Annotated in this window: 58 protein-coding genes and 4 pseudogenes (1 of these 62 cut by a window edge); 27 read left to right on the forward strand and 35 right to left on the reverse strand. The window is 70.1% G+C overall.

Annotated elements, in window-relative coordinates; genetic code table 11:
• Positions 1–130: 130 nt before the first annotated feature.
• A complete protein-coding gene (locus ABFX54_RS22705; protein ID WP_346107961.1) occupies positions 131–298 on the forward strand; it encodes an aldo/keto reductase in 168 nt (55 codons plus the stop codon).
• A 47-nt stretch (positions 299–345) separates the two neighbouring features.
• On the opposite strand, the gene ABFX54_RS22710 is transcribed toward ABFX54_RS22705, so the two are convergent.
• Positions 346–1248, reverse strand: coding sequence for a LysR family transcriptional regulator (locus ABFX54_RS22710; RefSeq protein ID WP_346107781.1), 903 nt, complete (start codon positions 1246–1248; stop codon positions 346–348).
• 188 nt (positions 1249–1436) lie between these two features.
• On the opposite strand from ABFX54_RS22710, the gene ABFX54_RS22715 reads away from it, so the two are divergent.
• Positions 1437–1742, forward strand: coding sequence for a DUF1330 domain-containing protein (locus ABFX54_RS22715; protein ID WP_346107782.1), 306 nt, complete (start codon positions 1437–1439; stop codon positions 1740–1742).
• 89 nt (positions 1743–1831) lie between these two features.
• On the opposite strand, the gene ABFX54_RS22720 is transcribed toward ABFX54_RS22715, so the two are convergent.
• Positions 1832–2497, reverse strand: coding sequence for a response regulator (locus tag ABFX54_RS22720; RefSeq protein ID WP_346107784.1), 666 nt, complete (start codon positions 2495–2497; stop codon positions 1832–1834).
• Positions 2494–3645 carry a sensor histidine kinase gene (locus tag ABFX54_RS22725; protein WP_346107786.1) on the reverse strand — a complete coding sequence of 384 codons (1152 nt, stop codon included), beginning with the start codon at positions 3643–3645 and terminating at the stop codon, positions 2494–2496. Before ABFX54_RS22725 ends, ABFX54_RS22720 begins: the two co-directional genes overlap by 4 nt.
• 125 nt (positions 3646–3770) lie before the next feature.
• Between ABFX54_RS22725 and ABFX54_RS22730 the strand changes: the two genes are divergently transcribed.
• From ABFX54_RS22730 to ABFX54_RS22740, 3 genes are all read left to right on the forward strand, one after another.
• A complete protein-coding gene (locus tag ABFX54_RS22730; RefSeq protein ID WP_346107788.1) occupies positions 3771–4574 on the forward strand; it encodes a CPBP family intramembrane glutamic endopeptidase in 804 nt (267 codons plus the stop codon).
• Positions 4575–4685: 111 nt separating this feature from the next.
• Complete coding sequence (locus ABFX54_RS22735; protein ID WP_346107789.1) at positions 4686–4955, forward strand: hypothetical protein; 270 nt, start codon at positions 4686–4688, stop codon at positions 4953–4955.
• Positions 4952–5695: a DUF6193 family natural product biosynthesis protein gene (locus ABFX54_RS22740; protein WP_346107791.1), complete on the forward strand. Its 744-nt coding sequence runs from the start codon at positions 4952–4954 to the stop codon at positions 5693–5695. Before ABFX54_RS22735 ends, ABFX54_RS22740 begins: the two co-directional genes overlap by 4 nt.
• A gap of 204 nt (positions 5696–5899) precedes the next feature.
• On the opposite strand, the gene ABFX54_RS56990 is transcribed toward ABFX54_RS22740, so the two are convergent.
• The 4 genes from ABFX54_RS56990 to ABFX54_RS22755 all read right to left on the reverse strand — a co-directional run bounded on the left by ABFX54_RS56990 (position 5900) and on the right by ABFX54_RS22755 (position 8888).
• Entirely contained in the window at positions 5900–6487 is a 588-nt protein-coding gene (locus ABFX54_RS56990) for an alpha/beta fold hydrolase (RefSeq protein WP_428834553.1), read from the reverse strand.
• Positions 6439–7473, reverse strand: a complete 1035-nt coding sequence (locus ABFX54_RS22745) for an alpha/beta hydrolase (protein WP_346107793.1) — start codon at positions 7471–7473, stop codon at positions 6439–6441. The genes ABFX54_RS56990 and ABFX54_RS22745 overlap by 49 nt, the downstream gene beginning before the upstream one ends.
• Positions 7474–7699: 226 nt before the next feature.
• The gene (locus tag ABFX54_RS22750) at positions 7700–8488 is read right to left on the reverse strand and encodes an SDR family oxidoreductase (protein WP_346107795.1); all 789 of its coding nucleotides are present in this window, start codon (positions 8486–8488) and stop codon (positions 7700–7702) included.
• A 37-nt stretch (positions 8489–8525) separates the two neighbouring features.
• Positions 8526–8888: a nuclear transport factor 2 family protein gene (locus tag ABFX54_RS22755; protein WP_346107797.1), complete on the reverse strand. Its 363-nt coding sequence runs from the start codon at positions 8886–8888 to the stop codon at positions 8526–8528.
• A 78-nt stretch (positions 8889–8966) separates the two neighbouring features.
• On the opposite strand from ABFX54_RS22755, the gene ABFX54_RS22760 reads away from it, so the two are divergent.
• A complete protein-coding gene (locus ABFX54_RS22760; protein ID WP_346107799.1) occupies positions 8967–9761 on the forward strand; it encodes a MerR family transcriptional regulator in 795 nt (264 codons plus the stop codon).
• Positions 9762–9840: 79 nt separating this feature from the next.
• Positions 9841–10681, forward strand: a pseudogene (locus ABFX54_RS22765) (IS5 family transposase).
• A gap of 373 nt (positions 10682–11054) precedes the next feature.
• Here the strand turns inward: ABFX54_RS22765 and ABFX54_RS22770 are convergent.
• Together ABFX54_RS22770 and ABFX54_RS22775 are read right to left on the reverse strand one after the other, a co-directional pair.
• Positions 11055–11840 (reverse strand): PIG-L family deacetylase, encoded by a 786-nt coding sequence (locus tag ABFX54_RS22770; protein ID WP_346107800.1) that lies wholly within the window; start codon positions 11838–11840, stop codon positions 11055–11057.
• 82 nt (positions 11841–11922) lie between these two features.
• Positions 11923–12621, reverse strand: a complete 699-nt coding sequence (locus tag ABFX54_RS22775) for a class I SAM-dependent methyltransferase (protein ID WP_346107802.1) — start codon at positions 12619–12621, stop codon at positions 11923–11925.
• A gap of 245 nt (positions 12622–12866) precedes the next feature.
• Between ABFX54_RS22775 and ABFX54_RS22780 the strand changes: the two genes are divergently transcribed.
• Positions 12867–13631: a response regulator transcription factor gene (locus tag ABFX54_RS22780; protein ID WP_346107804.1), complete on the forward strand. Its 765-nt coding sequence runs from the start codon at positions 12867–12869 to the stop codon at positions 13629–13631.
• On the forward strand, positions 13628–15019 hold the full coding sequence (locus tag ABFX54_RS22785) for a sensor histidine kinase (RefSeq protein ID WP_346107806.1): 1392 nt from the start codon (positions 13628–13630) through the stop codon (positions 15017–15019). The genes ABFX54_RS22780 and ABFX54_RS22785 overlap by 4 nt, the downstream gene beginning before the upstream one ends.
• A gap of 72 nt (positions 15020–15091) precedes the next feature.
• Here the strand turns inward: ABFX54_RS22785 and ABFX54_RS56995 are convergent.
• Positions 15092–16368, reverse strand: a pseudogene (locus ABFX54_RS56995) (Tn3 family transposase); the annotation flags it as partial.
• 127 nt (positions 16369–16495) lie between these two features.
• On the reverse strand, positions 16496–17278 hold the full coding sequence (locus ABFX54_RS22805) for an IclR family transcriptional regulator (protein ID WP_346107811.1): 783 nt from the start codon (positions 17276–17278) through the stop codon (positions 16496–16498).
• 67 nt (positions 17279–17345) lie between these two features.
• On the opposite strand from ABFX54_RS22805, the gene ABFX54_RS22810 reads away from it, so the two are divergent.
• The 9 genes from ABFX54_RS22810 (at position 17346) to ABFX54_RS22850 (ending at position 27816) form a co-directional block, all read left to right on the forward strand.
• Positions 17346–18482 carry a cupin domain-containing protein gene (locus ABFX54_RS22810; protein ID WP_346107813.1) on the forward strand — a complete coding sequence of 379 codons (1137 nt, stop codon included), beginning with the start codon at positions 17346–17348 and terminating at the stop codon, positions 18480–18482.
• Positions 18482–19315, forward strand: coding sequence for a fumarylacetoacetate hydrolase family protein (locus ABFX54_RS22815; protein WP_346107815.1), 834 nt, complete (start codon positions 18482–18484; stop codon positions 19313–19315). The genes ABFX54_RS22810 and ABFX54_RS22815 overlap by 1 nt, the downstream gene beginning before the upstream one ends.
• The gene (locus ABFX54_RS22820; RefSeq protein ID WP_346107816.1) at positions 19312–19935 is read left to right on the forward strand and encodes a maleylpyruvate isomerase N-terminal domain-containing protein; all 624 of its coding nucleotides are present in this window, start codon (positions 19312–19314) and stop codon (positions 19933–19935) included. Before ABFX54_RS22815 ends, ABFX54_RS22820 begins: the two co-directional genes overlap by 4 nt.
• Positions 19932–21224 (forward strand): FAD-dependent oxidoreductase, encoded by a 1293-nt coding sequence (locus ABFX54_RS22825; protein WP_346107818.1) that lies wholly within the window; start codon positions 19932–19934, stop codon positions 21222–21224. Before ABFX54_RS22820 ends, ABFX54_RS22825 begins: the two co-directional genes overlap by 4 nt.
• 113 nt (positions 21225–21337) lie before the next feature.
• The gene (locus tag ABFX54_RS22830) at positions 21338–22108 is read left to right on the forward strand and encodes an IclR family transcriptional regulator (RefSeq protein ID WP_346107819.1); all 771 of its coding nucleotides are present in this window, start codon (positions 21338–21340) and stop codon (positions 22106–22108) included.
• Between the two features lie 253 nt (positions 22109–22361).
• A complete protein-coding gene (locus ABFX54_RS22835) occupies positions 22362–23759 on the forward strand; it encodes an SLC13 family permease (RefSeq protein ID WP_346107821.1) in 1398 nt (465 codons plus the stop codon).
• Positions 23760–23801: 42 nt separating this feature from the next.
• Positions 23802–25592 carry a thiamine pyrophosphate-binding protein gene (locus tag ABFX54_RS22840; RefSeq protein ID WP_346107822.1) on the forward strand — a complete coding sequence of 597 codons (1791 nt, stop codon included), beginning with the start codon at positions 23802–23804 and terminating at the stop codon, positions 25590–25592.
• Positions 25589–26317 (forward strand): class II aldolase/adducin family protein, encoded by a 729-nt coding sequence (locus ABFX54_RS22845; RefSeq protein ID WP_346107824.1) that lies wholly within the window; start codon positions 25589–25591, stop codon positions 26315–26317. Before ABFX54_RS22840 ends, ABFX54_RS22845 begins: the two co-directional genes overlap by 4 nt.
• Positions 26317–27816 (forward strand): aldehyde dehydrogenase family protein, encoded by a 1500-nt coding sequence (locus ABFX54_RS22850; protein ID WP_346107826.1) that lies wholly within the window; start codon positions 26317–26319, stop codon positions 27814–27816. Before ABFX54_RS22845 ends, ABFX54_RS22850 begins: the two co-directional genes overlap by 1 nt.
• Here ABFX54_RS22850 and ABFX54_RS22855 read toward each other — a convergent pair.
• A complete protein-coding gene (locus ABFX54_RS22855) occupies positions 27800–28681 on the reverse strand; it encodes a helix-turn-helix transcriptional regulator (protein WP_346107828.1) in 882 nt (293 codons plus the stop codon). The genes ABFX54_RS22850 and ABFX54_RS22855 overlap by 17 nt on opposite strands.
• A 186-nt stretch (positions 28682–28867) precedes the next feature.
• Between ABFX54_RS22855 and ABFX54_RS22860 the strand changes: the two genes are divergently transcribed.
• Complete coding sequence (locus tag ABFX54_RS22860) at positions 28868–29704, forward strand: SDR family oxidoreductase (RefSeq protein WP_346107830.1); 837 nt, start codon at positions 28868–28870, stop codon at positions 29702–29704.
• A 50-nt stretch (positions 29705–29754) separates the two neighbouring features.
• Here the strand turns inward: ABFX54_RS22860 and ABFX54_RS22865 are convergent, their stop codons facing one another.
• Positions 29755–31128 carry an SGNH/GDSL hydrolase family protein gene (locus ABFX54_RS22865; RefSeq protein WP_346107832.1) on the reverse strand — a complete coding sequence of 458 codons (1374 nt, stop codon included), beginning with the start codon at positions 31126–31128 and terminating at the stop codon, positions 29755–29757.
• Between the two features lie 50 nt (positions 31129–31178).
• On the opposite strand from ABFX54_RS22865, the gene ABFX54_RS22870 reads away from it, so the two are divergent.
• Positions 31179–31328: a hypothetical protein gene (locus tag ABFX54_RS22870; protein ID WP_346107834.1), complete on the forward strand. Its 150-nt coding sequence runs from the start codon at positions 31179–31181 to the stop codon at positions 31326–31328.
• A 15-nt stretch (positions 31329–31343) separates the two neighbouring features.
• Here the strand turns inward: ABFX54_RS22870 and ABFX54_RS22875 are convergent, their stop codons facing one another.
• From ABFX54_RS22875 to ABFX54_RS22895, 5 genes are all read right to left on the reverse strand, one after another.
• Positions 31344–31697 (reverse strand): VOC family protein, encoded by a 354-nt coding sequence (locus ABFX54_RS22875; RefSeq protein ID WP_346107836.1) that lies wholly within the window; start codon positions 31695–31697, stop codon positions 31344–31346.
• A gap of 176 nt (positions 31698–31873) precedes the next feature.
• Positions 31874–32590 (reverse strand): TetR/AcrR family transcriptional regulator, encoded by a 717-nt coding sequence (locus tag ABFX54_RS22880; protein ID WP_346107837.1) that lies wholly within the window; start codon positions 32588–32590, stop codon positions 31874–31876.
• A complete protein-coding gene (locus ABFX54_RS22885; protein WP_346107839.1) occupies positions 32587–32742 on the reverse strand; it encodes a hypothetical protein in 156 nt (51 codons plus the stop codon). Before ABFX54_RS22885 ends, ABFX54_RS22880 begins: the two co-directional genes overlap by 4 nt.
• 2 nt (positions 32743–32744) lie before the next feature.
• The gene (locus ABFX54_RS22890; protein WP_346107841.1) at positions 32745–33317 is read right to left on the reverse strand and encodes an alpha/beta fold hydrolase; all 573 of its coding nucleotides are present in this window, start codon (positions 33315–33317) and stop codon (positions 32745–32747) included.
• Between the two features lie 195 nt (positions 33318–33512).
• Positions 33513–33758, reverse strand: a complete 246-nt coding sequence (locus ABFX54_RS22895; RefSeq protein WP_346107843.1) for a hypothetical protein — start codon at positions 33756–33758, stop codon at positions 33513–33515.
• 424 nt (positions 33759–34182) lie between these two features.
• On the opposite strand from ABFX54_RS22895, the gene ABFX54_RS22900 reads away from it, so the two are divergent.
• Both ABFX54_RS22900 and ABFX54_RS22905 read left to right on the forward strand, forming a co-directional pair.
• On the forward strand, positions 34183–35055 hold the full coding sequence (locus ABFX54_RS22900; protein WP_346107845.1) for a helix-turn-helix domain-containing protein: 873 nt from the start codon (positions 34183–34185) through the stop codon (positions 35053–35055).
• A gap of 27 nt (positions 35056–35082) precedes the next feature.
• Positions 35083–35283 carry a DUF397 domain-containing protein gene (locus ABFX54_RS22905; protein WP_346107847.1) on the forward strand — a complete coding sequence of 67 codons (201 nt, stop codon included), beginning with the start codon at positions 35083–35085 and terminating at the stop codon, positions 35281–35283.
• A gap of 43 nt (positions 35284–35326) precedes the next feature.
• Here the strand turns inward: ABFX54_RS22905 and ABFX54_RS22910 are convergent, their stop codons facing one another.
• The 3 genes from ABFX54_RS22910 to ABFX54_RS22920 form a co-directional block, all read right to left on the reverse strand.
• Positions 35327–37000 carry a protein kinase domain-containing protein gene (locus ABFX54_RS22910; protein WP_346107849.1) on the reverse strand — a complete coding sequence of 558 codons (1674 nt, stop codon included), beginning with the start codon at positions 36998–37000 and terminating at the stop codon, positions 35327–35329.
• Between the two features lie 135 nt (positions 37001–37135).
• On the reverse strand, positions 37136–38326 hold the full coding sequence (locus tag ABFX54_RS22915; protein WP_346107851.1) for an FAD-dependent monooxygenase: 1191 nt from the start codon (positions 38324–38326) through the stop codon (positions 37136–37138).
• Positions 38323–39717 carry an MFS transporter gene (locus ABFX54_RS22920; RefSeq protein ID WP_346107853.1) on the reverse strand — a complete coding sequence of 465 codons (1395 nt, stop codon included), beginning with the start codon at positions 39715–39717 and terminating at the stop codon, positions 38323–38325. Before ABFX54_RS22920 ends, ABFX54_RS22915 begins: the two co-directional genes overlap by 4 nt.
• A gap of 170 nt (positions 39718–39887) precedes the next feature.
• Between ABFX54_RS22920 and ABFX54_RS22925 the strand changes: the two genes are divergently transcribed.
• Both ABFX54_RS22925 and ABFX54_RS22930 read left to right on the forward strand, forming a co-directional pair.
• A complete protein-coding gene (locus ABFX54_RS22925) occupies positions 39888–40520 on the forward strand; it encodes a TetR/AcrR family transcriptional regulator (RefSeq protein ID WP_346107855.1) in 633 nt (210 codons plus the stop codon).
• A 124-nt stretch (positions 40521–40644) separates the two neighbouring features.
• Positions 40645–41886 (forward strand): RNA polymerase sigma factor, encoded by a 1242-nt coding sequence (locus tag ABFX54_RS22930; protein ID WP_346107857.1) that lies wholly within the window; start codon positions 40645–40647, stop codon positions 41884–41886.
• A 97-nt stretch (positions 41887–41983) separates the two neighbouring features.
• Here the strand turns inward: ABFX54_RS22930 and ABFX54_RS57000 are convergent.
• The 3 genes and pseudogenes from ABFX54_RS57000 to ABFX54_RS22940 form a co-directional block, all read right to left on the reverse strand.
• Positions 41984–42496 (reverse strand): annotated as a pseudogene (locus ABFX54_RS57000) (response regulator); the annotation flags it as partial.
• Positions 42378–42755: a hypothetical protein gene (locus ABFX54_RS22935; RefSeq protein WP_346107859.1), complete on the reverse strand. Its 378-nt coding sequence runs from the start codon at positions 42753–42755 to the stop codon at positions 42378–42380. The gene ABFX54_RS22935 and the pseudogene ABFX54_RS57000, both read right to left, overlap by 119 nt.
• Positions 42756–42790: 35 nt before the next feature.
• The gene (locus tag ABFX54_RS22940; protein WP_346107861.1) at positions 42791–43021 is read right to left on the reverse strand and encodes a hypothetical protein; all 231 of its coding nucleotides are present in this window, start codon (positions 43019–43021) and stop codon (positions 42791–42793) included.
• An 18-nt stretch (positions 43022–43039) separates the two neighbouring features.
• Between ABFX54_RS22940 and ABFX54_RS22945 the strand changes: the two genes are divergently transcribed.
• Positions 43040–43183, forward strand: coding sequence for a hypothetical protein (locus tag ABFX54_RS22945; protein ID WP_346107863.1), 144 nt, complete (start codon positions 43040–43042; stop codon positions 43181–43183).
• A gap of 124 nt (positions 43184–43307) precedes the next feature.
• Here the strand turns inward: ABFX54_RS22945 and ABFX54_RS22950 are convergent, their stop codons facing one another.
• From ABFX54_RS22950 to ABFX54_RS22970, 5 genes are all read right to left on the reverse strand, one after another.
• Positions 43308–43781 carry a hypothetical protein gene (locus tag ABFX54_RS22950; protein WP_346107864.1) on the reverse strand — a complete coding sequence of 158 codons (474 nt, stop codon included), beginning with the start codon at positions 43779–43781 and terminating at the stop codon, positions 43308–43310.
• Between the two features lie 160 nt (positions 43782–43941).
• On the reverse strand, positions 43942–44607 hold the full coding sequence (locus ABFX54_RS22955; RefSeq protein WP_346107865.1) for a nitroreductase: 666 nt from the start codon (positions 44605–44607) through the stop codon (positions 43942–43944).
• 84 nt (positions 44608–44691) lie between these two features.
• Complete coding sequence (locus tag ABFX54_RS22960; RefSeq protein WP_346107867.1) at positions 44692–45099, reverse strand: ArsI/CadI family heavy metal resistance metalloenzyme; 408 nt, start codon at positions 45097–45099, stop codon at positions 44692–44694.
• Between the two features lie 141 nt (positions 45100–45240).
• Positions 45241–45777: a hypothetical protein gene (locus ABFX54_RS22965; RefSeq protein ID WP_346107871.1), complete on the reverse strand. Its 537-nt coding sequence runs from the start codon at positions 45775–45777 to the stop codon at positions 45241–45243.
• Complete coding sequence (locus ABFX54_RS22970) at positions 45774–46463, reverse strand: hypothetical protein (protein ID WP_346107873.1); 690 nt, start codon at positions 46461–46463, stop codon at positions 45774–45776. The genes ABFX54_RS22965 and ABFX54_RS22970 overlap by 4 nt, the downstream gene beginning before the upstream one ends.
• Before the next feature lie 181 nt (positions 46464–46644).
• Here ABFX54_RS22970 and ABFX54_RS22975 point away from each other — a divergent pair, with 181 nt between their 5' ends.
• Positions 46645–47049, forward strand: a complete 405-nt coding sequence (locus ABFX54_RS22975; protein WP_346107875.1) for a MerR family transcriptional regulator — start codon at positions 46645–46647, stop codon at positions 47047–47049.
• A gap of 244 nt (positions 47050–47293) precedes the next feature.
• On the opposite strand, the gene ABFX54_RS22980 is transcribed toward ABFX54_RS22975, so the two are convergent.
• Entirely contained in the window at positions 47294–48082 is a 789-nt protein-coding gene (locus tag ABFX54_RS22980; protein WP_346107877.1) for an alpha/beta fold hydrolase, read from the reverse strand.
• Positions 48083–48138: 56 nt separating this feature from the next.
• Between ABFX54_RS22980 and ABFX54_RS22985 the strand changes: the two genes are divergently transcribed.
• Positions 48139–48957 carry a TetR/AcrR family transcriptional regulator C-terminal domain-containing protein gene (locus tag ABFX54_RS22985; RefSeq protein ID WP_346107879.1) on the forward strand — a complete coding sequence of 273 codons (819 nt, stop codon included), beginning with the start codon at positions 48139–48141 and terminating at the stop codon, positions 48955–48957.
• Between the two features lie 186 nt (positions 48958–49143).
• On the opposite strand, the gene ABFX54_RS22990 is transcribed toward ABFX54_RS22985, so the two are convergent.
• The 5 genes and pseudogenes from ABFX54_RS22990 to ABFX54_RS23010 form a co-directional block, all read right to left on the reverse strand.
• Positions 49144–50457, reverse strand: a complete 1314-nt coding sequence (locus tag ABFX54_RS22990) for a TolB family protein (RefSeq protein ID WP_346107881.1) — start codon at positions 50455–50457, stop codon at positions 49144–49146.
• A complete protein-coding gene (locus ABFX54_RS22995) occupies positions 50454–50954 on the reverse strand; it encodes a SigE family RNA polymerase sigma factor (protein ID WP_346107883.1) in 501 nt (166 codons plus the stop codon). The genes ABFX54_RS22990 and ABFX54_RS22995 overlap by 4 nt, the downstream gene beginning before the upstream one ends.
• Positions 50955–51686: 732 nt before the next feature.
• Positions 51687–52439: an ABC transporter permease gene (locus ABFX54_RS23000; protein ID WP_346107885.1), complete on the reverse strand. Its 753-nt coding sequence runs from the start codon at positions 52437–52439 to the stop codon at positions 51687–51689.
• Between the two features lie 443 nt (positions 52440–52882).
• Positions 52883–53611 (reverse strand): annotated as a pseudogene (locus tag ABFX54_RS23005) (ABC transporter ATP-binding protein); the annotation flags it as partial.
• Positions 53608–54466: the 3' portion of an alpha/beta fold hydrolase gene (locus tag ABFX54_RS23010; protein ID WP_346107887.1), read on the reverse strand. The gene runs 608 nt beyond the window's last position; only the last 859 of its 1467 coding nucleotides appear in the window; the start codon falls outside the window, past its right edge; the stop codon is at positions 53608–53610. The gene ABFX54_RS23010 and the pseudogene ABFX54_RS23005, both read right to left, overlap by 4 nt.

Here is a 54466-nt window from a genome sequence, read left to right on the forward strand (position 1 = left end):
TCGTCTCCTCTGCGTGTCACTTGGCGGTTTCACACAGAGACTCACGCGATGGCCCTCTAGGTTGAAGGCGACGCGCCGATGAAGGGCCGGTTCTACACCACCCGACGGGACGTAACCACGAGCGCGCCGCATCGACGTCGTCGAACAGCTCGTCCCGCTCGCCGAGGAGGCCGGCCCGCCCATGACCCACCTGGCCATGGCCTTCACCATCGCCCACCCGGGCGTCACCGCCGCGCTCCTCGGCCCGCGCACCATGGAACACCTCGACGACCTTCTGGCGTGGGCCGGGCCGGCATAGCTCGTGTCCTTCTGGGCGAACCACGCGCCCAGCTGACCTCTTGCGCGTCAGCCCGGCAGCCAGTGCAGCTCGCGCGCCAGAGTCTTGGCGACGGCACGGACGCGGCGGTGTAGCGGCGACGGCTCGCGTGGGAGGACCAGATGGATCGTCAGGCTGGGCGCGCCCCGCAGCGGTCTCCAGGTGAGACCGGCCGGTTGTGTCGTGGCCGCGGCTTCTCCGGCCGGGGCGAGGGTGACCCCGTCGCGCAGGTCACGCTGAGACATGTCGAAGGAGACCGCGGGCGTACGGAATCGAGGGTGTGGCCGGGCGTCTCGGAACAGTGCGGACAGCTGATCGTGGATCACGGGGTTGGCCGCACGGTCCGGGAGTCGTAGCGGGTACGCGGCCGCGTCGGCGATCTCGATCTCCGGGTGTTCGGCCAGCGGATGGTGCTGCGCCAGCTGGACCCCGACGCGCATACGCCGCAGCAGGAACCGGCGCACGCCACGGCCCGGCTGTTCACCGCGGGTGACCCCGGCATCGATGCGGCCGTCGGCGACCGCGGGGGAGATCTCCGGTGTCGCCATCGGAACCGCGCTCACCTCGAGTCCGCTGTTGCCGCGGGTCAGCCTGTCGACCAGAGCCGGTACGGTCTCGGCCCCGGCGCTGAGGCTGTGTCCGATGCGCAGCGTGCCCAGTTCGCCGGCCGCCGCGCTCCGGGCGGTGTCCCATGCCCGGTCCAGCGCCGCCAGCGCGGGCGGCGCGGACTCCGCCAGAGCCGCACCGGCCGTGGTCAGTACGACGCTACGCGTGTTGCGGACCAGCAGGGCCGTACCGAGTTCCGCCTCCAACCGGCGTATCCGGGCGCTGAGTGCGGGCTGTGCGATCCCGATCCGTGCGGCCGCGCGGGTGAAGTTCAGCTCTTGCGCCAGCACCAGGAAGTACCGCAGGCTCACCGTGTCCGGCGCCACGTGCCCTCCCTGCCGATTGATAACGATCCGTTCTGAGTCTAGCCCGAACCGATCTTTCCCTCGGCCGCACATCAAGCCCTAACCTGCGCATATGACGACTCGACCGGCCGCGGTACCGGTCGCCGGGATCGATCGATCTGAGCGTCCATTCGAAGCCGGACGTGTCCGGCCCGACACAGGAGGTTTCCATGGCCAAGGGCTATTGGGTCAGTGTCTACCCCGCCATTTCCGACCCTGAGCGGCTGACCGCCTACGACAAGCTCGCCGGTCAGGCTGTCCAGGCCGGGGGCGGGCGCACCCTGTCCCTCCTCCCGTCCCGTGGCGGTCGGGTCGTCGCCCACGAGGCCGGAAGCACGCAACGCGTCGTTCTGATCGAGTTCGACAGCTTTGACCAGGCCGTCGCGGCATACGAGAGCGAGGCGTACCAGAAGGCGCTGGTGACCCTCCCCGACGGCGTCCAGCGTGACTTCCGTATCGTCGAAGGCATCGACTGACGGCCTCGGTGGAGGCGGTGCGGGTGCGGCCGCCGAGCACATCAGCCCAGCTCTGGTCCGGTGGGAGTCCGAGTTCAGGCCATGCCCGGCTACGTGATGATCTCTTTGCCGGAGGCCGACAGGCCATGAAGGCGCAGGGCCAGGCGGGTCCGGTCGCGGACGTCGTACTTGCGCAGCAGGGCGGACACGTGGTTGCGCACCGTGCCCTCACTGATGAGCAGCCGGGCCGCGATCTCCCGGTTCGTGGCGCCCGCGGCGACCATCCTGGCCACCTCATGCTCCCTGACGGACAGACGCGCGGGTCCTTGCTCCGGGCTCGGCGGGGCGGGAGTCCGCCGGATCTCGGCGACCAGGCGTTCGGCGACGGGAGAGGCCAGCACCGTCTCTCCGCGCCCCGCCCGGTGGATGGCGTCGACCAGTTGCTCCGGGGTGCAGTCCTTGAGCAGGTAGCCGACGGCTCCGCCACGCAGCGCACCGAAGATGTAGTCGTCCTCGTCAAAGGTGCTGAGCACGATCGCGGCGACCCCGGGATGAAGGACCGACAGCCGTGAGATGAGCTCGACGCCGTCCATCCTGGGCATCCTCGCGTCCACCAGCGCCACGTTCGGCCGGCACTCCCCCGTCGCGCGCAGAGCCTCCTCGCCGTCGGACGCCTCGCCGACGACCTCGATTCCGTCCTCGATCTCCAGCATCCTGCGCAGCGCCTGCCGGATCAACTCCTGGTCATCGGCCAGCAGGACCCTGACCGTCCTCATGACGCCACCCCCGTCCGTACGGGGAGCTCCGCGCGTACTTCGAAGCCGCCGCCCTGCCGGTCGCCCGCGATGAGGGTGCCGCCCACGGCACGGGCGCGTTCGGCCAGTGAGCGCAGCCCGAAGCCTCCGGCCGCGCCGTCGTCGCGGCCCCTGCCGTCGTCGATGATCACCAGCGTCACGTGCCCGCCGTCGAAGGCCAGCCTGCCGCGCACGTGGCGGGCGCCGGCGTGTCGGACGGCGTTGGTCAGCCCTTCTTGCAGGACGCGGTAGAGCACCAGCTCCACGTCGGGCTCCAGGGGCACCTCGCCGCCCACCACCTCGAAAGACACCGCCAGCCCCGTGCCGTCGAACGACGCCGCCAGCCGCTGCAGCGCCGCGCCGCCGACGCGGCCCTCGAGCGCGAGCGGGCGCAGCGCGCGGACCCATCGGCGGGCGTCGGCCAGCGCCTCCACGGTCAGTTCCTTCGCCTGCCGCACGTCGTCCCAGGCAGCCTCGGGACGGCGGGTGCGGAAGCGTTCGGCGTTCTCCAGGCTCATTTTGATCACCGTCAGGTGGTGGCCGATGGAGTCGTGCATCTCCGCGCCCATCCGCGCCCGCTCCTGGGCCACCGTGAGCTCCCTGACGCGGGCCAGCAGCCGCTGCGCGTCCGCCCGCGCGCTCCGCGCCTCCAGCACCGCCGACGTCATGCCGAGCACGAACGCGGAGAACACGACGAACGCGGCCGTCTGCGCGACGGCGTCGGCCACCCCGCGCCCGAACCACATCACGACGGAGACGAACAGGGCGGCGCTCGTCCACCCGATGATGACGAAGGCGGTCCGCATGCCGTGGACGAAGGCGATGTTGGCGATGGCGATGAGCGTCAGGAGCTGGTGGACCTCCGCCGAGCCCGTGGGCCCCAGCGTGAGCGTCGCGAGCAGGAACACCACCGCCACGTGCCGCCGCCATCCGCCGTCCCGCCGCCACGGCAGCACGAGCCACAACGCGGTCACGAGAGCCAGGTTGACGCCGAACGCCACGGCCATGCCGCTCGTCTCCCGGTGGGACACGTGCGCGATCCCCGTGGCCGCGAGCATCGCCCAGAACACGACGCTGAACAGGACAGGCCGGTCGGCGTCGCGCAGCCAGAGCGGGCGTGACAGCAGCATGCCTCCGAGCGTAGTGATCCGCGCCGGCGGAGGGATCCTCCTGGCGACCCATGATCCTGGTCATGCCCGGAATCAACCTACGGTCCGATGCGCGGCCATCCCCCGGATTCCTAGCGTGGGCCTCCATGAGAATCACCCACCCCGTCTGGGTCGTGCTGGTCGCGGTCGCCGTCATGTTCGCCCAGGTGATCGGCGGGTCCGCACCCGTGACCCTGCTGCTGGACCCCGGCCACCCCCTCTACCGGCCGCTCGGCACGGCCGCGATCACGCTGGCCTCGCTCGGGCTGATCTATCTGGTGCGCCGCTTCCTCCACCGCCGCCCGTGGCGCGACGTGGGACTCGCGCGATCACGGCAGGCGGTGCCGCACCTTCTGGCGGGCCTCCTGGCGGGCGCGGCCGCGGTGGCCGCCTCCAGCGCGGTATCCGTGACGCTCGGCGTGGCCACCTGGGTGCCGTGGGACCAACTACGCCCGCAGCTGCCCTATCTGCCGATCGCGATCGCCTTGGCCCTGCTCGGCCAGGCGTTCCCGGAAGAGCTGCTGTGGCGGGGGCACCTGTTCGACACGCTGGCGGATCGGTTGTCGCCGAGGGTCGTGCTGCTGGTGACGTCCGTGGTGTTCGGCTCGTTGCACATCATCTCGCAGAGCGCGGCGGACACGCTCGCCGAACGCCTGCTCTACGTGGTCCAGGCGATCGCGCTCGGCTTCGCCTGCGGGGCGGCGCGGCTACGTACGGGGACGGTGTGGATGGCGGTCGGCGTGCATGTCGGACTCCACACCGGCAACATGCTGCTGCCGACCCAGGACATCCGCTACGGCCTCCAGCTCGTCACCCTCATCTGCACGCTCTCCGTCACCGCGCTGCTCTTGCTGAGAGGGCGTGGGAAGAGCGAGGTCCGTGGCGCCGATCATGCCAGGGGGATGCGGTGAGTCTCAGGGAGGGTTCGGGGAGATGCCGGAGGTGAGATGGCGCATGCGGGGTCGTCATGGTCACGCACGATCCGGAGGCGGCGGCCCTGGCCGACAGCGTACGGTGTGCTCATGGAGGTCTTTCTCCGTCGCTCGCCCCACCGTCTGCCGAGTGCTGAAGCGGACGCGGAGCACGAGCGGATGAGCTTCGGCGACGTCGCCCGCAAGGTGCGCGATCCCGCCCTGCCCCACCGGCGACGGCTGCCGGCCCTGCTCACCGACGATGACAAGCCCGCACACGACCTTCGTTCATGCGTGCAGACCTGCCTCGATACGGACGGTCATCCACCCATGATGGCCGCCACGGCGACACCGCACGGGCAGAAGATCGGAAGCTTGTGAGCCACGAACCCGACCCGGCCGTCCTCTACCCGGACGTGGCCGCCCACGGCAGCCTCGCCGCAGCGCTCCACGCCGCGGCCGCCGGCCAGAGCCTGTTCCTTCCCCTGGCCGTCACTTCCTCCGATCCGCTCCGCCATGCCACGATCGCCAGCGTCGTCCCGCATCGCCACTCGTCCTACGTCACGGCGTGGCATCACGAACGGCGCTGGACCATCTGGGGTTCGTCCAACGACAGACTCGTGATCTGCGGTGACACCGAGGACATGCGTGAGCTTCCCGAAGTGATCCGTGGCTGGGCCGAAGGAGCCGGTCTCGACGAGATCGACCAGGCCGCGCCCTTCGACCTCCTGACCGGACGGTTCGAGGTCCCCGACAACAACCCCGCCGCTGTCATCGCCTCAGAGTGGCAGTACCTGCTCAAAGACTCCCGTGACACCGACTGGCCCGCGTACCGAGCACTCATCGAGGCCGCCTACGCCGAACCCGCGCTGCGACGGCTCTACCCCTACACCAGCCACTGGACGCTGGGCTTCTCCAGCACGCCCGACTACCCGTTCTCCCGGCCCTTCGCCTGGATCGACACACCACGAGGAGCCGGTGGCTACACCATCCGCGGGGAGCGGCACGACTCCGACCCGATGGAGGTCCCCACACCCGCCGAAGCGGTCTCCATCGCCGCCGGCCGAATCCCTGCCGACCTCCTGCCGGCCTCCCTTGAAGACCCCGCGCAGGACTCCTGAAATCAACCGGCACCGAAATGATGCGAAAGAACGCGTCCGCGTGGACGATCGGGAGACCTCCATGGTTTCGCGAGTCCGGCGTAGGACCCGTTCGAGCGCGGCATCGGCGTCAAGGTGCTGGAGGGCATCGCCGATGGTGAACACACCGAACGCTCCCTCATCCTCGGCCTGGCCGAAGCCTTGTTCTCTCGCTTCGAACGTTGATCATCTTGGGCAAGCCAGGCGATTGATGCCAGGTGGCCTGCCGTGCGGCCCGTTCAGCCGGTGAGGAACGCGGTGAGGAGCGGGATCACCTGGGCCGGATCGTCTTCGTGCACGTTCTTGCCGACCCGCTCCGGGTGGCGCTCGGCGAAGGAGAGCGTCCACGCACCGCCCCCACGAGTGACCGACCAGTGACGCCTTCGTCAAGCCCGTCGCGTCCAGGAAGGCTCTGATGGCGTCCGCCATGGCCGGGATCGTGTACGTGAAGTTCCGCGCCGCGCGGGTGTAGCCCTGGCTCGGCAGGTCGACGGCGTAGACCGTGGGGTTCCTGGCCAGGGCGGGGATGGCGTCCCGACAGGAGTACTGCCACTGGGCGCCGCCCGCGATCAGCACCACCGGTGCGGCACCGACCGGTGCGGCACCGACCACCGAGGCCACACCGAGCAGAGCACCGCGATCGCCAGCTACGTACGCTGGCACAACGCCCGAGCCGAGCCGAAGGCCACCTTCGCGGCCGACTCCCCGATCCGGACCTGGACCGATTACCCGGCCGAGGCTGCGTGACAGACCAAGAGCTGACGGCGCAGCCATGCCACTCGGGCGGCGATGGCGTCCTGCGAAATCACGGCATGAGGGGCCACGACGTCGAACCCGTGGAACCCACCGGGCCAGACGTGCAGCTCGAGGCGGCCGCCCGCCTGCCATACGCGGCTTGCGTAGGCGACGTCCTCGTCCCGGAACGTTTCGGCCGACCCGACGTCGATGAACGTGGACGGCAGGCCAGAGAGGTCTGCCGCACGGGAAGGCGCAGCGTATGGGGACACATCTGGTCCTCCCCGAACGCCGTCGCCGAGGAGCGCGTTCCATCCGGTCTCGTTAGAGGAGCTGTCCCAGATACCGACGCCGCGCATCTGCTGAGTAGAGGGCGAGTCGTTGCGGTCATCAAGCATCGGCGACAGGAGCAGCTGGGCCAGGACTGCCGGGCCGTTGCGGTCGCGTGCCATCAAGGTGGCACCTGCCGCGAGGCCGCCGCCAGCGCTCGCACCGCCGATGATGATGCGTTCAGGGTCGATGTTGAGCTCGTGGGCGTGATCCGACACCCACACCAGGCCCGCGTAGCAATCCTCGACGGGGCCCGGGTGGGGTGTCTCGGGTGCGAGCCGGTACTCGACCGAAACCACGGCCATGCCCATCGGCTCAGCCAGGTTCAACATCTCGACCAGGCCGAACCGGTTGTCTCCGACGATCAGGCCGCCGCCGTGGATGTGGTAAATCGCCGGGGTCGAGGTCGCCGCGTGCTTCGGGAGACAGATCAGCAGCGTGATATCCGGTTCCCCGTCCGGCCCTGGCACCGCCCACTCCTCCACGCTGTAGGTGCCACCGCGCGAGAGGACCTCGTCGGTCGGGGTCTCCACCCCGGGGACGGGCTTGCGCATCTCAACGATGTTGTCCAAACGGTATGCGTCGGGGGAGCGCAGGCTGGTCAGGATCTCAATGACGGGAGCGAGCTCGGGGTCGAAGGGCGGGGGCGGGCCGACCGGTTGGGGAGATGACCGGTCCGTGTTGTGCGTGGTCATGTGTTCTCCTAGCGGTAGTCAACTGGGTGTCTACCTGCCCCAGCTCACGGGTCATCGATAAATGTCACGTGGCCGATGCGGCCCGGCATCTGGCGGGTCAACCTGAGCGCTTGCACACGCAAACTGGTGACGCGCAGCCGATCTTGAGAGGTTCTCCTTGTGAAGGAGGGGGTTCCGCCGTCGGATCGAGCCGTTCGCGAGTGGCTGCTCGGAGCCGGTGCCTGGCTCAGACCGTCGGGACGGTGCCGCCGTCGATCACGTACTCGCCTCCTACGATTGCCGAGGCGCGGTCCGAGACCAGGAACCCGACCAGGTCCGCGATTTCCTCGGTGTTCGCGAATCGTCCCAGGGGTACTCCTCCGAGGGAGTCGTAGATGGTCCGCTTGGCTGCTTCACGTGTGAGTCCGTTGCCCTCGGCGATCCGGTCCACGAATCTTTCGTAGGCTTCGGTCTCGATGCCGCCGGGGCTGATTGCGTTGACCCGTACGCCGCGCGGCGCGAGCTCATTGGCAAGTCCCTTGCTGTATGTGCGCAGTGCGGCCTTCGCTGCTGCGTAAGCCAAGGACGCGTCGTATTGGGGCAGCTCACGCTGGATCGAGGTGAAGTGCAGCACCACGCCCGACCCAGCCCCGATCATTGCCGGGAGAAGAGCTCGATCCAGCCGCACCGCTCCAAGGAGGTTGAGGTTCAGCTCGGTAAGCCACTGGTCATCGGTGATGACCGCGAACCCACCAGACGGCGTCGACGCCCCTCCGACGACGTGCACCAGGATGTGGAGTGTGCCGCCGGCCTCTGCAATTCGAGCGGCCACGGCGTTGGTGCCTTCTATCGTCAACAGGTCCGCTTCGATGAATCGGTCAGGGTGCTCGTACCCGTCGGGCATCGTTCGCGCCGTCACGTACACGTCGGCACCCATCTCTCGCAGTCTCTCCACGACGGCCCTGCCCGAGCCCTTCGAACCGCCCGTGACCAGCGCCCGGCGACCGTCGAGACGATCGCGATCTGAACCAGACATTTTCTCTCCACTGACGATCGAGGTGGCGCGGGTTCGGTCAGGCCGGGTGGTTGGCGATGACGAGTTCGGCGACGAGGTCGTCCCGCAGCGCGAACCGGTAGTCGAGCTCGGCGACGCCCCCCGGGAAGGTGCCCTCGAGCCGCACGGTTACCACCCAGTGGGCGTCATCGACGCGGCGAGCGCCGATCTGCTCGGTCGTGTACTCGAACTCGGACCCGGCGTCCCGCAGGAACGCGTGGGCCTCCTCTCGGCCGCGGAAGGTCTCGCCCTGGTCGACGACCACCGCATCCTCGGCGAGGAACGACGAGGCGGTGTCGGCGTCACGGACGATGTGGGCGGCGAAGAACTTGCGCACGGTGGTCGGGAGCAGATCGGACGGGAGATCGGTGTGCTGTGTCATGAGCCCACCGTGTGACCTCACGGCGCGGGAGGGTCAAGCCGTGGACTCTCCCCCAGGGGGAGCGTTCAGAATGAGGGGATGCTGACCATCGGCGAGTTCTCGCGGCTGACCCACTTGAGCGTACGGACCCTGCGCCGGTATCACGAGGCGGCCTTGCTGGAACCTGCCGTGGTGGACGAGACCACCGGTTACCGCTACTACGGCGTCGACCAAATCCCGACCGCGCAGGTCATCCACCGGCTGCGCGAGCTCGACGTCCCCCTGAGCGATGTGCAGCAGATCCTGCGGACCCCCGACCCCGGTGTCCGGGCGGCCCTGGTCGCGGACCACCTGCAACGCCTTGAGGACGTGCTCGACCGCACCCGGGCCGCAGTCGTGTCGCTGCGCCGCCTGCTCCGGCCCGACCCCGCGCCGATCGACGTCGAGCTGCGTGCAGAGCCCGCCCGGACGGTCGCGGCGGTGGAGGCCGTGGTCGGGCATCGCGACGTCGCGACCTGGTACGCAGGGGCGATGGCCGAATTGGAAGCGGCCGTCGGCGCCGCCGTGACCGGACCGCCGGGCGGCAGCTACGACAACGCCCTTTTCGAGCAGGAGCGCGGTCACGCGGTCGTCTACCTGCCGACCGCTGCGCCACCTCGCACCGGACGCGTGCACCCCACGATTCTGCCGGCCGCGGAACTGGCCGTCACCACCCACGTCGGCGAGCACGACGGCATCGAGGTTACGTACGGCGAACTCGGGACCTGGGTAGTGGAGAACGCGATGTCGGTGGCCGGGCCGGTGCGGGAGGTCTACGTTGTCGGCCCTCGTGACACAAGCGATCCCGCTGCGTGGCGCACCGAGATCGGCTGGCCGGTCTTTCGAGTCACCTGAAGCGGTCAGTGCGGAGTCTTGGAACGACGGGGGCGCACGCTTCAAGAGGTCCTAACAAAATGATCTGGAGTCGCGTCCTATGGTGCTGCTGATCGTTGGTCTTCGCGTGAAGAAGGGCGAGCATCTGCCGTGGATCGTGCAGGACAGTCTGTGGGAGCGGATCGAGCCGCTACTGCCGAAGGTGGAGTGACGCCGGCGCCATCCGGGGCGTAAGCGGCTAGATGACCGACTGGCGTTGCAGGGCATCTTGTTCGTGCTCTACACCGCGATCCCGTGGGAGTTCCTGCCGCAGGAGCTGGGGTTCGGCTCGGGGATGACCTGCTGGCGGCGGCTTCGCGACTGGCACCAGGCCGGGGTGTGGGACCGGCTGCACCAGCTCCTGCCCGCCGAGCTGCACGCCTCCGGCCAGCTCGACTGGTCCAAGGCGGTGATCGACAGCTCGCACGTCCGGGCGCTCAAGGGTGGCCCAAAACCGGTCCGAGCCCGGTCGACCGCGCCAAGCCGGGCTCGAAACACCACGTCATCACCGAAGGCGGAGGCATCCCCTGGCCGTCTCCCTGACCGGCGGCCACCGCAACGACGTCACCCAGCTCATGCCCTTGATCAAGACCATCCCACCGGTAGGCGGTCGCGTCGGCCGGCCGCGCAAGCGCCCAGAATGCCTGTACGCCGACCGGGGGTATGACCACGACAAGTACCGCCGCCTGGTCTGGCGCACCGGCATCAAGCCCATCATCGCCCGGCGCGGCACCCCGCACGGCTCCGGCCTGGGCATTCACCGGTGGGTGGTCGAGCGGACGATCGCGCTGTTGCACTGGTTCCGCCGCCTGCGCATCCGCTGGGAGGTCCGCGACGACATCCGGGAAGCGTTCATGAAGCTCGCTGCCGCGATCATCTGCTGGCGACGCCTTGTCCGCTGATCATTCTGTTAGGACCTCTAAGTCATTATCACGTACATGGCTTCGGCTGGCTTCGTCACCGACTCGCCGTACGGGCCGATCGAAGATGGAGTGCGCCGCCGATCTGTCGGTCTGCCCTGCCCTCCGCCGCCAAGAACCACGGGACGAGCCTGGCAGCCTGCGCTCCGTGTGTGAACCCGCGTTGGGCAAGCGATAGCGCTCAATCCGTGTCGTGGTAGGCGCGGACATCCAAGATCAGGATGAGCGCGTCATCACGGATGAGGGACATGGCGATATCCCGGCATCCTGGCTGACCGGTCTCGGCGTGTGGGTTGGCGGCCTGATGTGCGGTTTCGCGCGGGCTGCCGGGTGTGGTCGCCTCAAGCGCTCAAGATCAAGGTTCTGAAAGGGTGGTCTGCGGGGCGCCGGTGTAGGAGACGCGTCGATACCACTCGTTTGCCAGCATCTGAACGCGGGCCTGCTCCGGCAGTGACGTGAGCAAGGTCATCGACGCACCACGCCCGACCTCAGACTCGTGCGCATGCATGGCCGCCCACTTGCGCTCGGCCCACTGCCCGACATCGAGGTGGGTGGTGACCTGCTCGTCGGGGACGCCCGGCAGCTTCTGGTCCGGTTCAGGAAACGTTCCGAACACCGCTTGCCACTGTGACACCACGATGGACCGCGGGATGGTCGCCAGGTAGAGGGCGCGCGGCCGCCAGGGATCGCCCAGATCTCGGTAGAGCTGGTCATACCCCGCCGCTTCGACCGCGGCCATGGTCACCCGGTGCACCTGCACGTGATCCGGATTTCCGTACGAGCCGTAGCCGTCATAGGTGAGCACGACATCAGGCCTGAACTCCCTAATGTGCTCAACGACCCGGCCCACCGCCTCGTTGAGCGGCACGTCCAGAAAACGCGGGCTGCTGGACGCGGATGCGGGCTTGCGGGCGTCGGCGTAGCCGAGCAACCTCGGTTTGCCGGCGCCGAGGATGTCCAGGGAACGCTCCAGCTCTGCGACCCGTTGGGTTCCCTGGGCCCACGTGCACGTGACGACGGCGGTCCTGGCGCCCTCGTCGGCGTACTTGGCCAGGGTTCCACCGGTCCAGATCGCCTCGTCGTCCGGATGCGCATGCACGCATAGCACCCGAAAAGCCACTTGCACCTCCAAAGTGATCAACGGCCGGTCACCGTTACGCCCACGCACCCATTCCAGTTGGTCGCGTGGCAGGCCTGTCCGTCCGACGGCACCTCTCACGTGATCATGAACGTGGAGCCGGATCCGCGGTCGCGGGCGCGTCCCAGATCATGGCGTGCGGGCCCACATCACGGAAGCGGGCGGTGGGGAAGACCTCCCGGTAGATCCGCTCGAACTGTTCCCGGCTGAGGTAGCGGTCGCTGACCCGATGATCCAGCCATGCTCCGGTGGACAGCCGGAAGATCTCCCACGCCTGCGCCGGGTCCCGCCGGACGAGGTTGCGGAGGAGCTTGCGTACCGCGCCTCCGTAGAGCCACCAACGCGGGTTGGCGGGTCGCAGCGAGACGGTGTCGACGAGCACGGCCCGCCCGCCGGGTGCGACCAGCGTTTTGATGTGATGCAAGGCGGCCCGTAGGTCAGGAACATGGTGCAAGGTCGCGACACTGAGCACGAGGTCGTAACGGCCCATGCCCCCGACGTCGAGAAGATCTGCTTGCCGGTAAGTGATGTTGTCCCGGGCGCGCTTGGCCTGGGCCAGGTCGATCATCGGACCGGAAAGGTCGACGGCGTCGACGTGCGCGAACCGCTCAGCGAGACCCACCGTGTGCTTGCCAGTGCCGCAGCCCAGGTCCAGCGCCCGCCGGCCGCCGGCCGGCAGGACTTCCGGCAGCCACTTCCTCAGGTTGTCGCCCTGAAGCTCGTGCAAACGCTCGTACTCCTGAGCGACCCGGTCGAAGGATTGCGCGTCGGCGCGGTTGGTCATCTGTGATCTCCTGTCAGCGCCCGGGCGATCTGCGGCAGCTGCCCAGGACGAGTAGCCAGGCGCCGGAGATGCGCCGTACGCGCCAGTGGGCGAACCGCCCCAGGCGACAGCAACGTGGACAAGATAAGCTCCAAGGCGAAAGACTGGATCAAGGCAGGCGGCCGGGCTGGGGCCGCGCCCGTTCCAAGCATGAGGCCGGCCGGCGCCCGGCGGCCTTCGCGGCGGATCTTTCACACGCAACTCCCATGAAGGCACGCCGCTGCGCGAGAATCCCCCCGACTGCGAGGAGCAGCATCATTCTCGAACCAGCCAACCCGCCGGTCAGAGCGGCCAAGCTGCTCGTGGCGGACGACGAGCCCGCCATCCTGGACGCCGTCTCCCGCTACCTGCGCCACATCGGGCACGAGGTGCGCACGGCCACCACCGCGCTGCAGGCGCTCACCGCGGCCCGCACGTTCATGCCGGAGCTGATCCTGCTCGACGTCATGCTGCCCGACCTGGACGGCTTCGAAGTGCTGCGCCGTATCCGCGCCGAGGAACTCGAGGTCGCGGTGGTGTTCCTGACCGCCCGGGGCAGCCGCAAGGACGTGGTCGCCGGGCTGGCCGCGGGCGGTGACGACTACATCGCCAAGCCGTTCGGCCTGGACGAGGTCACCGCCCGGGTGGACGCGGTGCTGCGCCGCACGCGGGGACGGCAGCCCGACGACCACGTGCTCCGGGTGGACGACCTGGCGCTGGACACCAGGAGCTACACGGTGCGGCGCGGCGATGTGCCGATCGAGCTGTCGCCCACCGAATACCGGCTGCTGCGCTACCTGATGCTGCGCGCCGGACGGGTACTGACCCGGGCACAGCTCCTGGAGCACGTCTGGAGTTACGATTTCGGCGGCGACGACACCGTGGTGGCCACCTACATCAGCTATCTACGCCGCAAGATCGACACGTTGGGGCCGCCGCTGATCCACACGCGGAGAGGCGTCGGCTACTGCCTGCAGTCCGCCGCGTCATGAGCCGTCCACCCCGGCAACCGTTGCGGCTCCGCCTGACCGTACTGGTGGTCGGCTTGTGCGTGCTGGTGCTCGCGGTGACCGGATCGGCCACACTCGTCGTCCTGATCGGCTCACTGCACCAGCGGGTCGACGCCCAGCTTGCCACCACCGTCTCCGGCCTGCGCGCGCTGGCCACCATCGAGCACGACCTTCCGGGCCGGCTGATCCCTCCCGAGCGCACCTCCTTCGGCAGTCTCTACCTCGCCGTGCTGGAGCCGGGAAGAACTCCCCGCGGCCCCGGCCCAGCGCTCGCCCTGCCGCTTCCCGTCCCGGGAGAACTGGTGACCGTGCCAGGCACCGGTCCGGGCGCGGCGCGCAGCTACCGGGTGATGACCACCCTGCTCGCCGGCGGGCACGTGGGGGTGATCGGGCTGAGCCTGGACGAGACCGAGGACGCCGTCCACACCATGGTCGCCGTCGTCGTCATCGTCGAAGTGCTTGGAGTCACGATCCTGGGCCTGCTCAGCGCCTGGATCGTGCGCCGCGAGCTGCGTCCGCTGGAGAGCTCGGCGCGTACGGCGGACCTCATCGCCGCCGGAGACCTCACCCATCGTCTGAGCCGGTCCGGCGAACCACCGCTGAGCACCCGCACCGAGGTCGGCCGCCTGGCCGCCGCCCTGGACCGTATGCTCGACCAGATCCAGGCCGCTTTCGAGGCGCGCGACACCTCCGAAGGCAGGCTGCGGCAGTTCGTCGCCGACGCCTCCCACGAACTGCGCACTCCGCTCCAGTCCATCCGAGCCTACGCAGAGCTCTACCTCAGCGACGCTCTGCCGGACGCCGCCGCCGAGCGTGAGGCGGTCGAGCGGATGCACGCCGAGGCGCGGCGCATGGCCAGGCTGGTGCAGTCGCTGCTACAACTCGCCCGCTTCGACCAAGAGCACGAGACCGACTTCCAGGCCTTCGACCTGACCAGCGTCGTCCTGGACTGCTGCCGCGACGCCGCCGCGGTCGAGCCCGAGCGGCCGCTGACCTGGGACGTTCACGAACGCATCACACTCGTAGGCGATGAGGAGCAGCTCAGCCAACTCGTCGGCAACCTGCTCGGCAACGTACGCATGCACACGCCCCCCGGCGTCTCCTGCCACCTCGACCTGGCCCTGGAAGGCGATGAGGTGGTGCTACGAGTGACCGACCAGGGGCCGGGCATTCCTGATGAGGCCCTGCCGCACGTGTTCGACCGCTTCTACCGGGCCGACAAGAGCCGCAGCCGGGCGAGCGGCGGCAGCGGGCTCGGCTTGGCCATCGTGGCGGCCATCGCCGATGCGCACCGCGGCCGCATCCACATCGACAGCCCAGACGGGCAGGGGACCCGCATCGAGGTACATCTGCCACGCTGCATACGATGACGGATCTAACGCGGGCGGGTGTACCTGGTGACAGCTTCCTCAGCGATAGGCCGTCATGAGCGTTACAGCTTCTCAACGTCCAGGTGCCGACAGGTCGGTCAGCTCCAGGCGGCGGTCAGTGCGCAGCTGGATCTCGCCGTACGGGGTCATGTTCGAGGGAAAGATCGGGGTTAGGCCCCGCCGGTCGGCGTCGGTCAGCTCGCCCTGCCATTCCGGCAGGGCGAGCGTGTCCTGGATCATCAACGTGTTTACCAGGCCGAGGCAGCTTTGCAGGATGTGCAGGCACAGCATGCCCAGTTTCTGCGCTTCACGCCGGTTGGAGGCGAGCTCGCCGCGCTTGCCGAACCGGATGTAGTCATTGACCGGGCAGGTACAGCTCGGTGAAGATGTTCTGATCGAACGCGGAGAAATGGGTGGAGTCCGAAGCCACCGCGGTGGTGCCCTCGCCCCACAGCGTGCTGTGCCGGGCGCCGAAGGTGGCGTTAGCGATAATCCGGGCGACCTCTCGGCAGGACTCCACCGTCAGGTAGCGCCGCCGGACGTAGCGCAGGTCGTCCTCGGTGTGCGGGTGGTCGCCGGCGGCGACGGTGCGCACCCCCGCCCCGGTCCCGTAGGCGTAGATCAATAAGTAGATCAATAACAGGAGCCGTTCAAACAGCACCTGCGCATCCAGGTGGTTCTGAGTGCCCGCGGGAGTGAAGACGCCCAGGCAGCCGGTGCGCAGCGCGGTCTCCGTCAGCATGTCCATCGGCGGAACCACGCCCCAACGCGCCCTGATCGCCGTCTTCAGCCGACGCAGATTCCGCGGTTCGGGCGCCGCCTCCAAGGGGGTCAGCTGGATCGCCCCAATTGCGCCGTTCTTCGATCTTCAGCCAGGGCAGGCCCTTACCGCCGAACGCGTTGTTCAGCGCCGACAACTCCGCGTCCAACTCCTCCATCATTTCTGCGGTGAATCGTTTGGGATCGAGCGGTTTGCGGAGCTTGGCGTAGTTCTCGGTGCGGTTGGCCTCGAAGTCCTTGGGCAGGTCGTCATCGGGGTCGCGCCACTTGTCGGCGCCGGCCACCCAGGCCTCCTTGCAGCGCAGCTTCTCCCGCAGGCTCTGAAACACCCCGCACTCGTACACTGTGCGCAAGATCCGCTGGCGGCGGGTGCTGTCGGCCCGGCACATCAGCTCCACCAACTCGGCCGGGATGATCCCGTCGACGGGGACGTGCTCGCCGAGCGCGTAGCACTTCATCCGGTTGCTGGCCTCGGCCTTGTACCGCTTGATCAGCGCCAGGGCCTCCATCATCGGCGCGTGCACGGTGTTGGTCGAACCGAACTCCAGCGCCTCCACGATCTGGATCAAACGATGGGCCTGGGCGCCCGCGAGCACCGCGGGCCGCGGGTCGGCGAGGGCCTGTCCCGAGCCCAGTGCCCGTCCAGCGAGGAGACCTCGGACGGCCGCGGGGAGCGCCGGGACTAGCCCCGCGGCGTCACCGGGCCGTGGCCATGGCCAGGTCCGCCTCCAGCCGGCGGGCGGCGGCCTGGAGGGTCGCCACGAGGGCGGGCAGCTCGGTGTGCTGGTAGCGGACGCTCGGCATCGAGATGGACAGGCCCGCCACCGCCACGCCCTGGTCGTCGCGCACGGGGACGCCGACGGCGACGACGCCGTGCTCGGAGCGGCCCTGGTTGACCACGAACCCGGCGCGCCTGATGCGGGTGAGCTCGCCCTTGAGCCGGGTCAGGTCGGGGCGGGCGGACGGCTGCTCGGCGTATCGGTCGGGGGCATAGACGGCGTCGACCTCCTCGGCGCCGAGCTCGGCGAGCAGCAGCAGGCCCGCCGTGGTCTGGTGGGCGGGGAAGACCATGCCCTCGCGGTTGCCGACGCGCAGCGCCTGGTCGCATTCGACGCTGGCGATGAACCGGGCCGTGTCGCCGGTGCGGATGGTCAGGTTGGCCGACTCCCGCACGGCGTCGACCAGGCGGCGCAGGTGCGGCAGGGCGGTCGCGCGCAGTTGCGAGGTGCGTGAGCGCGAGTGCTCGGCGAGCTGGAGCACGGGGCCGGCGTGGTAGCGGTGCCGTTCGTCCTGGACGGCGAAGTCGCGGTAGACGAGCATCTGCAGCAGCCGGTGCGCGGTCGAGCGGGCCACGCCGAGCCGCCCGGCCGCCTCCGAGACGGTCAGGGCGCCTTCGAGCTGCAGCATCGTCGCGATCCGCAGCGCGTGGTCGACGCTGGCGACCGCGTACGCCGGCGGGGTCTTCAGCGGCTTGTCCACCGGACCTCCGTTCTGCACAGAAGAATATGTTGTTCTATATGTCGGGATATCCAGCACTCTCTCACATATGAGCACGATACGAACCCCGGTCCGGCTGCAGGCCGTCTCGGCCCCCGACCAGCCCGACGTCACGCCCGCCCTGCACGAGCTCTACCGCGGTTTCGAGGAGGAATTGCTGGTCCCGTTGTGGACGGAGATCGGCGACCTGATGCCGGCCCACCCGCGCTCGCGGGCGGTGGCGCACCTGTGGCACTGGGACAACCTGCTCAAGCTCGCGGCCCGCGCCGGCGAGATCGTGCCGGTCGGCCGCGGCGGCGAGCGCCGCGCGATCGCTCTGGCCAACCCGTCGCTGGGGGGCCGCCCGTTCGCCACGCCGACGCTGTGGGCCGCGATCCAGTACCTGATGCCCGGCGAGGACGCCCCCGAGCACCGCCACACCCAGCACGCCTTCCGGTTCGTGGTCGAGGGCTCGGGCGTGTGGACCGTGGTCGACGGCGACCCCGTGCCGATGAACCGGGGCGACTTCCTGCCGCAGGCCGGCTGGAACTGGCACGCCCACCACAACGCCACCACCGAGCCCATGGCCTGGCTCGACGGCCTGGACATCCCGTTCCAGTACGTCACCGAGGCGCAGTTCTTCGAGTTCGGCCGCGACGAGCTGTCCGAGGCCGAGCGCACCACCCCCGAGCGGAGCCGATCCGAGCGCCTGTGGGGCCACCCCGGCCTGCGCCCGCTCTCGGCGACGCCGGCCCCCGCCGGGGATTCGCCGCTCTTGGCCTACAAGTGGGAGTTCACCGACGCCGCACTCGCCGATCAGCTCGCTCTTGAGGCCGAGGGGTACGGCGGGACGGTCGAGCCGGGCCACGCCGCGGTCCGCTTCGCCAACCCGGCGACGGGCGGCGACGTGCTGTCCACCATCCGGGCCGAGATGCACCGCGTCGTGCGCGGTGCCGAGACCGCCCCGGTCCGGGAGACCGGATCGAGCGTCTACCAGGTCTTCAACGGCGCAGGAACGGTCACCGTCGGCGAGACGACCTGGTCGGTCACCCGCGGCGACCTGTTCGTGGTGCCGTCGTGGGAGCCGTTCTCCGTGCGCTCGGAAGCGGGGTCGGCCGATTCTGATTCCGGCGCGATGGACCTGTTCCGCTTCTCCGACTCGCCCGTCTTCGAGGCGCTGCGGCTCGACCGGAGGGGGAACGCCTGATGAGGCTGGCCACCATCCGCACCCCCGGCGGCACCCGCGCCGTGAAGCTCGACGGCGGCACGCTGGTCGACCTCGGCGCCGAGGATCTCGGCGCGTTCCTGGCCGATCCCGGCTGGGAGCGGGCCGCCGCGGCCGCGACCGGCCTCACCTACGACGCCGAAGGCGCCGACTTCGCGCCCGTGGTGCCGCGCCCGTCGAAGGTGATCTGCGTCGGCCACAACTACACCGGGCACATCAAGGAGATGGGCCGCGAGCTGCCGGCTTTCCCGACGCTGTTCCCCAAGTTCGCCGACTCCCTGATCGGCGCGCGCGACGACATCGTCAAGCCTCCCGAGACCGACGCGCTCGACTGGGAGGTCGAGCTCGCCGTGGTGATCGGCCGGCCCGTGCGCCGCGCCGGCGAGCAGGAGGCCGCCGCGGCCATCGCCGGCTTCACCGTCATGAACGACGTTTCGGTACGCGACTGGCAGTTCCGCACCGTCGAGTGGACCCAGGGCAAGATCTGGGACTCCTCCACCCCGGTGGGCCCGTACCTCGTGACCCCCGACGAGCTCCCCGGCGGCGTCCGCCCGGCGCTGACGGTGCGCACCACCGTCGACGGCCGCCTCATGCAGCAGGACGACACCGCCACGCTGCTCTTCGACCCCGTGCACCTGGTGCGTTACGTCTCCACCGTCGTGCGGCTCAACCCCGGCGACCTGATCGCCACCGGCACCCCCGCCGGCGTCGGCCATGCCCGCGACCCGAAGGTGTACCTCACCGGAGGGGAGAGCGTCGTGACGGAGGTCGAGGGCATCGGCGCCTGCGTCAACCAGGTGGTGGTGGAGCCGTGAGGCGGAGTTTCGCCGACACCCGGCGCTGGGCGGACGACGGCACCAAGCTGCTCCTCGACACGGTGGCCGGGCTGGACGAGGCGGAGTACGCGCGGCCCAGCCTGCTGCCGGGCTGGACCCGCGGGCACGTGCTCGCCCACGTCGCGGCCAACGCCGACGCGCTCGGCAACCTCGTGCGCTGGGCGGCCACCGGCGAGCCCACGCCGATGTACGCCTCCCCCGCCGAGCGCGCCGCCGGGATCGAACGCGGCGTGCGGATGCCGGCCGCCGGCCTGGAGACCTGGCTGTACCGCTCCGCGACCGCCCTGGCAGAGGCGTCGGCGGCGCTGAGCGAGCGGCAGTGGGCGGTCGAGGTCGTCACCGCGCAGGGCCGCACCGTGCCGGCCACCGAGGTGCCGTGGCTGCGCGCCCGCGAGGTCTACGTGCACACCGTCGATCTCGGCCTCGGCGTCGCCTTCGCCGACCTGCCACCCGCCTACCTGGAGGCGCTGTGCGCCGACGTCGCCGCCCAGCGCGGCGGCGTGCCGCCCGTCGAAGGCCCCCTGGCCGAACGCGCCGCCTGGCTGACCGGACGCCCGCACCGGCTGGCGGGCGCGCCCGAGCTGGGAGCGTGGCTGTGAGCAGCGGCCTGGCTGGTAGCGGGGCCGGTGAGGTCGATGTGCTGGTCGTCGGCGGCGGCATCGGCGGGCTGTCCACGGCCTACGCCCTGACCCGCAAGGGCCTCAAGGTCCGCGTGCTGGAGCAGGCGAAGGAGTTCGGCGAGGTCGGCGCGGGCATCCAGATCGCACCCAACTGCACCCGGATCCTGGCCGAGTACGGCCTGCTGGAGGAGGCCAAGTCGCTCGGCCTCCTGCCGACCGGCATGGTCATGCGCGACGCCCTCGACGGCAGCGAGCTCACCCGGCTCGACCTGACCGACCTCGAACGCGCCTACGGCTCCCCGTACATGGTGATCCACCGCAGCGACCTGCACGGCCTGTTCCTGCGCGCCTGCCGGCGCGCCGGCGTGGACCTGCTCACCGACCACCGCGTCGACGGCTACGCCAACACCACCGCACCCCACGGAAGGCAGGGCGCGGAGGTGAAACTGGCCGACGGCCGCGTCATGCGGGCGCCGGTCGTGATCGCCGCCGACGGCCTGCACTCGGTCGCCCGCAAACTGCTCGTCGACGACGAACCGGTCAGCTCCGCCTACGTCGCCTACCGCGCCACCGTCCCGATGCAGGAGATGCCGCCCGGCGACGTCAACCTGTCCGAGGTCGTGGTCTATGTCGGCCCCGGCTGCCACTTCGTGCGTTACGGGCTGCGCGGCGGCGACCTGCTCAACCAGGTCGCCGTCTTCCGCTCACCGAAGGCGCTGGCCGGAGAGCAGGAGTGGGGCACGCCGGACGAACTGGACGCCGCGTTCGCCGCCACCGCGCCCGTGGTGCGCTCGGGGATCCCGCTGATGTGGCGGGACCGCTGGTGGCGCATGTACGACCGCGACCCGATCATGACCTGGGTGCACGGCCGGATCGCGCTGCTCGGCGACGCGGCCCACCCGCCGCTGCAGTACATGGCGCAGGGCGCGATCATGGCGATCGAGGACGGCTGGGTGCTCGCCGAGCACGTCGCCCGGCAACGGGACGGCGCGACGGGCCGGGTCGACTGGGCCGCCGCGCTGGCCGCCTACGAGGCCGTGCGGCCCGAGCACTGCCGCCGCGTCGTGCTCACCGCGCGTGCCTGGGGCGACCTGTGGCACCTCGACGGCGAGCCGCGCCTGCGCCGCAACACGATCCTGCGGGCCCGCGAGCCGCACGACCACATCTACACCGACTGGATCTACGGGCCGACCGCGCTCGTCCCCGAGGAGGAACCGCCGATGTACCCGGTGATCCCGCTGTCGTCCGTGACGCTCGCGCAGACCTGAGAGGCCTGAGGGGGACCTGAGGGGCCGTCGGCGGCGGCGACCTGAGCCGGCCCGCGCCGGCGCTCTGACGGGCGTTTGCGCCCCCGTTCGCCGGGCCGGTAGCGTTCGTCCACATGACGGGAGCGGACAGGGAACGGCCCGCACCGCCGTATCCCATCGCATCGGTGGACCGCGCGCTCAGCCTCATCCAGATGCTCGCCGAGAGCCCCGAGGTGAAGCTCTCGGAGGTCAGGGCCCGGCTCGACGTCGGCCAGTCCACCGCCCACCGCCTGCTCGCGATGTTCGTCTACCGCGGGTTCGCGGTGCAAGACCCCCGCACCCGCAGCTACCGGGCCGGCCCCTACCTCCTCGACCTGCGCCGCGACACCGGCATCCGCTTCGACGTCGCCCGCGAGATCCGCCCCACCCTCGCCCACCTGGCCAAGGAGAGCGGCGAGACGGCGCACTTCGCCGTCCTCGACGGCACCGACGTGCGCTACATCGACGTCGTGGAGAGCACCCGCGCGCTGCGGGTCACCGGCCGGCAGGGCCGCACCATGCCCGCCCGCGACACCAGCATCGGCCGCGCCATGCTCGCCGCCGAGAGCGACGAGTGGGTCAGCGCCCGCTACGGCGCCCCCGCCCAGCTCGGCGACCACGACGTGACCGGCCACGAAACCCTCCTGCGCGAGCTGGCCAGGACCCGGGCCCGCGGCTACGCCCGCAACCGGGGCGAGGTCGAGCTGGGCGTCTGCTCCGTCGGCGTCGCCGTCGTCGACCCCGGCGGCGACCTGCTCGGCGGCCTGAGCATCGCCGCACCCGACTCCCGCTGGAGCCCGGCCCTGGAGAAGGCCCACGTCCAGCGGCTGCACGCCGCCGCCGCCCGCCTGGCCGGGCGCGAGTAACCACGCCACCCCCTCACCGCCCCCGCCGGGCGGATGTGTGCCGCGCCCGAAATACCCTGGAAACTTTCTGCTATGCAGAACGCGGAGTATCGACAGCAGACTGCACCGGCGCCTACAGTCCAGTGACCGGGCCGGGCGACCGCTGGACGCGAGACATCTGCCGGGCTCATGCCGCGGGAGCGGCCCGGTCGTCGGGGGGGCGAAATCCCGAGGGCTGGAATCCTCAACCAGCCGTGATGAACGGATCCAACTCATGCAAGTCCATCTGCTCGCCATCGGAGTGCTCGCACTCGCGTTCCTCCTCGGCGCACTGCGCGGCATCAACCTCGGCGCCGTCGCCCTCGTCGGCGGCGGGGCCATGGTCCTGCTCGTCACCGGAAAGGGCGTCGACGAGCTCTACGCCGCCTTCCCCGCCGACCTGTTCGTGCTGCTGATCGGGGTCACGTTCCTGTTCGGCATCGCCGCCGTCAACGGCACGATCGAATGGGTCGTCGACGTCCTCAGCCGGTCCGTACGCGGCCGCGCGTCCGTCATGCCCTGGCTGCTGTTCCTCATCGCCGGAGTCGTCACCAGCCTGGGCGCGCTCGCCCCCGTCGTCGTCGGCCTGGTCGCCCCCATCGGGATGCGGCTGGCCAAGAAGCACGGGATCAGCCCCAGGCTGGCCGGCCTGATGATCCTGCACGGCGCCTGCTGCGGCAACTTCTCACCCGTCAACCTGCTCGGCGCCACCGTCAACACCACCATCGAACGGGCCGGGCTCGACCCCAACCCCATCGCGCTGTTCCTGGCCAACATCGGCTACAACGTCATGCTCGGCGTCGTCATCTACTGCTTCTTCGGCGGCCTGAAGCTGTGGCGCGCCGAACGCGGCACCGCGGCCCTCCCCATCACCGCGCTCGCTGAGCCGGTCACCGCCACCGCGTCTACCACTGGCACCGCCGGCGTCACCGCGGCCGCGACCTCGGCCCGGATGACGGCCGCGTCCCCCGCGGGCTCCGGGACGCCGGCGACCGACCCGGCCGGCACGCCTGACACGCCTGACGCGCAGCCCCTGACCTTCGACCGGATCAAGGGCCTGACCCTCGCCGTCATCGTCGCCGTCGGCGCGATCGCCATGGTCGGCAAGGTCGACCTCGGCATCCTGGCCCTGTCCGCCTCCGTGCTCCTCATGGTGGTCGCCCCGAAGAGCTCGACCGGCGCCGCCAAGCGCATCGCCTGGGACGTCGTCCTGCTCATCTGCGGCGTCGTCACCTACGTCGGCCTGCTCAACGAGATCGGCACCATCAAGTTCGTCGGCGACGCCGCCAACAGCCTCGGCTCGCCGCTCGCCACCGCGTTCCTCATCTGCCTGATCGGCGCGGTCGTCTCGGCCTTCGCCTCCAGCGCCGGCATCATCGCCGTCCTCATCCCGCTCGCGATGCCGTTCCTGCTCAGCGGCCAGATCTCGGTGACCGGCATGGCCATCGCAGTGGCGATCAGCGCCACGGTCGTCGACTCCACCCCGTTCTCGACGATCGGCGCGGTCGTGCTGTCCAACGCCGACTCCGAGGACCGCCACTACACCTACCGCGGCTTCCTGTCCTGGGGCGCCCTCATGGTGGTGACCGCGCCGGTCCTCACCATGGCCTTCGTCCTTCCCGGACTGCTCTGATGGAAGCCACGCGCACCGCTCCGAAAGTCTGAAAGGCGATCGATGACCACCACCGACGACGTACGCGCGGACGCCGCACCACCGACCGGCCGCACCCCGCAATGGGGCAGCGACGCCATCGTCGACCTGCTGCAGCACGCCGGCATCCGGCACATCGCGCTCAACCCGGGCGCCAGCTTCCGCGGCCTGCACGACAGCCTGGTCAACTACGCCGGCGACGCGGGCCCGCACCTGCTGCTCTGCCTGCACGAGGAGCACGCCGTCGCCATCGCCCACGGCTGGGCCAAGGTGACCGGCGAGCCGATGGCGGTGGCGCTGCACAGCAACGTCGGCCTCATGCACGCCACCATGGCGCTCTACAACGCCTGGTGCGACCGCGTCCCCATGCTCGTCATCGGCGCCACCGGACCCCTCGACGCGGCCAAACGCCGGCCCTGGATCGACTGGATCCACACCGCCGCCGACCAACCGGCACTCGTCCGCAACTTCGTCAAATGGGACGACACCCCGACCTCGGTCCCCGCGTCCCTGGAGTCCCTCGCCCGCGCCTGGGACATCACCCGGACCGCGCCGACCGCGCCCACGTACGTCGTCCTCGACAGCGCCGTGCAGGAGCAGCAGCTCACCGACCCGCCCCAACCCCCTGCCATCAGCAAGGGGCGCGCCGCCGACCAGCCGACCGCGTCGGCGGACTCGATCGCCAGAGCCGCGGCCGTCCTGGCACGGGCCACCTCGCCCGTCATCCTCCTCGGCCCCGGCCGGCGCGACGAAACCGCCTGGACCAACCGGATCAAACTGGCCGAAGCGCTCGGCGCCCGCGTCATCACCGACCTCAAAGCCGGCTCCACCTTCCCCAGCCGCCACCCCGCCCACGTCCCGGGCCCCGGCTTCTTCCTCGGCCGGCACGCCCAGGAAGCCCTGCGCGCCGCCGACGCCGTCCTCGCCCTGGGCTGGATCGACCTCGCCGGCACCCTCGCCCAGGCCGCCGTGCCCGGCTCCACCGCCGTCGTCTCCGCGACCCTGGAACCGCTGCTGGCCAACGGCTGGAGCAAGGACCACCAAGGCCGCGCCCCTGCCGACGTGTGGCTCCCCGCCGAACCCGACACGGCCGTGGCGGACCTGCTCACCCACCTGACCCCCGGCCCCAGCACCCCCTTGAACCCCCGCCCCGCACCCGAACCGGCCACGGACGCCGGACCCATCGATCTGCCACACCTCAGCGCCACCCTGCGCTCGGTCCTGGACGGCGCCGACACCACCCTCGTCCGCCTCCCCCTCGGATGGGACGGAGACAGCTGGGACTTCGAGCACCCGCTCGACTATCTCGGCTACGACGGCGGCGGCGGAATCGGCTCAGGACCGGGCATGACCGTCGGCGCCGCACTCGCCCTGCGCGACAGCGGACGACTGCCCGTCTCCGTCCTCGGCGACGGCGACTACCTCATGGGAGTCCAGGCCATCTGGACCGCCGTCAACCAGCGCATCCCCGCCCTCATCATCGTCGCCAACAACCGCTCCTACTTCAACGACGAAGTCCACCAGGAGAAGGTCGCCCTCGTACGCGACCGCGACGTCACCCGCAAATGGGTCGGCCAGCGCATCGCCGACCCCGCCCCCGACCTCGCCGCACTCGCCCGCGCCCAGGGCGCCGTCGGCTACGGGCCCATCACCGGCCAGGCGGACCTCGCCGGCACCCTGCGCACCGCCGTCCAGGACACCCGCGCCGGCGCCACCGTCATCGTGGACGTGGTCGTCGAAACCGGCTACGCCCCCGCGATGGCCGCCGCACTCACCCGTGAAGACCGAGCCGACGAGGCTGGAAGGAAACCATGACCCACCCGCACCCGTCCGGCGCCGACCTGCGTGACGCCCTCACCGCCGCCAACCACATCCTGGTACGCGAAGGAGTCCTCGACGCCTTCGGCCACGTCAGCGCCCGCACCGCACCCGGCGCCGACACCTTCCTGCTCTCACGCAACCTCGCGCCGGGATCCGTGACACCGTCCGACCTGCTCGTCCACCACCTCGACGGCGAGAGCGACGACCCCCGCACCCCCTACCTCGAACGCTTCATCCACGCCGAGATCTACCGGCACCGCCCCGACGTCCTCGCCGTCGTGCACAGCCACTCACCCTCGGTCATCCCGTTCGGCGTCAGCGACACACCCCTGCGCCCGCTCGTCCACATGGCCGGCTTCCTCGCCGCCGAGCGCACCCCGATCTACGAGATCAGCGACCACGCCGGCGACGCCAGCGACCTCCTCATCACCTCACCGCGACTCGGCGCCTCCCTCGCGACCACCCTCGGCGGCGGCGCCGTCGCCCTGATGCGCGGCCACGGCTCCGTGACCGCCGGCCCCTCCCTCATGGACGTCGTCTACCGCGCCGTCTACACCGAGGTCAACGCCCGCATCCAGCTCCAGGCCCTGACCCTGGGCACCCCGCGCTACCTCAGCGCCGGCGAGGCCAAGGCCGCCGACCAGACCGTCGGCGCACAAGCCCGCCGCGCCTGGGACGTCTGGTGCCGCCAGGTCGCACAGGACGGGAACCACACCTGATGACCACCCAGCACATCACCGCACCCCGGCAGGAACGCCGCCACGAGATCGACGACGTGCTCGGGCGGCCCTTCCTCATGCTGATCGGCGGCCGGCCCACCGCCGCCACAGACGGAGCCACGTTCACCACCACCGACCCCTACACCGGCGACGCGCTCGCCACGGTCCCCGACGCCCAGCCGGCCGACGTGGACGCCGCCGTCGAAGCCGCCGAGCAGGCACGCGCCGGCTGGCGCTCCACCCCGGTCGCCGAACGCGCACGCCGCGTCCTCGCCCTCGCCGACGCCGTCGAGGAGCACGCCGAAGAGCTCGCGCTCCTGGACACGCTCGACGTCGGCTCCCCCATCACCAACGCCCGCACCGACGTCCGCATCGCCGTCGAGCAGATGCGCATGTACGCCGGGCTCGCCCTGGAGCTGAAAGGCCAGACCATCCCGGGCTCCGGAGCCGTGCACCTGACCCTGCGCGAACCGGTCGGCGTCGTGGCCAAGATCTTCCCGTTCAACCACCCGCTGATGTTCGCCTGCCGCGTCGCGGCACCCCTCATCGCCGGCAACCCGTGCGTCATCAAGCCGCCCGAGGCTGGACCCCTGTCGACGCTGCGGCTCGGCGAACTGGCCCGCGACCTCCTCCCGCCAGGCGTGCTCAACATCGTCGTCGGCGACGGCCCCGCGGTCCCCGACCGGATCGTGCGCCACCCCGCCGTCCGCCGCATCGGATTCATCGGATCCGAGCCCACCGGCCGCGCCATCCAGCGCGCCGCGGCCGAATCCGGCGTCAAACACGTCACCCTGGAACTGGGCGGCAAGAACGCGATGATCGTCTTCGACGACGCCCCCGTCACCGAGGCCGCGCGCAGCGCCGTCGCGGGCATGAACTTCATGTGGGCCGGCCAGTCCTGCGGCTCCACCTCACGCCTGCTCATCCACGACAGCGTGTACGACGACGTCCTCGCCGAAGTCACTCGCGCCGTCGACGAGATCCGCCTCGGCGACCCCCTCGACCCCACGACCACCCAGGGCACCATGGTCGACCGGCGCGCCCAGGCCAAGGCCCTCGGCTACGTCAAGATCGCCCTCGACGACGGCGCCCGGCTCGTCCGCGGCGGCACAACCCCACCAGCCGCCGAACCGGCCGCCTTCGTCGCACCGACGATCCTGGCCGACGTCACCCCCGCCGCCCGCGTCGCCCAGGAAGAAATCTTCGGCCCCGTCCTGTCCGTCCTGCGCTTCCGTACCGAGCAAGAGGCGATCCAGATCGCCAACGACGTCCGCTACGGCCTCACCGGAGCCGTCTGGACCAACGATCTCGACCGGGCCTTCCGCGTCGCCGAAGCGATGGAAGCCGGCTTCACCTGGATCAACGGATCCGGAGCCCACTTCCCCAACGTGCCCTACGGCGGCGTCAAAGCCTCCGGCGTCGGCGCCAAGGAAGAATGCCTCGAAGAACTCCTCTCCTACACCACGGAGAAGGTCATCAACATCATGATCCGACGCTAGGACGCGACAGCACGCCGACCGGCTCACTCCACCGGGCGAGCAGCCGCAACGCCATCTCCGACGGGCTGCCGGGCTCGACGTCATAGACGAACAACGTCTGATCGGGATCATCGGCCAGGATGAGCGCCTGATAGGTGACCGTGAGATCACCGACCAGGGGATGGTGATACTCCTTGCTCCCCGTGGTGCGCCGATGCACCTTGTTGTCCGACCAGTAACGCCGGAACGCCTCACTCCGGATGGACAGATCACCGACCAGCGCACTCAGCGCCGGGTCCTCCGGATGGCGACCGGCGTCACGGCGGAGCATGGCGGCCGTGTCGGCGGCGACGGCCGCCCAGTTCGCGTACAACTCCCGCGCGTGCGGATCAAGAAAGACGAAACGCGCCTGATTACGCTCCGCCGCCGGCAACGCCCGGAAATCGGCGATCAGCCGCCCGGCCAGCCGATTGTGCGCCAGCACATCCAACCGGCGCCCCAGAACGAAAGCCGGCCGCCGCGCCCCCTCGAAAACCTCCAGCAACCGCCAGGTAGCGGGGTGAACCCGCTGCGGGCGCGGACGCCGACGACGCCGCGCAGGCTGAGGACGCGCGAGAACATGCAGATGCTCACGCTCGGCGTCGTCCAGGCGAAGCGCCGTGGCCAGCGCGTCCAGCACCTCAGGCGAAGCGCTCCGGCTACGACCCTGCTCCAGACGGGTGTAGTAATCCACGCTCACCCCGGCGAGCCGCGCCAGCTCCTCACGCCGCAACCCCGACACCCGGCGCCGCCCCAGCACCGGCTCCTCGATCCCCGCCTCCTCCGGGCCGAGCCGGGAGCGGGCCGAACGCAGGAACTGGGCGAGCGGACTGTGGTCACGGTCCATACCCCCAGTGTCACCCCTTCGCGCGAGGCGGCGTTCCGCCAGGGTGGCCCAAACTGTCCCCCGATCCCCTGGGCCAGGATGAGGCCCGTTTTCGCAGCTCAGGGCTGGTTCAGTGGAAGCCGGGCACGAGACGGGAAACGACCCGCCCCGGCCCCGTCCGCTCATCGGCACGAAGGAGCCACGCACATGTCCACCTGGTTCATCACCGGCGCCTCCAGGGGCCTCGGCCTGCACCTCGCCCGCACCGCCCTCGCCCACGGCGACACCGTGGTGGCGGCCGTCCGCGACCCCGCCCGCCTGCCCGGCGACCTCCAGCGGTCCGACCGGGTGCTCAGCGTCCGCCTCGACGTCACCCGCGACGACGAGATCACCCAGGCCGTCGAAACGGCCGTCCAGCGCTACGGCAGCATCGACGTCCTGGTCAACAACGCCGGCCGCGGCCTGCTCGGCGCACTGGAGGAGATCACCGACGCCGAAGCCCGCTCCCTGTTCGACCTCAACGTCTTCGCTCTCATCAACCTCACCCGCGCCGTCCTGCCCGGCATGCGCGCCGCGGGCGGCGGAAAGATCGTCAACATCGGATCCCGGTCCGGCTTCGAAGGCGAACCAGGCGTGAGCATGTACTCCGCCTCGAAATTCGCCGTCGCCGGCCTCAGCGAAGCGCTGTCGGCCGAACTGGCGCCGTTCGGCATCCAGTGCATGGTCGTCGAGCCCGGTGTCCTGCGTACCGACTTCCTCGACACCAGCTCCCTGTCCACCGCCGGACACCGCATCGACGCCTACGACGGCACCCCCGCCCACGTCACCCTCGACTGGGCCGGCACCGCCAACCACACCCAGCTCGGCGACCCGATCAAAAGCGCCGCCCTGATCTACGAAGTCACCAGTCAGAATGAACTCCCGGGACACCTGTACCTCGGACCCGACACCCTCGAACGACTCCAGGTCACCCTCGACCGCATCGAGAGGGACATGGCCCCATGGCGCGACAAGTCCGCCGCCACCGCGTACGACGCCGCCTGACCCACCTTCACGACGACACGTCCGGCCCCCGAACAGCCGGACGCGCAGCCTCAGGAAATGGTCAGCGTGCCGTCCGCGTTACGGGCACACCCGACGACCGCACGCGGCGCCGCGGCGAAAGCACCGGCCAGACACTGACCGAGCACCGCATGACCCGCGGCGTTAGGGTGCCACGACTCCTGACACGTCTGGAAATAGGTGACACATGTATTCGCCGCCCGCTGGATACCGATCTTGTCCCAGCCGGACAGACTCGTGATGAACGTACCGGACGGCCCATCCTGCACCCGCACCGGCGTGGCCAGCGCACCCCCCGGACTACCCGGATTCTCACACAACCTGGCCCCGTCGAAAGCCCGCTGAACATCCAGCACCCGCACATCAGCCGCCGGACGCTCAGCCGCCAGCACGGCCTGCGCATTCCGCACCAGAGACCCCAGACTCTCCGAGAACACCTGCCCAGGACCAAGACTCGCCCGATGAATCGGACACCCAGCCGCATACCGCTCCGCACCCAGAGCACGGAACTTGTCACGAGTGTCGGAACGGTTGTCCTCCTCGTGATACTGCGCGGCGAGCTCCGGCGGCAACGGATTCGTATACGTCTGCAGAATCACCTGATGACTGCCATCAGCATCAACCTGCGCCAGAGTGTCCAGAATCAACCGCAAAGCCGCCGTCGTCTCAGCAGTAGCGGCCTCGACCTCGGCACCGGTGGCCAGATCCGAAGCCGTACAGGGCCGCTGCGGCACCTCACCCTTCAGATAGGCCCAGAACTCCCACCACCCCGTCCAGGCATCCGCGATGAACCGATTGGCACACAACGTGGCCACATCACCAAAGGTGAACTGCGTGTTGTTCGACCCGAGACCGACCAGCACCACATCGATGTCATGCGTCCGCGCGACGGCACGCAACTGATCGAGCTGCGAAGCGACCGCCCGCCCCTCGGCCCGAGCACCCGACGGAGCCGCGATGTCAGCCGGCTGAGCACCGGAGCACGCCAGGTTGAAACGCTGCTGAATCCCCGGAAGCGCCGCCGCGAACACCGACGCGTTCGCCGACCGATGACAGAAATAGGCGTTGCTGTTGGCCGCCGACCACCCGGGGAAACTCTGCGCCGTACCGGAGGCATCGACGACGGGCTGATAGCTTCCCGCACCCTCGCCGCTGACGAAACTGTCGCCGAGCGCGACGGCGGCGGTGGGCAGAGCCGCCCGCGCCGGCCCGCCCTGCGCCACCTGGACACCCGCCACACTCACCAGGAGCGCGACGACCGCGGCGGCACGCTGTAATAACCCCATAACCACCCTATTTCCTACTAAACGAGTACGAAATACGCGTAAGTGGATCACAACACGCCGCACCAACCGCGTCAACAGCTCGCCTCCGAGAAGGCCGACCTGCTCGCTGAGGTGGAACAACTCGCCGCCCTTGACAGGGGCGGCAATAGGAGCGGGGGACACCGTAGGCGATGGCCTCCGCCGCCCAGATGGGCATCTCCGGGGTCAGCGCCCACCGCCACCTCGAACACCTCACCGCCATCGGCGCCGCCAAGGTCTCCCCGCGCTACGGCGGCACCGGCCGCCCGGACCGCCGCTACCGCCGGCATCACCCCTCCTAGACTGCCGGCCTCCGCTCAGCTCTTCCGCTCACCCAGGACGCAGAACTCGTTGCCCTCCGGGTCGAGGAGGGTCACCCAGTGCTGCTCGTCCTGCACCGCGTCGACGCGCCGGGCACCGAGGGAGAGCAGCCGGGCGACCTCGGCCTCCTGGTCGTCGGGGCGGAAGTCGGGGTGGAGCCGGTTCTTGGACGTCTTCCCCTCGGCGACGGGCACGAAGAGCAGCCCCGGCATCCGGTCCGGCTCAGGCCGGACCTCGATGATCTCCTCAGATTCGTCGACCACAACCCAGCCGAGAGCCTCAGCCCACCAGCGCCCGAGAGCGACAGGGTCGGCGGAGTCGACGATGATCTGTTCCCATTCCAGTGCCATGGGCTTGAGCATAGACAGGACCGGCGGCCCGGCCCCGGAGGGGTCGATCATGTTCGTGATCCCGGAAGTGGACCGGGCAGGCGAGAGGCGGGCAGTGCACGAGCTGTCTTCCAGTCGTACGGGCGTAGCCCGTGCCTTTGGAGCGGTTTGCTGTGGATTGCGTTTACCGACCGCCTTTACATTGTAGATTTTGTCCGATATTTCACCACATCGGATGGATCACCGTGGGCGGCAGCCTCGGTGCCGTTCGAGGTGTCAAAACCGTGCAGTAGCGCGGTGAGGCCCGCCTCGAAGTGGTCGTCGAGGGTGGTGGCGTCGGCGGCTTCGGCGAGCAGGTTGTAGTCGGGGCTGCCGCGCTCGGGCTTGCGACTGCGCCGACCGGCCCCGAGCGTGGTCGTGGCGATGGAGAGCGCGTGTCCGATGGTGAACTCGCGCAGGCGGCGGAAGAGGCGCAGGGCCTGCGCCGGAGAGATGCCGTCGTCGCGGAGCTTGGTGAGCATCTTCACGCCGGTGTCGATGGAGGTGGGCGAGCGTACGGGCCGGGTCGCGAATACCTGTACTGCGCGGGGGTGGCGCAGGAGCGTGTCGCGTAGCCGCAGGCAGTAGTCGCGTGCCGGCTGCCGCCAGGGGCCGTCCCAGGGCAAGGTGCCGGCGTCGATCTCGGCGAACATCGCCTCGGCGACGCCGCCGAAGAGATCCTCCTGATCGGCGTAGTAGCGGTGGACGGCCATCGGATCGAAGCCTACGGCGGTGCCGAGCTTGCGCATGGAGAACTTGCGCAGGCCGTGGGTGTCGATGAGGGCGAGCGCGGCCGCGGCGAGGTATTCGCGGGTGAGGGTGGGCCGCGTGGGCGGTTTCGGCAGCCTGCCCGGCGGGCTGGGGTCGGCTGTCATGACGGGAAGCCGTCCAGGATCTTCGTGAGCGTCGCGCTGAAATCCTCCGACTGCCGCAGGTACGGAACGTGGCCGCCGGGGAGCTCCAGGCAGGGTACGCCGAGCCGCTCGGACAGCAGGTGCGCGGGCCGCGTGGTAGGGCTTGCCGACACTGTCACAACCGGTGGCCAGGCGCCAGGGCGCCGTGGTGGCGGCAAGCGCGGCCAGGTCGGGCTGGTAGGCGAGACAGAACGCGGGCAGTTCGCGGCGCATCGTCAGGTCGGCGTTGCGGAACTGGCGGGTGAACACGTCCGGCTCGCGCCGGGTGAGGGACCGCGCCAGGCTCCCGTACCCGATCCCGGCTGTCGGGCGCAAGGAGCTGGACCAGCGGCGGCTCGTGCGCGACCGCGCCCAGCAGGCGGCCGGCGTGCCGGGCCACCATCTCCAGGGCGATGATCGCACCACTGCTGTTGCCGAAGACGTACGCGCGCTCGAAACCGTAGTGGTCGAGGACGGCGATCGCGTCGTCGGTCTGCCGGTTGACCGCGATCGAGGCGCGCGGCTCGGTGAACGGGCTGCGGGAGTTGCCGCGCCGGTCGTAGGCGATCACGGTGAAGGCCCTGGCCAGCAGCGGGATCACGTCGACGTACATGCCCGCGTCGCCTCCCCCGCCGGAGACCAGCAGTGCGGGCCCGATGCCGGTGCGTTCGACGTGCAGCCGCGCGCCGGGCACGACGACCCATGTCATCTTCCATGACTCATCGCTCTGTCTACGCTGTAGCCGATGTCTACATCGTAGACAGAGATCAGAGACTGCTCCGCACCGAGAAGCGGCAATGGCGACTTTCGGCTGGTACGCCCTGTGTGCGGCGCGCCTGCCGCGCGACAACCAGGCGGGCGCGGGCGATGGCGAGTCGACGCCGATGCCGTAGCAGTGATCGTCTCAGGTGCCCGTTCCGGAACCTCCGTCGTTCTTGACAGGTGGGTCCGGTGCCCTGATCGCGCCCGTCGCCGTGAAGTACGCGGCGAAGGCCATGGAGACCGCCATAAAGGCCCCGCCTGCCGCGGCGAACGCCGCGAGCGGCTCCGCCCCGAGTTCGCGGGTGAAACAGTACGCGATCAGTCCTGCGATGAAGGCCGTCTCCATCGCGTGAACCAGCCAGTGCAGAACCCGTACAGCATGGACCATGGTCGGGGCCCTCTCCTTTCGCCACGCGACTCGACACGCAAGCGACAAGGAAGCCGGGAACGCGGAACCCGCCTTGCGCTTGACGGTGCAGCACGGATGTCCCAGGTGCATGGACGCGGCGCAGGATCAGAGGCACGGCAGTGGGCCCGACTGGCGCTCGAAACCGAGCTGCGGGGATGGGACGACGCCACCAGCCAGACGGGCTTCTTCGTCCGACACGGCGCCACGTCGTCCATCCTTCCTTGATTGTGATGCCCAGTGGGCTACCCTCAGGGTATGGCGCTGGGAAGCTCAGCGGGATTCCCGCCGGGAACAGTGTCGGGAATCTCAGCGGTACATAGTTGATACGTCCCGGTGAGGCTTCCGATCGTACGACTTCTGGTAGGGCATGATCGTTCGACACGCTCGGAGAGGAGGCCTCCCGGTGACACAAGGCAGCCCTGCCGTGTTCCGCAGCCGCATCCTGAGCGAGCTCCGCAAGCGGCGTGACGCGGTCGGCCTCACCGGCCCTCAGGCGGCGAAGACCCTCGGCTGGTCGACCTCGCGGTTCTCGCGCCTGGAGACCGGACAGATCCTGCTCAACATCAAAGACGTGGAGTCGCTGCTCGATCTCTACGAAATGCCTGAGCCGGACCGCACTCTCCTGCTCGAACTGGTTCCCAAGGCGTCGGTCCCGGAATGGTGGGAGCCGTACGCCGAGGCGATCCCCGTTCAGTACCGGGAATATCTCGGCTTCGAGAGCGGGACGGTGGAACGATGGGAATGGCAGTCACTGGTGATATCCGGGCTGCTACAGACGGAAGATTACTCTCAGGCGCTCATCGACGTCCCTCACATCGCTCAGCTGACACCCCGGCAGGTCCGCCGGCGCGTGGAGATTCGCATGGCCCGTCAGCGGCGATTCATCGACGATCCTTCCACCGTCCACAACGTCGTCATGGACGAGTCGGTGCTGGCCCGCCGGATCGGTGATGACGCCATCATGAAGGCCCAGCTCCGCCACATCGTGGAGCTGGCGAAGCTGCCCAATCTCAACATCCAGATCCTGCTCAACAGCAGGGGCCTCCCCGGAGGCTACATGTCGAACTTCATTCTGCTGAGGTTCCCGGAAATCGAAGGCCTCGGCGAGCTGCACCCCGACGTTCTTTACCAGGAGGACGACGCGGGTGGGCAACTGGATGCCGATGAAATGAGGGCACACCGTTATTTCATGGCATTCAAGTATCTGTCGGAAGCCGCATTGAGCTCTCGGGACACGATCCACTACATCGAGGAGCGCATGCGAAAATGGAAATAAGTTACTCGATCATCAGGTAAAGGAACCATGAACGACTCCACCAGCCCTGTCTTCAACAACTGGCACATGAGCTCTTACTGCGGGACCAATGGCGAGTGCGTCGAGGTCGCGGCGACGAACGGGCGGGTTGCGATACGCGATTCTAAGAATCCGGACATGGGCATGCTCGTCATGCCGGAAGCCGACTTCGAGAACCTTCTTTCTCGCATAAAGAAGGGCATCGTCTAGCGTTCGGCCCGGGGCCTGCGCTTGCCGGAGGCAGGCCCCGGGGTCAGCCGTTGAGTCTGGTCGCCTGCATGGTGCTCAGCCGCCGCACCGACCAAGCGGTGACGATCGTCGTCGGCACGGCCAGTACGTGCAGGGTGAGGCTGGCCCAGACGTCCGGTGTGAACTCGTACATCCAGATCAGGTCGTCGTCCGTCGTGCGGTCGTGGTGCGTCGCGAGGAGTGCCGTCCACTCGACCCAGAACAGGGGCCAGGTCAGGAAGGTGACCAGCCACAGGACCCACCAGGTGTGCAGGAGACCGGCCGGGGCCGTCGTGCCGACGCGTTCGGGCGGACTGGAGGCGTGCCAGATGTCGTCGGCGATCTGCTTCGGCAGCCACAGGTTGCCGATCGGGATGAACCAGCCGTAGACGGCCATGGCTTGGCTGTGGCGCAGCCGGCCAGGCGCGAGCCGTTCGGCGACGGCCCGGACCCGGAAGAACCACAGCAGCCAGCCCGCCGTCAATCCCAGGCCGGAGACCACCTGGGCCGCCAGCATGATCTTGCTGACCGTCTCGATCTCCTCGAAGACCTCCGGGTCATACCACCGTCCTGCGTCGTCGAAGACATCGAGCTGGTAGACCACGGTGCTCGCGGAGACCAGGGCGAAGAGGGCAAGCAGCACATGGACGACGATCTCGTGGCCGGTGGCACGGTACGGCTTGCTGCCGTTGCGCAGCCGGCGGCGTTCGTCGGCCAGCAAGGGCTGGAGCGCTCGCGGCTGATCCGCGTGCTTGGGCGGTGGTGGCGCCATCGTACGGGAGCCGCCGGTGCCGGGCCCGGTGGCCGGGTCGTGCGGGGCGGTCAGCGCCAGGGTCCGGCGTTCGGCGATGACCTGAGTGAGCGCCTCCGGCAGCCACGGCCCCTGGCCGGGCGCGGCGAGCGCGGTGAGGTGGGTCAGCACGTGCTCCAGGCCGGGCCGGGCGGCGGGATCCTTGGCCAGGCAGGCCGCCACCAGAGCGGCCAGTGGGGCGGGCACTCCGCGCAGGTCGGGGTCGGCGTGCACCACGCGGAAGACGACCGCGTGAACGGGCCCCGACCCGAAGGGGCTGCGGCCGGTCGCGGCGAAGGCGAGCACGCAGCCGAGCGAGAACACGTCCGAGGGCGGCCCGACCTCCTGTGCCATGGCCTGTTCGGGAGACATGAACGCGGCGGTGCCCAGCACGGTGGAGGTGCGGGTGTGGCTGGTGGCATCCAGGGCGCGGGCGATGCCGAAGTCGATCAGGCGGGGCCCGTCCTCGGCGAGGATGACGTTGGCGGGTTTGAGGTCGCGGTGCACCATCTCGCAGGCGTGCACGGCGGCGAGCCCTTCGGCCAGCCCGGCTCCCAGCACCGCGGCCGGCTCCAGGGACAACGGCCCATGGTCTTCGATGGCCTGGTGCAGGGAGGGGCCGGGGATGTAGGCGGTGGCCAGCCACGGCCGGGCGGCGTCGGTGTCGGCGTCCACGACCTGGGCGGTGTAGAAGCCGCCGACCTTGCCGGCGGCCTCCACCTCCGAAGCGAAGCGGCGCCGGAAGTCCGCGTCGTCGGCCAGTTCGGGGCGTACCACCTTCACGGCCACCAGGCGCCCGCCCGGCGAACGGCCCAGGAACACCTGTCCCATCCCGCCCCCGCCGAGCCGTGCGTGCAGCCGATAAGGGCCCACCTGGGTCGGGTCGCCGTCATGTAGGGGGTTGGCCATGGCACCGCTTCCGCATTGAGATCCTTGCCGGTTGCTGACAATGATCCCAAAAGGTGCGCTCTCCGGAGGAGATCTTCGACGTTCGGCGCGAGGACGAGGGTGGCGCTCCCCGAACCTGTGGACGCTGGGATCGGGTCAGTCGGGCAAGGTGAGGGCCGAATGGGCTGAAATCGCCTCCGCGCCCCGCAGGGTGGTGAGCCCGCGCAGCATCTCGTTGCGCTGCTCCAGGGCCTCGGCGGTGGTCGGGAAGAGGGTGGCGCCGCCCTCGTTCACCAGGTCCTGGTTCAGGGTGACGAACTCCCGCGTGTCGCGTTCGTACGCGGCGAAGCCCGCGATGTGGTCCTGGCCCGCCAGGGAGCCGGCCAGCATGTACGCCCCGACGAGCGCGAGGCTGGTGCCCTGCCCGGTGAGGAACGAGGGCGCGTACGCGGCGTCGCCCACCAGCGCGACCCGGCCGCTGGACCAGCGGGGCAGCCGGATCTGGGCGACCGTGTCGAAGAACAGGTCGTCCGCCTCGCGCATGGCGGCCAGCATGCCGGGAACCTCCCATCCCGCGTCGGCGAACACCGACGCGACCAGGTCCCGCTGCGCGTCGGGGGTCGGGAACTCGTCGAACGGCGGCCGGGGACGGGCGAAGTTCAGGAACGCGTGCACCTGGTCGTCGTCGTCCCCGGTGGCGTAGAGGGCGGCGGCCCGGCCGGGGGTGTTCCACATGACGAGTTCCCGGGAGAGCCCGAACGTGTTGCGCATGGTGAACACGGCGAAGCAGTAGCCGAGGTACCGGTCGAAGAGGTGCTCGGGGCCGAACAGCCGCTCCCGGGTGCGCGAGTGCATCCCGTCCGCGCCGAAGACCAGGTCGAACGTGCGCCGGGCGCCGCCGCGGAAGGTGACGTCCACGCCGTGACCGGACTGGTCGAGCGTGTCGATGGAGTCGCCGAACATGAATTCGGCGTCGTCGCGGACCGTCGCGTGCAGGGCGTCGCTCAGGTCACCGCGCCGCACTTCGAGGTCTCGTCCCTCGGTGTCGCCGGTGACGGTGCCGGGGCTGACCGAGGCCACCTGGCCGCCGTCCTCGTCCAGGAAGGTCATCCGGCGCAGGTCGACGTGCGCGTCGCGCAGGCGCGGCAGGATGCCCATGCGCTCGGCCACGTCGAGCGCGGTGCCGCGCACGTCGATCGGGTAGCCGCCGTTGCGGACGGTGGCCGCCTTCTCCACCACCGTGACGGCGAATCCGCGGCGGTTCAGCCAGTACGCCAGGGCGAGCCCCGCGACGCTGGCCCCCGACACCAGGACCTCGCGCTTCCGCGCGCTGTGGATGTTCGTCATTGTTCTTCTCCTTTGTCCAATGTGCGAACGGCGAGCAGCGCCAGTGCCGTGACGGCGCTCGCGATGCCGAAGCCGATGATGAAAGCCGATTCGTCCGGGACGTCCGCCCCGGAGGGGGTCATGGCGGTGAGGAGGATGCCGCCGAGCTGCGCGCCCGCGGTGAAGCCGATCACGCGGGTCACCAGGATCAGGCTGGTGGCGGTGCCGGTGCCGCCGCCGTCGCCGGTGGTGGCGGTCTTGACGACCACCGCCGTGACGCAGATGCCGCTGGCCAGGGAGATCAGCATCTTGCCGATGACGAGCTGCCAGACCTCGCCGTGCAGCAGCGCCAGGGCCGCCAGTGTGGCCATGGTCCCCGCGATGCCGGCGGCGACCGCCGTGCGCGCGCCGAACCGCCGCGCCGCGAACCCGGCGATCGGGCCGCTGACCGCCGCCGCGACGGCGCTGGGCAGCAGGTACAGGCCCATGTCGCTGGCACTGGCGCCGAAACCGTAGGAGTCGGCGGGCACCGCGAACAGCTGCGGGACGAGGTACATGGACGCCGCGGTGCCGAGGCAGACGGCGAAGGTGATCGCGTACGAGCTCCACATCCCCGGCCGCGCGAGCAGGCGCAGGTCGACCATCGGCGCGGCCGAGCGGCGCTCGACCCGGATCCAGCCGATCACGAGGCCGGCCAGGAGCAGGACGAGGGCGGCGAATTCGAGCGGCCGGCGGCCGGCCTCGGGCACCATCGGGAGCACCAGCATGAGCGTCAGCAGGGCGGCGCTCATGAGCACCAGGCCGGGCCAGTCGATCCTGGCGTCGGACCGGGCGGGCGGGTCGTCCGGGATCAGCCGGTGGACGAGCACGGTCGCCACGGCGATGGCGAGCGTCGGTATCGCGAACATCCAGTGCCGCGACAGGCCCTCCGCGATGGGCCCGGAGATCATCGAGCCCACCAGGTTGCCGCCCACGAACATGCCGCTGACCACGCCGATCGCCGCGTGGGCCGACCCGGGGGGAAGGTACTTGCGTACCAGGATGAACGACAGCGGCATCGCGCCCACCATCGCACCCTGCAGGATCTGCCCGGCCAGCAGCACCGGCAGGCTGGGCGCCAGCGACGACACCAGGCCGCCGGCCAGCACCACCGTCATCAGCCGGGTCATGACCCGCCTTCCGCCGAAGCGGTCGCCGAGGGTGCCCGAGACGGGCAGCAGGAGGGCGCCGCTGATGAGCAGCGCGGTGCTGAGCAAGGCCCCCTGGGCCGGGCTCAAGGCCAGCTCGCGTTGCAGCATCGGGAGCGTCGGCGTCAGCACCGACTCCAGGGCGCCGGTGGCGATGGCCAGCAGGCACAGGGCGCCGATGGCGGCCTTCCCGATGCCGACCGGTGGAGCCAGAGATGTAGTCATGGACGTCCTTTCCTGGTGACCGGGCGAGCGGCGCGCGCGGCCCAGAACTGCTGCTGAGGGACGTGCTCGGAACAGGAGTGCGGCACGATCCATGCCGCCGCGAGAATTACACTACAACATGTACTGTAGTTCGCTACAACGCTCAGTGTAGTTCCGCTAGGATTCGGTTCATGCCGCCTACGAAGACGCTGCGTGAGGGATCCGCGAAGAAGCGGGCCGCCATCCTCACCGCGGCCCAGGAGCTGTTCCTCGCTAACGGCTTCGACCGGTCGAGCATCGACGCGATCGCCGCCCGGGCCAAGGTGTCCACGCGCACGGTCTACGACTACTTCGGCGACAAGCAGACCCTGCTGCGCACCGTCGTCGAGAACATCGGCCAGTCGCTGGTCACCACGATCCAGCGCACCCTCGACGACACGCTCACCGACCTCACCGAGGCCGGCGAACTGGAGGACGCGCTCGTCACGTTCTCCATGAGGATCGCCACCGACATGCTCAACTCGGCCGAGTACGCCACGCTGCAACGCCTGGGCCAGACCGAGTCCGACCACCTGCCGCCGAGGGACGACCGCGCGATGGCCAACGCCCCCGACGAGGCCGTCGGCGAGCGGCTCGCCGCCCTGGCCAGGGCGGGGCTGCTCGACGTCCCCGACCCGCGGCTCGCGGCCGACCACTTCATCGCGCTGACCTTCGGCGTCGCCATCAGCCGCCTCGGCTCCGCGAACGCGGCGGGCGACGACCGGGTCCGGCCGCTCATCGTCGAGGGGGTGCGGGCGTTCTTGCGGGCGTACGGGAAAAGGTGACACGCATGCCGTCAGGATGGAGCCGCCGCGCCTCGTGCCCGGCCTGCTCGGAGGGCATGATGTTCGGGATCCACGGCGAGGGATCGAAAGCGTGCGACCGGAAGAGCGAGGTGCGGCCGTTCCCGTGAACGAGATCGACGTCCACGAGGCGGTCACCCGGGCCCACCGCGAGGAGTGGGCCCGGGTGGTCGCCGCCCTGACCAGGCGTTTCGGCGATCTCGACATCGCCGAGGAGTCAGCGGCCGAGGCGTTCGCGACCGCAGTCGAGCGGTGGCCGGCCGACGGCCTGCCGCCCAACCCGGGCGCCTGGCTGACCACCACCGCCAACCGCAAGGCCATCGACCGGATCAGGCGCGAGAACAAACGCGACGACAAGCACAAAGCAGCGCAACTGGTGAACGACACCGCCCCGCCGGAGCCGCTGGGCGCCATCGACGACGACCGGCTCCGGCTGATCTTCACCTGCTGTCATCCGGCGCTGGCGATGGGGGCGCGGGTGGCGTTGACGCTGCGTATGGTGGGCGGCCTGACCGTGCCCGAGATCGCCGGCGCCTTCCTGGTGCAGCGGACCACCATGGAGCAGCGCATCACGCGCGCGAAGGCCAAGATCAAGGCGGCTGGGATCCCGTACCGGATGCCGTCCGCCGGCGATCTGCCGGTCCGCGTCTCCGGCGTGCTGGCCGTCCTGTTCCTCGTCTTCAACGAGGGTTACCTGGCCAGCGGCCCGGACAGCGATCCCGTACGGCACGACCTGACCGCCGAGGCGCTGCGGCTCACCCGCCTGCTCCGCGCCCTGCTGCCGGACGACGGCGAGGTGGCCGGACTGCTGGCGCTGATGCTGCTCATCGAGGCCCGCCGCCCCGCCAGGGTCTCGACCGGCGGCGAGCTGGTGCCCCTGGCCGAGCAGGACCGTGGCGTCTGGGACGCGGAGCTGATCGCCGAAGGTCACCGGCTGGTACGCGAGCGCCTGGCCGCCGCCGCGGCAGGGGCGGCCCCCGGCCGCTACCAGATCCTCGCCGCGATCAACGCGGTGCACACCTCCGCCCGCGACAGCGGCGACACCGACTGGTCACAGGTCCTCGCCCTCTACGACCAGCTCGTCCACCTCGACCCCTCGCCGATCGTCACCCTCAACCGGGCCGTCGCCGTGGCCGAGCTCGACGGGCCGCAGGCGGCGCTGGCCGTCGTCGACGGGCTCGCCGAGGCGCTGGCCGGCTATCACGCCTACCACGCCACCCGCGCCGACCTGCTGCGCCGGCTGGGCCGTGGGCGGGAGGCGCGGCTGGCGTACGAGCAGGCCATCGATCTGGCGGGCAACACCGCAGAGACCGCCTACCTGACCCGCCGCCGCGACGAGCTGGGGTAGATCTCCTCCTCGGAGGGCCGGAGAAGAAGCCGAGCACCCGTGGCGCGACGCCGGGCCCGAAGATCGCCTCACCGGCGGCCACGGCCCGGATGGCCCGTACGATCTCGTCCTGTTCGGCGCCTTTGAGCAGGTAGCCGCGGGCTCCGGCGCGCATGGCGGCGAACACCGAGTCGTCGTCGTGGTACATCGTCAGCATGAGCACCGCGACGTCGGTGGCGTCGCGGGCGATCTGCCTGGTCGCCGCGATGCCGTCCAGATCGGGCATCTGGATGTCCATGACCAGGACGTCGGGGTGGTGGGTGACGGCCCGGCGCACGGCCTCGCGGCCGTCGGCGGCGTCGCCGACCAGGGTGAGCCCGTCGATGGAGCCGAGCAGCGCGCGCAGGCCGCTGCGCACGACGGGGTGGTCGTCGGCCAGCAGGACAGTGATCATGATGCTCCCATCGGCAGGATGGCCACCACCTGGCCGCCGTCGGGGCCGGGGCCCGCTGTCAAGGATCCGCCGAGTTCGGCGGTGCGTTCGCGCATGGATGACAATCCCACTCCCGGCGGAAAGCCGCCGCCTCGACCGCCGCCGGCAGCGGCGCGGCGAGCAACCGCAGGATGGCATGGTCGGCGCCGCCGAGGCGGCTCTCCCCCGGGCGCAGGCCCACCACCAGCTCACCGACGTCCTGCTTGCCGTGGCGCAGCGGGTAGGTGTGCAGGTGGTGCGGAGGACGGCCGGACACGACCACCTCCCCGGCGGTGTCCAGCACCGCGACCAGGGCCATGTAGGCGCCGGCGACGCCGGTGGTCAAGAGCGCGTACAGCACCGTACGGGAGAAGACGAGCCGGATGTCCAGCAGCTGATGACGCAGGATCGCCACCATGATCGCCGCCGGGATGAGCGGGATGGCCCGCAGGATCAGGACTCGAAAACGCCCCAGACCGTCAGGACCACCGCGACGACCAGGACGGCCCGCAGCAGCCACAGCAGCTGGCGGCGGCGCGCCTCGTCCCCTCGCCGGTAGCGGACGGCCGGCGCGACCAGGCCGATCACGACGGTGATGACGACGCGTACTTCGCTGACGAGCCACAGCGGCGCCAGCCCGGCATGGCCGGAAAGGACCGGACATCCGCTCAGCCCGGTGCGCATCCCCTCCGGGCGCGGCCCGTGCCGGTCTTCCTGAGCTGCGGTGACGGGCGGCCAGGACCGCTGGACAAGGCAGGAGCGAAGGCCGACGAGATCGAGGCGTTCGACAGGGTGCTGAACCGCTCGCCGGCCGGCCGGCCGGCGAGCGGGCCGGGGTGCGGGTGAGCACCCACTTCTACCGGGGCACGCACTCGCCGGCGTACTGGGAGCGGGAGCCGCATCGGTCGCTGCCCCTGCTGCTGGGCGCGTTGCGGCCGGCGAAGTAGCTCAGGCGGCCGCCGCCGCGGCATCAGGGGTAGATCGTGTAGGTCTTGGTGTTGTTGCACACGATCGTGCCCGGAAGGCAGCGCTTGGCCCTGATCGTGATCCGGTCGAGGTTGGTGCGAGTCGTGGACCAGTTGAAGCTCTTGTGGCCCTTCTTCCGGCCGGCCTCCTTGTACTCGCCGTAGATCTCGTCGCCGTTCTTCTTCTTGAAAGAGACCTCGACCACGGCCGTCCAGGCGTCGCTCTTGGTGTCCGTCACGCTGCCGCGCGCCTTGCCGAAGCCGTTGGTGCAGAGCTGGAGCACGTAGCTGACGAAGCCGTCTTTCGTGTTGAGCTTGCTCCACTTCTCCTTGCATTTGGCCGAGGAGACGCTCGACGAGGCGGAGGTGTTGGAGGCGGTGGAGGCGGTGGAGGCGCTGGCGGCCGGCGCCAGTACGGCGAAGGCGGCCGAGACCCCGATGACGGTGGCGAGCGTCTTCGAGGGCGAGAGCTTGCGCATGATTTCGATCCTTGTCAGTGAGCGTATACGTCGCGGCGCTCCCTGTGACCGGAACGCCGCGAGGAACGCTAGAGACCGGCGGTATAGCGGCGGTATGCGCCGGCCGACGGCACGAATCCGCTGCTCGCGAAACCGCGCCGGCCCAGGGCGCCGGCGGGCCTCACGGTCCGATGAAGCGCACCGTTTCCGTCAGGTCCGCCCGGCCGGTACGCACGCGTACCGCGTCTTCCTTCTCGAAACCCACCGCGACGCCGCAGAGCAGGACGAGGTCGTCATCGGCTCCGACGATCTCGCTGACGGTCCTGCGGAACATCGTCCACATCACCTGCGGGCAGCTGTGCACCCCCTCCGCCCGCAGCAGCAGCATGATCGTCTGCAGGTACATCCCCGCGTCCGCCCACTGCCCGGGGCCCATCGTCCGGTGGAGGTAGCAGAACAGGACGGCGGGCGCGCCGAACGCCTCCGAGTTCAGCGCGGCGATCCTCACGGGCCGGTCGGGGGCGTCACGCCGGATGCCCAGGGCCTGGTACCGCTGGGCGGCCGCGGCGGCGAAGCGGTCCAGGTAGGGCGAGGTGAGTTCGGCCGGATACATCGGATATTCCCGCTCATCGCCCGGATCCCCCGCCAGCGCCCTGGCGGTCGCGCGCCGTTTCAGCTCGGCCAGCGGCTCGCCGGTCACGACGTACAGCTGCCAGGGCTGGAGGTTCCCGCTCGACGGGGCCCGCGTCGCGGCGGCGAGCACCCGTTCGAGCACGTCCATGGGCACCGGTTCATCGCTGAACGCGCGCACCGCCCGCCGGCTGTCCACGGCTTCGTACACGTCCATGTCTGCTCGTTCTCCCTCCGGCCGCGATCACCTTTACCCCGACATCGTGCTCGTCCGAGGGGTACGGGTGGCGGCCGGGGTACCTCACGCGCAGCACTGCGAGCCGGTCTGTCTGGTCAGGGTGTCGGCGTCGGCCTTGACCACGTACACCTCCCACGGCTCGGCGCCCGGCCCGTGCACCCACACCTTGTCCTGCAGCGCGTAGCAGCAGGAGGTGTCGTTCTCCTCGAACGTGGCCAGCCCTGCCTCGCTGAGCCGCCGGGCGGCGGCGGTGACCTCGGCGCCGTCCTCCACCTCGACGCCCAGGTGGTCGAGCCTGGTGTCCTCGCCCGCCTCGCCCTCGATGAGGACGAGCTTGAGCGGGGGCTCGGCGATGGCGAAGTTGGCGTAGCCGGGGCGGCGCTTGGCCGGTTCGGCGCCGAACAGCTTGGAGTAGAAGGCGATCGAGCCTTCCAGGTCGGCGACGCGGAGGGCGAGCTGAACGCGAGACATGGCGATCTCCCATCCGTTGTTTCGACGAACGTCTAAGTAGTGCCCAGTCTGCGCCCCTGATTAGACTTCTGTCAAATTAGATGCATGTCGAAGCGAGAGCGCCGGTGCCCGCCCCCGGCGGGTGCTGCTGTCACGGGACCTTCAGGCGATCCGGCGCCGCCTGAAGCCCGACAGGCCGGCCGCGGTCAGCGCGGCGGCGATGACCGCCAGGACCACGACGGGGGTCGCCGAGATCGCGGCGGCCGGCAGCTTGGGGGCGTCGATGAAGGGTGAGGCGTAGGCGATCGAGGGATTCACGCCGGATATCCGCGCGATCAGGACGATCAGCACATTCAGCACGAGGATCCCCCACGCGCCCGCCGCCGCGGCCCGGGGCGCCAGGCCGTAGAGCAGGGCCGTGATCCCGATCATGATCCAGACCGCCGGGAGGTAGGCCAGCGCCGCCGTGAGCATCCGTGGCAGCTCCGTCGCCACGTCGCCGTTCGCCCCGGCGGCCAGCGCCAGTATGTAAGGGAACAGCGCGAAAACCCCGTCAACCGGACGCCCGGCACCGCCGAGGTAGGCGATCAGCTCCTGAAGCTGCTCGCTCTGGCCCGCCTGCTGGGAGACGCCGCGCGCGATGCCGCCCAGAGCCGCTCCGGTGCAGCAGAAGCCGATCACCCAGCCCGCCAGCGTCATCCCGTGCTGGCGCCAGGCGAGGGAGACGGGGCCGCGCAGCCCGGCGGGCGCCCCGGCCGGGCCCTCACGCGGAGCCAGCAGACCCGCCGAGCAGTTCGCCGCCATGGTGACCAGCACCGCCGCGACGAGCTGCGCGTGGCGGGCCGGCGCGAGCCGAGCAGCTCGCGCCGGCCAGCCTCCTCCTCGGCCCGCGTGTGCCTGATGACCATCAGCAGGCCCGCCAGGGCCGCGCCCAGCAGGGCGCGCACGCCGACCTGCCAGCTGGTGATCGCACTACTGCTGGAGCCGAAGATCGGGCCGACCAGGGCGAGCTCCATCGGGTTGCCCGCGATTCCGGCGGCCCACTCCTGGCGGGCCACCGGGGTGGAGTACAGCTCGATGACGCCGGCCGCCGTGCTGGAGGTGATCGCGGCCAGGCCCAGGATCCACACCGGCAGCAGGACGCGGTCCCGGCGCAGGATGAGGCGGATCAGGGATCCGGTCCCGGCCAGCGCGGGCGTGCCGGAGATCGGGCGGCGGGCCGGGACGGGACGGGTGGCGATCATCGAGCGGCCCCTGATCGACTGGTGCGGCGGATCGCTGATCAGCAGCCAGCCGAACATCCGGCCCGCGGTGCGGTTGCCGCCCGCCGTCTCGAAGAAGAGCCCGAAGTGGTCCACGAACTCCCGTTTGTCGTCTGCCGGCACGCGCTTCTCCTTCTACGTTTCGTACGTTCAGTAAGAACTGAACGTGCACGACTCCGATGCTGTGAATCCGTTTCGGACGTACGGCCGCTGGTTGTACGGGCTCGAGCGAACGCGTCAGCGCGGACGCTGTGCCGGATACCTTGGAGAGCAGACGTCGGAAGCAGGTCTGGTGACGGAGGTCATGGTGCGAATCGGAGAGCTGGCGGCGCGATCGGGCGTCAGCGTCCGGGCCCTGCGCTACTACGAGGAGCAGGGGCTGCTGGAGGCGGACCGGAGCGGCTCAGGGCAGCGCCACTACGCCGGGTCCGCGATCGACCGGGTGCGACTGATCCAGATGCTGTACGCGGCGGGCCTGTCCAGCCGGACCATCGCCGAGCTGCTGCCCTTCGCCGAGGCCAGGGTGAACACCCCGGAGATGCGGGCCCGGCTGAGCGCCGAACGCGATCGCATCGACGCCGAGATCGAGGCGCTGACCCTTACGCGTGACCGGCTCGACGCGATCATCCTGACCTCTGGGCATCCGGCCGGCGGGTGTACGTGGATCTACGAAGCCGCGGTACAGGCGGGCCATCCCGTGGCGACCTGATCACGGCGACCTGATCACGGCGGCCGGGCCTCGTCACGACGCCTCCGTCCGGACGCGCCGGCAAAACTGTCGGGGACGGCCGGGTGCAAAGCGTTGGCGGAGTTGAAGGAGAGCGCTTCGTCCAAGGCTCCGGCGGGGGCTGGAGGAGACGACTCTGCGGGCGCGCCGGGCACCCGTCGGCCCTGTCGGGCCAGTTGGCCTCATCGGCCCGGTTGGCTCTGTCGGCCCTATGGGCTCAGTTGGCTCAGCCGGCCTTGCCGACTCCGTCGGCGAACACCTTCTCGGCCAGTTCCCGGATGACGCGCGCCACCGCGGCGGGCCGCTTCAGGTCGGCCCCATGGTCGGCTCCCGGCAGCACCACCCGCTCGCCGTTCGGCAGCACGCGCTGGATCGCGTCCAGCCGCTCGGACAGGTGCGCCGGGCCGTGGTCACCGCCGAGCAGGACCACCGGGACCTTGATCGTGGCGTAGGCGTCGAGGCGTACACCGAGCCGGTCCATCGCCTCCAGGTCGTCGAGCTGCCTGGGGATCAGGCGGCGGTAGTGCGGGACAAGGGCGATGATCGCGCCGACGAGCCGGGCCTGCCAGTCCGGCAGCTCCACGGTGTCGCGCATGAAGATCCTCAACGCCTTGCCCGGCCGGCCCGACGCCATCGCCGCGCGAGCCCGCCGCAGCACCTCGCCGCCCTCTCCCGACAGCGGCGCCCCGATCACCGCGGCCGGCTCGAAGATCACGGCGCCGGCGAACGCGTCCGGTGCGGCCACCAGGGCCTCCAGCGCGACCACCCCGCCGGAGGAGTGACCGTAGAGCACCACCGGCTCTCCGGCGGAGCGGGCGAGCCTCAGCACGTCCTCGGCCTCCTGCTCCACCCGCACGGGCGCGCCGCGATCCGCCCGGTACTGCAGGCGGTCCAGTCGCAGCACCCGGAAACGGGAGGAGAGGATCGCCGCCACTCTCCCGCATCGCCTCCCGTCGGACAGTCCCGGATGGACCATCACGATCGGCCGCCCCTGACCTTCGTCGTACGTACGCATCGCGCCTCCCGCTTAGCATCGCTAAGGACGCCCCTTAGCGATGCTAAGCTACCCGCATGCCCAGCGACAAGCGGCCAGGCCTGACCAAGCAGGTGCTGATCGACACCGCCCTCCGCCTGCTCGACGAGGTGGGGCTGGAGGGGCTCACGGTGCGCCGGCTGGCCGCGGAGCTCGGCGTTCAGTCCCCTGCTCTTTACTGGCACATCCGCACCAAGCAGGAACTTCTCGACGGGATGGCCGACGCGATCTGCCGCGCTCCGGGGATGGGCCCGCCCCGTGACGACGAGTCCTGGCAGGACTGGCTCCTGCGCCGCGCGCGGGCCTATCGCGCCACGCTGCTGGCCCGGCGTGACGGCGCCCGCGTGGTCGCCCACGCCCGGTCGCTGAGCCAGGAGACCGTGGCCCTGTTCGACCGGGAGCTGGCGGCCATGGTCGAGCGCGGCTTCACACCGGCGCTGGCCCTGCACACCATCGGCGCCCTGACCTCGTACGTGAACGGATTCGTCCTGCGAGAGCAGGCACCGGCCCCCGCGCCGGAGCCTGCGGCAGACCCCCTGCCGAAGCCCGATCCGGGACCCACACAGGAGCCGGCCCCAGGCCCCCCGGCGGAGCCCGCGCCAAGTCCCACGCCGGAGCCAGCGGCAGGGCTCCCGGCGGAGCCCGCTCCAAGCCCCGCTCCGGGTCCCGCTTCGAGTCACGCATTGGGATCCCCGCGCGTGGCACCGGCCACGCTGACGGCAGCCGTACTCGAGGGTGGCGAGTCGATCGGCGAGACGGCCTTCGAGCATGGCCTGCGGGTGTTCATCGCCGGCACGGCCGCCGTACTGTCCCACGGGCACGACGGACCCGCCACACCCAGCCGCACCGCACCGTAGAGGCGTGCCTGCCGCCGGAGCAGCGGCGACAGGCCCGAGCACCAGCGGAGGGGCCGCAGCGGCGGTCCGGCGGCCAGACCCATCACCGTGGCCAAGCCCCCGCACCGGTCCCACTTCACCGTGGCCAAGCCCCCGCACCGGCTCCCACCGATCGCGGCGATCAAGCCGTCGGACGGGCAGACGCGGCTACTTGATCGCGGCCAGGTCCAGGACGTACATCTCGTCCCCGACCTCGTAGGCCAGCAACCGGTCGGAGCCACTGTCCGGCATCGCCATGCCCCGCCCGTCCTCCGGACGTAGGCCGAGCTCGGCGGACTTGCCGGTGTCGGCGTCGTAGAGCGCCGCGACGAACTGCTCCCCCGGCCCCAGCGACGCCACCTGGAAGAAGCGCTCCAGACCGGCTTCGACGCCGCCGTCCCGGAGGAGCTTCGTCATTTCATGCTCATGGGAGCCGTCCCGGTCACGAACAAACCCCCGCAACACGGTACGGGTCTGCACCGTCTTCGGGCACTTGCGACCGCCGCACGTGAGCACCTTGCCGGAGCGGTCACGGCGCTCGGGGACCTTGATGGTCTCGTACCGGCCAAGCGTGCCCCAGCACCGCTCGACCCCGCACCTGACCTCCTCACCGGTCTTGACCACGGCCTCGTTCCGCGCACCGGTCTCGACGTTGAGCACCTCGCGGAAGATCGACTTCCCCTGGTGCACGCCCACCCACGGCCAGCTCAGGATGTGGTGCCGCTCGGCCCCCTTCACCGGCTGCGGCGACCCGCCGCTCAGGGGCACCCGGTACACGCCGCCCTTCTCGTACGAGAAGGCCACGTCCGAGCCCGTCACCGTCAACCCCTGGATGTGCCCCTCCTTCATGACGTCGCCGAGGGGAACGTCGGCCACCCGCCGAGGCCGGCCGCCGGTCGCCGGCACCGTCCAGATCCGGGCGACCCGCGGGCCGCCTTTCTCCTTGACGGAGGCCCACCAGACGATGTGGCCGCCACCTGCGGCGACGTCGTCGGCGAAGATCGCCGATCCCTTCGTCGAGGGAATCTCGGCGATTCGCTCGGGCCGGCCGGTGCCCAGGTCGTAGCTCCACAGGTACTGGCGCTGGCCGTCGCTGACGCCCGTCATGACCAGCAGCGTACGATCGTCGAGGAGCAGTTGCGGATAGTACTTGCGGCCGTCGGGCAGTCTGGCCGGGATCTTGTGCACCGCCTGCGGCCACACCTTCTCGACGGGCGGCGGCACCTTGTCCACCGGCGGTCCGCCCTCTCCGGTCGCGCTCACCGCGGGACGCGGCTCGGCCGCGACGCCCAGAGTGTTCACCACCACGCCCACCCCGCCGGCCACCAGCACCACGGCAGCGGCCGCGGTCAGGGCCGCGCTCCTGGCCCGCCGCCGGCGATGGCGCGTCTTCACCGCCGCCAGCAGCCCGGCCGGCGCCTGCGGCGCATCCAGCGCCGCCCCGGACAGGACGCGGCTCAGCTTGTCTTCCAGATCGGTCATCGCATGCTCCCGAGGGTCGCCGTCGAGGAGAAGAGGGAGGAACGCAGCTTGTCCAGGCCACGGAATGCCTGGCTGCGCACGGTTCCGGCGGAGATGCCGAGCACCTTGGCGATCTCGGCGTCGCTGAGCTGCTCGTAGTAGCGCAGCACCAGCACGGCCCGCTGCCTGCGGGGCAGCGCGGCCAGTTCCTGCCACAGGCCCTGTTCCTCGTCGGAAGGAAAGACCTCGCGGTGCATCCGGTCCGGCGGCACCTCGGTGAGGTGTTCGCGCCGGTGCCGCCGCCAGACGCTGATGTGCAACCGCGCCATCGTCGTCCGGACATAGCTGTGCGGGCTGTCCTTCCGCCTCACCCTCGGCCAGGCGCCACACAGCCGTATCAGCGCCTCCTGGACCAGGTCGGCGGCGTCATGCGGGTTTCCGGTCAGGACGTATCCGTAACGGAGCAGCGCTGTCGTCTGCTCTGCCACGAAATCGTCGAAGCCGGGCTCGTCGTCCACTTGTCGTCCCTTCAGTCGTCACGTCCCAGACGGCCGAAGAGGCGAAGCTGTTGCATCGTCCGGCGAACATTTTCCCTGGATTCTCGGGGATGGCCGCCCTGGACCGCACAACAGGCGTGTAGCTGAGACAAGCCCGCACCCCACAATCCCGATCTTGATCGCGTACGTCGGAGCATCTCAGCCGCCGGCTCAGACTGGTGATAGGACCCTTCGGCACGGCATGCTCATCCTCGTCATCCTTTCGTCCTCGCCTTCGTCCATGAGTGGGCCTACGCTGACCGAGTTCGTGCTGTCGGCCGTGCCGGCGGTGGTGGCGGTGGTGGCCGTGCTGGTGGAACTGGCGCTGGGCCGGCTCAGCAGCAGCAGCCGGGCCAGGTCGGTGCGGGGCGCATCGTCCCCAGGCCCCCAAGGTCAGGCCGAGGCTCGCGGCGTGCCTGCTCCACGCCCAGCCTCAGCGATCTCACCTGATGGACCAGTTCGGCGTGGTGGAGGGGCTCGGCCTAGCCCGGGCCCACAAAGAACCCCAGGCTCAGCTCCCACCCATGGCGAACCCAGACTCGGCCCAGGCCCATGGCGGAACCTAGGCTCGGCCCTCACCCGTAGCGAACCTAGGCTCGGCCCTGGCCTACGGCGAACACAGGACTCGGCCCCCGCCCATGACGAGACGATGCAGTGATCGGTCATGAACGTGATAGTCGGCCTTGGAGAGGGCCGTTTCCCGCTCAAGGCTGGTCAGACGTCGCGGTGGTTGATCGCCAGGGCTCCCAGCAGGAGGGACGCCACCACGTAACCCATCAAGATGGCGGCGGCCGTTGCGGGGCCTAAGGCGCCGGCGTCGGGCACAGCGGCCAGTTGCCTGGTCAGCGACGGAATCGTCAGGGAGCTGATCCAGTCGTTCCACGGAGCCGGGAGAAAGCGCTCCAGCACGGCCGGGGACAGCGGGAGGACGACCAGCGCGATGAGCGCCGCCGGTGTCGAACGCAGCACCGTAGCCAGTCCGAGCCCCACCACCGCTGCGACAGCACAACCGGCGCCGGTGGTCAGCACCTCGGTCAGGGCCGCATGTTCGGCGAACGAGGCACCGATCGGACGCCCGCCCACCACGGCCTGCGCGGTGACGTAGGTGGCGAACGCCAGCGTCTGGCCCACGACTGCGGCCACGGCGGCCACCACGACAGCCTTGGCCAGCAGAAGCGTCCACCGGCTCCGGACCGTGGTCAGCGTGAGTCTGATCATGCCGGTGGTGTATTCGCCGGAGATGGCGAACACCCCCAGCATGCCGAACAGCACAGGAGGAATGTCGGAGCTCAGCCCGAGCCTTGTGCCGATGGGTTCGCCACCGAGGCCGTTGGCGTCGAAGTAGCGCGAGATCGAGTAGGCAGCGAAACCGGCGAGCACAAGGGCGGAGAGCGTGGAGGCCAGGACGTAGTAGGTGGCCCGGAGCGAGCGCAACTTAACCCACTCGGACGCGACGATGTCCATCATTGGGTGATCTCCATGAAGGCCTCCTCCAGTGATGTCCGACGAGGCACCAACTCGTGAACAGCGCACCCGCTGGCCAAGGCGACATCACCGACGGCAGCCGCAGTCAGTCCGGTCACCAACAACTCCCCGCCAACACTCGTGCCTCGGACGGGGCTGGGGTTCTGCACAGCGCCCGCGTCCCGGACGGGGTCGGCATTCTCCACAGCGCCCGCGTTCCCGGCGGGGCCGGGGTTCTGCACAGCGTTCGGGTATCGGGCGGTGTCCTCGTTCTGAACGGCGCTCACGCTCCGGCTGGGGCGGGTGCCGGGGCCGGTCGGGGTGGGATGAGTGGGTACCCGGTGACCACGCATGGCAGTGAGCTCTGCGGAGACAGGGTTTGGTTCGGTGTTTGCGGGGTGGTCGGGGAACGGCTCCGTGCCGGTCTCGGTGTGCTGAATGGGGTGTACGGTTGCGCCGGCCAGCTGGAGGGCCGCGGACAGGCGAGCCGTGTGCGGTGATCGGACCAGTACGCCGCTCTGGAAGCGGGCCAGCAGGTCTGTCGTCGGAACGTCCTCGATCAGGCGGCCCCGGCCGATGATGATGAGGCGGTCGGCGGTGAGGGACATCTCGGTCATCAGGTGGCTCGACAGCAGGACGGTGCGCCCTTCGGACGCCAGGGATCTGAGCAGGTTTCTGAGCCAGCGGATGCCGTCGGGGTCGAGGCCGTTGGCCGGCTCGTCGAGGATGAGCACGCCTGGGTCGCCGAGCAGGGCCGCCGCGATGCCAAGGCGCTGGCGCATCCCCTGGGAGAAGCCGGCGATCCGTTTGCGAGCCGCCCCGGCCAGGCCGACCTCCTCCAGCACCTGCACCACCCTGCGGCGCCCGATGCCTCCCGCGTACGCCAGCGCCTGCAAGTGCGCGAACGCGCTGCGCCCGCCCTGCACCTCGGCGGCGTCGAGCATGGCGCCGACCTCGTGCATGGGGTCGCGCAGGTCGCGTTTGCGGACGCCGTTGATCAACGCCTGGCCCGACGTGGGCGCGTGAAGGCCGAGGATCATGCGCATGGTGGTGGATTTGCCGGCCCCGTTGTGCCCGAGGAAGCCGGTGACCTGCCCGGGTCTGACGTCGAACGTGAGCCCGGACACCGCCAGGGTGGAGCCGTACCGTTTCGTCAGCTCTCTGACCTCGATCATTTTCCCACCTTCTGGATGATCTCGGCTGGGCAGCGGGTGCCCGGTGGGGGCAACTCACCCGTGGTCAGGTAGGCGCGGACGTGCCGCCGCAGGCAGCCGTTTCGCGCCCATGACGCGTGGCCGTCGCCGTGCCACAGGACGCGAGCGGACGGGATCTGCCCGGCCACGTGGGCCTGACCGCGATAGTTGGTGTTGTTGTCGAGTTCCCCGATCGCGAAGAGGATCGGCGGGACGTCCTTCACCCGCAGCGGGTGCGGCGCCCAGGACGCGCCTCCGCTGCGCCCCCAGCAGCGACCGAGCTCGAAGCGCCCCTCGAGCCAGCCGAACCTCGGCGCGATCTGCCGTAGGCGGGCCTCGATGCCCTGGAACTCCTCGTACGTCGGCAGCGCCGGCATGAAGTCGTTGCACAACGAGTCCTGGCTCACCGACGAGCTGCCGTCGTCGGGGCGCAGTTCTTCCAGGAAGTCACCGGCGTCGCCGTCGAGGGCCTTGCGGATGGCGGTGGCGAGCTGGGGCCAGAACGCCGGATTCATGCCTTTGACCGCGCCGGCGTACAGCTGCCTCTCATGCACCGTCCGTCCGGATGACGCCGGCAGCGGCGCGCGGCGCACCCTGGCGACGAGCTCGTCCCACGCCTGGCCGGCGTCCGTGCCGCGCAGGGCGCAGTCGGCGCGGCGGGCGCACCAGTCGCGGAATCGGGTGAGATGGCGCTCCTGAGTGAGCGCGTAGTTGCGGATCCAGGGCTCGAACCCCTGCTGGGTGTGATCGGCGGTGCCGTCGAAGTACATGCGGCCGACCCGCTGCGGGAACAGCTCCAGGTAGGCCTGGGCGTAGACGGTGCCGTAGGAGTTGCCC

It is taken from the genome of Nonomuraea maheshkhaliensis, assembly GCF_039529435.1.
Taxonomy (GTDB): Bacteria; Actinomycetota; Actinomycetes; order Streptosporangiales; family Streptosporangiaceae; genus Nonomuraea; species Nonomuraea maheshkhaliensis.

Bases quoted from the DNA above. Each gene is read 5' to 3' on its own strand.
- ABFX54_RS22860 (WP_346107830.1), top strand. From the start codon at position 28,868: ATGTCCACCTGGTTCATCACCGGCGCCTCCAGGGGCCTCGGCCTGCAC.
- ABFX54_RS22925 (WP_346107855.1), top strand. From the start codon at position 39,888: ATGCCGCCTACGAAGACGCTGCGTGAGGGATCCGCGAAGAAGCGGGCC.
- ABFX54_RS22850 (WP_346107826.1), top strand. From the start codon at position 26,317: ATGACCACCCAGCACATCACCGCACCCCGGCAGGAACGCCGCCACGAG.
- ABFX54_RS22895 (WP_346107843.1), bottom strand. From the start codon at position 33,758: ATGGTCCATGCTGTACGGGTTCTGCACTGGCTGGTTCACGCGATGGAG.
- ABFX54_RS22775 (WP_346107802.1), bottom strand. From the start codon at position 12,621: ATGACCAACCGCGCCGACGCGCAATCCTTCGACCGGGTCGCTCAGGAG.
- ABFX54_RS22735 (WP_346107789.1), top strand. From the start codon at position 4,686: ATGGAGGTCTTTCTCCGTCGCTCGCCCCACCGTCTGCCGAGTGCTGAA.
- ABFX54_RS22720 (WP_346107784.1), bottom strand. From the start codon at position 2,497: ATGAGGACGGTCAGGGTCCTGCTGGCCGATGACCAGGAGTTGATCCGG.
- ABFX54_RS22880 (WP_346107837.1), bottom strand. From the start codon at position 32,590: ATGACAGCCGACCCCAGCCCGCCGGGCAGGCTGCCGAAACCGCCCACG.
- ABFX54_RS22920 (WP_346107853.1), bottom strand. From the start codon at position 39,717: ATGACTACATCTCTGGCTCCACCGGTCGGCATCGGGAAGGCCGCCATC.
- ABFX54_RS22935 (WP_346107859.1), bottom strand. From the start codon at position 42,755: ATGGTGGCGATCCTGCGTCATCAGCTGCTGGACATCCGGCTCGTCTTC.
- ABFX54_RS22730 (WP_346107788.1), top strand. From the start codon at position 3,771: ATGAGAATCACCCACCCCGTCTGGGTCGTGCTGGTCGCGGTCGCCGTC.
- ABFX54_RS22910 (WP_346107849.1), bottom strand. From the start codon at position 37,000: ATGGCCAACCCCCTACATGACGGCGACCCGACCCAGGTGGGCCCTTAT.
- ABFX54_RS22975 (WP_346107875.1), top strand. From the start codon at position 46,645: ATGGTGCGAATCGGAGAGCTGGCGGCGCGATCGGGCGTCAGCGTCCGG.
- ABFX54_RS22905 (WP_346107847.1), top strand. From the start codon at position 35,083: ATGAACGACTCCACCAGCCCTGTCTTCAACAACTGGCACATGAGCTCT.
- ABFX54_RS22980 (WP_346107877.1), bottom strand. From the start codon at position 48,082: ATGCGTACGTACGACGAAGGTCAGGGGCGGCCGATCGTGATGGTCCAT.
- ABFX54_RS56990 (WP_428834553.1), bottom strand. From the start codon at position 6,487: ATGGCTGCGCCGTCAGCTCTTGGTCTGTCACGCAGCCTCGGCCGGGTA.
- ABFX54_RS22840 (WP_346107822.1), top strand. From the start codon at position 23,802: ATGACCACCACCGACGACGTACGCGCGGACGCCGCACCACCGACCGGC.
- ABFX54_RS22725 (WP_346107786.1), bottom strand. From the start codon at position 3,645: ATGCTGCTGTCACGCCCGCTCTGGCTGCGCGACGCCGACCGGCCTGTC.
- ABFX54_RS22870 (WP_346107834.1), top strand. From the start codon at position 31,179: ATGGCCTCCGCCGCCCAGATGGGCATCTCCGGGGTCAGCGCCCACCGC.
- ABFX54_RS22845 (WP_346107824.1), top strand. From the start codon at position 25,589: ATGACCCACCCGCACCCGTCCGGCGCCGACCTGCGTGACGCCCTCACC.
- ABFX54_RS22855 (WP_346107828.1), bottom strand. From the start codon at position 28,681: ATGGACCGTGACCACAGTCCGCTCGCCCAGTTCCTGCGTTCGGCCCGC.
- ABFX54_RS22785 (WP_346107806.1), top strand. From the start codon at position 13,628: ATGAGCCGTCCACCCCGGCAACCGTTGCGGCTCCGCCTGACCGTACTG.
- ABFX54_RS22755 (WP_346107797.1), bottom strand. From the start codon at position 8,888: ATGACACAGCACACCGATCTCCCGTCCGATCTGCTCCCGACCACCGTG.
- ABFX54_RS22750 (WP_346107795.1), bottom strand. From the start codon at position 8,488: ATGTCTGGTTCAGATCGCGATCGTCTCGACGGTCGCCGGGCGCTGGTC.
- ABFX54_RS22950 (WP_346107864.1), bottom strand. From the start codon at position 43,781: ATGCGCAAGCTCTCGCCCTCGAAGACGCTCGCCACCGTCATCGGGGTC.
- ABFX54_RS22955 (WP_346107865.1), bottom strand. From the start codon at position 44,607: ATGGACGTGTACGAAGCCGTGGACAGCCGGCGGGCGGTGCGCGCGTTC.
- ABFX54_RS22815 (WP_346107815.1), top strand. From the start codon at position 18,482: ATGAGGCTGGCCACCATCCGCACCCCCGGCGGCACCCGCGCCGTGAAG.
- ABFX54_RS22810 (WP_346107813.1), top strand. From the start codon at position 17,346: ATGAGCACGATACGAACCCCGGTCCGGCTGCAGGCCGTCTCGGCCCCC.
- ABFX54_RS22965 (WP_346107871.1), bottom strand. From the start codon at position 45,777: ATGACGCTGGCGGGCTGGGTGATCGGCTTCTGCTGCACCGGAGCGGCT.
- ABFX54_RS23000 (WP_346107885.1), bottom strand. From the start codon at position 52,439: ATGATGGACATCGTCGCGTCCGAGTGGGTTAAGTTGCGCTCGCTCCGG.
- ABFX54_RS22745 (WP_346107793.1), bottom strand. From the start codon at position 7,473: ATGACCACGCACAACACGGACCGGTCATCTCCCCAACCGGTCGGCCCG.
- ABFX54_RS22960 (WP_346107867.1), bottom strand. From the start codon at position 45,099: ATGTCTCGCGTTCAGCTCGCCCTCCGCGTCGCCGACCTGGAAGGCTCG.
- ABFX54_RS22715 (WP_346107782.1), top strand. From the start codon at position 1,437: ATGGCCAAGGGCTATTGGGTCAGTGTCTACCCCGCCATTTCCGACCCT.
- ABFX54_RS22915 (WP_346107851.1), bottom strand. From the start codon at position 38,326: ATGACGAACATCCACAGCGCGCGGAAGCGCGAGGTCCTGGTGTCGGGG.
- ABFX54_RS22875 (WP_346107836.1), bottom strand. From the start codon at position 31,697: ATGGCACTGGAATGGGAACAGATCATCGTCGACTCCGCCGACCCTGTC.
- ABFX54_RS22830 (WP_346107819.1), top strand. From the start codon at position 21,338: ATGACGGGAGCGGACAGGGAACGGCCCGCACCGCCGTATCCCATCGCA.
- ABFX54_RS22985 (WP_346107879.1), top strand. From the start codon at position 48,139: ATGCCCAGCGACAAGCGGCCAGGCCTGACCAAGCAGGTGCTGATCGAC.
- ABFX54_RS22760 (WP_346107799.1), top strand. From the start codon at position 8,967: ATGCTGACCATCGGCGAGTTCTCGCGGCTGACCCACTTGAGCGTACGG.
- ABFX54_RS22990 (WP_346107881.1), bottom strand. From the start codon at position 50,457: ATGACCGATCTGGAAGACAAGCTGAGCCGCGTCCTGTCCGGGGCGGCG.
- ABFX54_RS22780 (WP_346107804.1), top strand. From the start codon at position 12,867: ATGAAGGCACGCCGCTGCGCGAGAATCCCCCCGACTGCGAGGAGCAGC.
- ABFX54_RS22940 (WP_346107861.1), bottom strand. From the start codon at position 43,021: ATGCGCACCGGGCTGAGCGGATGTCCGGTCCTTTCCGGCCATGCCGGG.
- ABFX54_RS22835 (WP_346107821.1), top strand. From the start codon at position 22,362: ATGCAAGTCCATCTGCTCGCCATCGGAGTGCTCGCACTCGCGTTCCTC.
- ABFX54_RS22890 (WP_346107841.1), bottom strand. From the start codon at position 33,317: ATGACATGGGTCGTCGTGCCCGGCGCGCGGCTGCACGTCGAACGCACC.